We start from the raw sequence: 57,671 nt of genomic DNA on the forward strand, positions 1-57,671 counted from the left end.
AAGTACGGTTGTACACCTTCGTGCTGTAACCTGCTTTACTTAAAAAGCCGGCCATTGGGTATCCCATTACGCCCAAACCAACAAAAGCGACTGTTTTCCTTTCCATATTTACTCCAATAATTAAGCCTTTAAACCTTGTTTTAACTAGGGTTTATTATGATGCGGAGCATCATGCGAATGGCGCTAGTGTACCCAACTTCAAACGGTGACATAAACCGTTTTTATAATTTTCAGTAAGTTTTCATCATGTTCTGTGCCAAAATGGCGCTCATCATTCTTCTATGTAGCCGTAAGAACACCATGAATTTTAAAGCTGCCATCTTTGATATGGATGGCCTTCTCCTTGATACAGAGCGTGTGTGCATGCGCGTATTCAAACAAGCGTGCGAAAACGTTAATTTGCCTTTCTTTCAAGATGTTTACTTGACGATTATTGGACGCAATGCTGCGGGTATTGAAGCAATATTTCGAGGCACTTACGGTGATGACTTGCCAAAACTGCACGCCGAGTGGCGCACAAACTACGATGCGATTGTTCGCCATCAGGCAATTCCGGTGAAAGAAGGGGTCATTGAATTACTGGAATGGCTAAAAGCCAACAACATCCCCACGGCAGTGGCCACTTCAACGCATAAAGAGTTGGCGGCAATCAAGTTAAAACATGCCGGGATTGACCACTACTTCGATCACTTAACTTGTGGTTGTGAAGTCTCTAACGGTAAGCCTGACCCTGAGATTTACTTACTGGCAGCTGAACGTATGAATGTTGAACCGGCACAATGTATTGCTTTTGAAGATTCAAATAACGGGGTGATTTCAGCGGTATCGGCACGCATGCATACCTTTCAAATCCCAGATTTAGTGCAACCGAGCGATGATATTATCGCACTCGGGCATAAGATTGAGCCATCGATGTTCAACGTTTTAGAAACGTTAAAAGCCCAAGCCTCGTTCTAATCACCGTCTTTTTCATCCTGCCACTTTATTGCAATCACCGAGTTTAACATCAGCTTAAGCTCGGTTTTTATATCCCTATCAATGGCTAAGTTTTGCCATTGATCACGCCAAAAATTCAGCAAAAACGATACTCTATAAACCATTGCCACTTGCAAGGAATAGAGCATGCGCAAAATCCTCCTCACCTCATTAATATTGGCCCTGATTACAGCTTGCTCCCCTAGTGATAAAGATAAAGCCCTCGGCACGCTAGAAAGAGAGCGCGTAACCTTCTCCGCAACCGCCAATGAAATTATTCGAGAACTTCCGATCAAAGAAGGAAGCCTGGTGAAGATCGGAGATGTCTTAGTCAAACTCGACAACAAAAGTCAGCAAGCGATGCTCGCGCATGCGATCGCAGAACAAGCCAAATCCGCGGCCTATTTATTAAAGCTCACGAATGGTGAGCGCCCTGAAGACATTGCCGCAGCACAAGCACACGTCGTTCGCTCGCAGGCCCAATTGACGGAAGCACAAAAGAATTATCAGCGCAAAGCGGAGTTGGTCGCGAAGAAACTCATCAGTCAATCGGAAAAAGACACGGCATTAGCCGCTCGCGACTCTGCTCGCGCCGAACTCGATTCTGCCAATGAAGAATTTGCAAAACTCACCGCGGGTTCGCGCCTAGAAGATATTGAGCAAGCACGCGCTGCGCTTGCTGCTGCCCAAGCCGACGTCGCGCTCGAACAACAAAAACTGGATGAACTCACGATCGTCGCGACCCGTGATGGTGTGCTCGATAATTTACCGTATAACTTAGGTGAACGAGTGCCCGTTAACGGCATTGTCGCGGTCATTCAAGCAAACCAAGTGCCTTATGCTCGGGTTTATGTTCCCTCCAATTATCGCGTTGATTTTATCCCTGGAAAACTCGTTTCAGTGTTTGTCGATGGCGTAACAGAACCCTTTAACGGTGAGGTTCGCTGGGTCGCCACAGAACCATCATTTACCCCTTATTATGCGTTAACCGAAGACGAGCGCTCACGCTTAATGTATTTAGCCGAAGTTGATCTTGATAGCGGCGCGGTTCAGCTTCCTTCAGGGTTGTCCGCTCAAGTGAGTTTAAGTGAGGATTAACCATGACTGAGTTTGCCATTCAAGCGCATAACGTTGTGAAAAAATTTGGTGACTTCACCGCGATTGAAGGAATTAACCTCAATGTTCCCAAGGGCAGTATCTACGGTTTTCTCGGCCCCAATGGTTGTGGTAAATCCACGACAATCCGAGTGCTGACTGGCCTACTCAGCCCCACGTCAGGTAACGTTGACGTGCTGGGATTAGAGATCCCACGCCAATCGGAACAACTGCGTTTAAAAATTGGTTATATGACGCAAAAGTTCTCGCTCTATGATGATCTTACCGTAAGAGAAAATTTGCAATTTATCGGCCAAATCTTCGGTATGTCAAACACCTTACTGGCTCAGCGCATTGAGGAACAACTCGGCACGTATGGGCTTGAACAACTCCGCAATCAACGTGTTAGCGGCATGAGTGGTGGGCAGAAACAGCGTCTTTCCCTCGCAGCAGCCACGATGCATGCACCTGAGTTACTGTTTCTTGATGAGCCGACATCCGCCGTCGACCCTGAAAACCGCCGTGAGTTTTGGGAACAACTCTTTGATTTGAGCGATAAAGGCACGACCATTTTAATCACCACCCACTATATGGATGAAGCAGAGCGCTGTCATCGTCTTGCGATCATGGAGTCTGGGCTTATTCGTGCCGATGGTGAGCCAGAGCGCTTAATGGCTGAAATGGGGGTCAATATCGTTGAAGTCAAAGCGCCTAACTTGCGTCAATTGAAAAGCAAGTTGTTGAGCCACTCAGAAGTGCGATCAGCGGCCCAAATTGGTATTCGGCTGCGTGTGCTGATTCGTGATCACGTGGCCAATCCAACCCAGTGGTTGATCAGTCATTTTCCTGAACTCGAACGTGCTGAGATGAATTTGGCTCGACCAAGCTTGGAGGATGTGTTTGTCACGGTAACGGGAGAAGGACGCCAATAATGATGATCGCCATCGCTCGAATGAAAGCCATCATGATCAAAGAGATCCGCCAACTGTCTCGCGATCGTATCACCTTTGGCATGGTGGTTATGATCCCACTGATTCAGTTACTACTGTTTGGTTTTGCGATTAATACTGATGTGCGCAATATCCCTATCGCGGTCGTAGATCAGAGTCAAAGCGCTGCTGGGCGAGTGATTACAGAATCCGTGCGAGTCACGCAAGTGGTCGAAATCACTCAACGCTTAGCAACCCCTCAGGAAGCTGAACAAGCCATTCAAGATGGTCAAGTCAGAGCCGCTTTGATTTTACCGCCAGATTTGACCCAGAGAATGATGCAAGGCCGCGAGATTGGGCAATGGATTGTCGATGGCTCAGATACCATGATTAGCCATGCGATTATGTCACTGCAAAGCATGCCTCTTACCGATTTTGATTTTGACATCCGGCCACCAGCGCAGAAGACGTTTGAAGTGGCGTTGTTCTATAACCCGACTCAGCGCTCCGCCGTCAACATTGTTCCCGGTCTGCTCGGTGTCATTTTAACGATGACCATGATTTTATTTACAAGCGCCGCGATTGTACGTGAGCGTGAGCGCGGTAACTTAGAATTACTCATCACCACTCCGATTCATTCGATGGAGCTAATGGTCGCCAAAATCGTGCCGTATATTTTTGTTGGTTTAATTCAGGTGGTGATTATTCTTGGGTTGGGCCACTTTATCTTTGGCGTGCCAATCAACGGCGCATTAAGCCAAATTCTCTTCGGCACACTCTTGTTTATCTCCGCCAGCCTTACCCTTGGCTTAGTCATTTCCACCATTGCGACAACACAACTGCAAGCGATGCAGATGACGGTATTTATTCTACTGCCATCGATTCTACTCTCTGGCTTTATGTTCCCTTACGAAGGCATGCCCATTGCCGCGCAATGGATCTCTGAGGTGCTCCCTGCCACGCACTTTATGCGCCTCATTCGCGGCATTGTCTTACGCGGTGCCGACTTGTCCGATTTGTGGCGTGATAGCTTGTGGCTAGCAGGCTTCACCGTACTTGGCCTTATTGTCGCCTCTAAACGCTTTAAAAAATCTCTCGATTAACGGCTTCTTTCTCTCATTCAATACCCTATCGTGGTTCGGATCATTTTATGATCCGAACCTTGTGGGTGTGACAGGCTGTCTCGCTGGCAAATGCGGCGGAGGCCACTGGCTGACTTAAGCCATAGGTGATCAATCGCAATCATCGAAGCCTCTGGCGTCTGAAACAGATTGGTCCAATTGGGCCAACTGGCCACAGGAGCGGTTTGAAAACCTAGAAACAATTTAGTAAAACGCAGACTTCTTGACGACAAATTAAAATCACCAATGACCAACACTTCATCGCTCGGATATTGATGATTAAGTGATTCAATGGTTTTCATGAGTGCATTGCGTCGATGCCATAACGCTTTAGTGCGTGGTGACGGGGGATGGGCAGCAAAAATCGTTATCGCTTGTTGCGGCCCCACTTGCCAGGTCGTTCGGATAATACTTTGCTCATCGGGAGTCATAAAAACCGAGCTGTCCGTGAGGGCATGCCGACTGAGAATCATCTGTCCTGAAGGGTAACCGACCCCTTCTTGGCCACCATACATATAGGGATAGAGATCGCTTAAGCTTTTCAACTTATCGCCCAGTTTGGGGGAAACCTCTTGCAGTGCCACGAGATCGGCGGGGTGATTCGCTAAATAGCTGATCAGCGAATTGCTGTCTGGGTTGTCATAAAAGACGTTATATTGAAGAATTGACACGCTATTAGAGCAATTTGCCAGCACGGTGCGCGCCTTAACTGGTGTCAGCAAAAAAAACACACACGACAGACCTGCGCAAACCGCTGATTTCGCCCAATGTTTGGTGATGAAACACAGTCCCAGCATACCCAGATATAAACCAGCAAATAGCGCCGGATAACCGGTTACGTTCTCTAGCCACCAAATATCATCATTCAGAAACAGAATGAGCCAAAGCCCTGCGGGCAGAATGAGCCCGATCCAAATCGCCATTCTTATCAACAAAATGCTCTCCGTTTCAGCGATAAATAAGCTGTAAGTATGGAAGAATTCATCGATAAATGAGAAAAAAGAACGTCTGCTCGACATCCCACCTAAATCATTCGCACTTTGTTAACGCCGGATTATAATTGCACTCGGTAAGTAATCTCTCTTCACTTCATTTTTCGACATAAAAAGAATCAATATGAAAAACTACTTTGACAGCCCTTTCGTTGGTCAACCACTGCAAGAGCAAGTGACTAACCCTAATATAATTGTGGGGAAGTACAGTTACTATTCAGGCTATTATCATCAGCACAGCTTTGATGACTGCGCGCGCTACCTAATGCCCGATCGTGATGATGTCGATAAACTGATCATTGGCAGCTACTGCTCTATCGGTTCTGGCGCGGTATTCATGATGGCTGGCAATCAAGGCCACCGACATGACTGGGTTTCAACCTTCCCTTTCTATTACCAACGCACCTCTGAGCACTCTCAAGCTCAAAACGCTTTCCAACGCGCAGGCGACACCATTATTGGTAATGACGTTTGGATTGGGTCGGAAGCGATGATCATGCCTGGGGTTCAAATTGGTCATGGCGCCGTCATTGCAAGCCGAGCGGTTGTCACCAAGCCCGTTCCACCCTACGCCATTGTCGGTGGTAACCCAGCCAAAATCATCCGTTACCGATTTACGCCTGAAGAAATCGCGCAGCTATTGGAGATGCAGTGGTGGAATTGGCCTGAAGAGCAAGTAGAAGAAGCGATGCCTTTAATGTGCAGTGACAGCATTGACGCGCTTTATCACTGGTGGACCCAACGCTAACGCCCTTTCTGTTCGATATCGCATCGGCGATTTATTGTCGATGCGATATCATGATACCGATGCACTTCCTCTTCCCTTTGTATTCAACAAGCCATGCTCGACACTCACACATAAGCACTCAAGAATAGGCACTCAAGCGCCGATAGAACTATGCATTTAGCCATCCATTTGATGAGCGCTAAACGCTTAAATTAAAACAAAAATAAGCATGATGAACTGCCTTTGTCGAAGAGGGCAACCGAACCCTCTAGTTCGCTGCATTTTCATCCTACCGCTGAATGTGCTAACATACGCCCCCTTTCACAGCCTCAACCTTTGCTGAGTCACAAAATGACACTGCAACAGACGAGGAAAATTCACCGTTCAGCTCAAAAACATGTCGCACAACACAGACTGATTAAACGGCTGACGACGACAAAAGCGAATACTCAATGTCAAATTTGACACAATCGGTTGACCGTCAATCTGCCGATGAAAATTATCTAGCCGCTCATCCTCCCGAACAATGTGCCCCATCACAATCGGCCAACAACTTTGCCAGCCCTGTGCTCTGGTTAAGCGGTGGTTTTCTCGTTCTCTTCGTACTACTTGCTGTTTTCGATACCCCTACTCTAACCAGCTTGATTCAAGTTGGATTCTCTAAAGTAACACTATGGTTTGGTCCATTCTGGCAAATTCTATTGCTGGCTAACTTTATTATTGGCCTCTATCTCGCTTTCACCCGCACCGGTGATGTAAAACTCGGTAATCTCAACACCCCTGAACTCGACACTTTTAAGTGGTTAGCGATTGTTCTTTGCACCTTACTTGCTGGTGGTGGTGTTTTTTGGGCAGCCGCAGAGCCTCTTGCTCACTTTGTTTCAGCCCCCCCTTTTTACGGTGAAGCGGAAGGTCGCACTCTTGCACTCAACGCCTTATCACAATCGTTCCTGCATTGGGGACTTCTCGCCTGGGCGATTCTGGGCAGTCTGGCTGCCATCGTTTTAATGCACCTCCATTACGATAAAGGCCTGCCACTTCAGCCTCGCACTTTGCTCTACCCGATTTTCGGAGATAAAGCACTCAATGGCTGGATAGGCACGCTAACGGATACCTTTTGTATCATTGCCGTTGCGGCGGGCACCATCGGACCAATTGGGTTCCTTGGCCTGCAAATTAGTTACGCACTCCATTCACTGTTTGGGATGCAAGATACATTGATCACGCAAAGCCTTGTGGTGCTATTCGCGATTGCCATGTATACCTTATCCGCATTAAGCGGGCTAAGCCGTGGCATCCAACTGATCAGTCGTTACAACATTATTCTTTCGGCTGCGTTGATCATTTTCATTCTGCTCTTTGGGCCGACCAGCTTTATTATTGACGGTTACATGCAAGGCGTTGCCCAAATGGTCAACAACTTTGTACCAATGGCGCTCTACCGTGGCGATGCCGATTGGTTAAGTTGGTGGACCGTCTTCTTTTGGGGATGGTTCATCGGTTATGGACCGATGATGGCGATCTTTATTGCTCGCATTTCACGCGGACGCACCATTCGTCAGTTGGTTCTTTCCATCTCGATCATTGCGCCGCTAATTACCTGCTTTTGGTTCAGTATTGTGGGGGGATCGGGCCTGGCTTATGAATTAGCCGAACCGGGTGTGATTTCCGCGGCCTTTGAAGGGTTTAACTTGCCTGGCGTCTTACTGGCAATCACGTCACAACTGCCAATGCCAACGCTCATCGCCGTCTTATTTTTAATCCTCACCACGACTTTCATTGTGACAACAGGCGACTCAATGACCTACACCATCAGTGTGGTCGTCACAGGATCGACTCAACCGAGTGGCAAAATGCGCGCCTTTTGGGGGATCTTAATGGGAGTGGTTGCCATCGCTTTGATTTCGATGGGCTCAGGTGGGATCTCTGCCTTACAGTCTTTTATCGTCATCACGGCGGTTCCGGTCTCTTTTGTGCTGTTACCGACCTTATGGTTGGCACCCAAAATGGCCAAAACCATGGCGGACGAGCAACTTAAAAAGCCCTCTCATACTCATGCCTAGGTAGTCGATTTAAGGATGTTCTCTCGCACTCAAGGAAGAGTGCGCGATATTCCCGTCATCGATTTACGTCAGGCGATAGCCCGCCGTTCACACGTAAGTTCCGATAATGAAATTTATCTTTTTGATTTTAACAATTAACAATTAGTAACGATAATGTTAAGTTTCTTGCCGTTGATTACACTGATACAAAGTTATTCTTAAGACCACGAGTACTTTATAACAGTTTGAATATGGATGTTATCAACATCTCCAATTAACAATTTCAAATTGTTGCCCTTTTCGCCCATACGATCGCTTATCGCATGGGCGCTTTTTTATCGATCTTTCACGGCTTTCTATCACCAACTCGTCACCACTGCCTGTTCATTCCTCCGTCTATTCGACTAACGATCATCGTGGTGAATACGCAGATAAAAAAAAGCACCGCTGAATAGCAGTGCTCATCAATACTTAAGCTCAATCAACTAAGTTAAGGTCAGCTAAGTTAGAAATCTTGTGGGGAAACAATCTCTACCGGTAGGCCATTTTGCGCCAGTATTACCGCACGCGCTTTCGCTTCTGACTGTTCCATCGCTTGCAACCACCACACTAACTCTTCCGGGATGCCTAAGATTTTTTTACTGCCGTCGCTTCGCGTTAGAGGTTCATGCGCTTCAATATAAACGCTTCTGTCTGGCTCTAAGCTGACTTTCACCGGCGCATTAATCACGGTCACTTTCTCACCGAGCTTCACTTGCGAGAAGAGCCACTCGATATCTTGAGGAGACATTCGGATACAACCCGCACTGACTCGCATACCGATACCGAAATCTTTATTCGTACCATGGATAAGATAGTCACCCGCACCATGTGCCAATCTCAACGCATACTCACCCAATGGATTTTCTGGCCCGGCAGGAACAACCGCAGGCAGTTCAATGCCTTTTGCCGCGTACTCTTTACGTATCGAGGTTGGTGGTGTCCACGTTGGGTTTGGTCTTTTTTGACTGATTTTTGTCACCATTTCTGGTGTATCTCGCCCAATCCGGCCGATGCCAACAGGAAAGATATGCACGAGATTTTGCTCAGGCACAAAATAATAGAGGCGAAGTTCCGCGAGATTGATCACCACACCTTCACGTTCCACGTCGGGAAGAATGACCTGTGTTGGGATCGTCAATACGTAATCAACGGAAGGCAAAAAAGGATCGACGCCTTGGTTCGCCGCCATCAATGCCAAAAAGCCCACATCATATTGCTTTGCAATATCGGCCATGCTTTCACCTTGTTGGATTTGGTGAAATTGAGTTCGACCGACAATGCTACTGCCTTCTGGCGGCAGTTCATAACTCGTGGCAAAAACGGGGCTACTCAAACAGCAGCACAGAATGAGCAGCTTACGCAGCATCATGAGAAATCCTTAGCATCTTGAAAGAGACATAAGGTTATCTCTCTTTCGCTTTTATGATCAACCATTGGTTTTGGATAGAACAAATTATCGCTCTCAGTCCACTTCCAAGGTTGATGAATGTATTTATCTGGAACCGATTGTAATTCAGGCACCCACTTGCGCACAAACTCTCCTTTCGGGTCAAAGCGTTCTCCTTGCGCAATCGGATTAAAAATTCGAAAGTAAGGCTGGCCATCACAACCGGTTGAGGCGCTCCATTGCCAACCTCCATTGTTGGCCGCGTAATCCCCATCCACCAGCCGCTGCATGAAGTAGCGTTCGCCTTCACGCCAATGAACGTGTAAATCTTTCGTAAGAAAGCTGGCAACGACCATTCTTAAGCGATTGTGCATCCATCCCGTTTGATTAAGTTGACGCATCGCAGCATCTACGATGGGATACCCTGTCTTACCTTGTTGCCATAACTCAAGATGGGCAGAACTTCCAGGCCAGCGCACTTTCTCAGTCCATACGACGAAGTTGTGGCCCTTTGCCAATTTCGGCTCAAAATGAAGCAAATGCTGATAAAAATCTCGCCATACCAACTCACTAACCCAAGTTTCTCGACCATCATTGAGCGGCGGTGAGCAGCCAAATTGTGCTCTTGCTAAACATTGCCTAACGGATAATGCCCCGATCGCAAGATAAGGCGAAAGCTGACTTGTCGAATCCAGTGCTGGCCTGTCACGTTCAAGCTGATAGCGATCGATTGTCTCGTCGCAGAAATCACGTAGCCTTTGCCGGATAGCTCGCGTCGCGACTGGATAGGATTGGCTTGAATCGCGCGGATAGGTAAATGGAGAATGAACGCTAAAAACAGGTAATGAACCGTCATCGATATCGTGCGAAGGCATTGCCGCTGCCGGTTGAGTTTTGGAGATAACCAGAGGTTCCGTTTCTAATCGCGCTAAGTATTTTCTTTTAAACGGCGTGAACACCTTGAAATACTGGCCTTGCTGATTCAGCACACTGCCCGGTGGAAATAGGCACTTATCATCAACGCCCCGTACATCGATAGGAGCACGATCCGATAGGCGTGCGTCTCGCGCCAATTCATTCACTTCATATTCACGATTAAACACGATGCGCTCAGCCTGGAGGGTTTGACTCAGTTCGAGTAACGCATCCACGCTTTGTTGGTACGTTTCTACCTCTAAATACAGCAGTGGAACGTTGAGACGCGCGAGGTCGTTTTGCAGTTCAAACAGACGTCGGTAGATAAGGTCTGCTTGTATGGCGCTAAGATCATGCTGTTGCCAGGTGGTTGGCGTCGCGATATAGATAGCATACACGGGCTGCTGGGTATTGAGCGCGCTCTGGAGCGCCGTGTTATCTTCTACTCTCAGATCTCGCCGAAACCACATCAACTGCATCTCTTTCTCCTTTTCTAATTGCGACCACGCTTAAACGGTTAACAAAGTATTCAGCAATGAACTTGCCGTAAACTGGCTACCTAATGATGCTGACAATGCCTCCAGTGGCACTAGCTGCGCTGTTGACGGCGCTTGAGAGGCAAAGACCGCCACCATCGCATAACGATCTAAACCCACGTTTGATTGCAACGCACTCACGTCATCGATACCTTCAATAAAGCTCATGCTGTATCCTCGGTCAGCCAGCTGTAGCGCCCACAATCTCATTTCGATTGATCCGAGCGGGTCATAACTCAGCAGTAAACACCTTCCGTTACGGGCCGCTTTATTTTCCGACTCAATAATCAACGTTAAACGCGCCAACAATATGGATTGAAACAAGCCCAGTTGCAGAGTCTGTTGACTGCGTTTCACTTGATCAATCGCCTCAAAAATTGGCGGTAAAAAACGTGTCATAATAATGTCGAGCGGGTATTCCTTTAGTACCATCGACAACGTCGATTCCACCTTTTGGCGGTTCAGTTGTGCCAAGGCGCTCAATGTGACCTGCACTTCTTCCAATTGCGAATCAACATCGCTTTCTGTCGGCTCGGCAACATGCTCTGAATCCAGCAGCAACTTCACTTTGCCTATTGCGACGCCTTGTGCCAACCAACCTTGGATGGTGCGAATTTGTTCAATATTGTCACTTGTGTAGAGTCGGTGGCCTTTTTCTGTTCGCTGCGGTTGAATGATGTTATACCGACGCTGCCAGGCTCGTAGAGTAACCGGCTTAATGCCGGTTAACTCTGCGACTTCTCGAATTGCATACAGTTTTTCTTCATAGAGCATAACGTAGACGTAACTCCTGTGGATAAGGGTTTAAAAACTTCTGGCTTTGTAAATACTCGTCAGGAAAACGCTGCATATGGTGCTTGAGCAATGTCAGTGGCGCCAACAGCGGCAATAAACCGACTCGGTAGTCATCAATGACACGGCACAGTTCCGCTTTCTCGTTCTTATCCAGAACTTTCTTGAAATACCCTTGAATATGCATCAGCACATTCGTGTTGTTTTTGCGACTGGCACGATGCGTCATTGCAGCCATCAAACCAACGCGGTAAAGAGGATAAAATTCATCCATGGAGTAATCTGAAATTTTAGCGACCAATTTACCCAGCTCTTTATAGGAGGCAGGATGATGCGCCATTAGCGTCAGTTTGTAGCGAGAGTGAAAGCTGACAATTTTACCTGCGGTAGGTTCTCCATCCATGGTCTGATAAAAATCATGCAAGCAAAAGACGCGGGTCACGAAGTTCTCTTTCAGTATTGGGTCATTCAAACGGCCATCTTCTTCGATCGGCAACCAAGGCATCTGCTCCATTAACTCTTGGGTATAGAGGCCCACACCGGATTTCTCGGCCATGTTAGATCCGTAGACTTTGACGCGCTCCATACCGCAGGTTGGTGATTTTGCACAAACCACATAGCCGCGCAGTTGCTCTTGCTGCAATCGCCCGACTCGTTGTCGAGAGAAATTGACCATTGTATCGGTATGGTCTTTTGTTGCATCTCTGGTCTCGACCAAGGCAATACGCTCTTCGTTCGACACCAATCGGATGGTCGGTCTTGGCACGGGCATGCCCGATTCCACTTCAGGACAAACAGGCACGAACTGAAAATGCTGGCCTAGCTCTTTTGTCACAAAACGACTTGATTTGTGCCCACCATCAAAACGGACCGTTTCGCCAAGCACGCACGCACTCACACCAATCTTAATTTCCGTATCCATAACCCATCCTCAGCAACTGATTTAATGTATGTAATTAAATATGTGTACAAATTAAATTTATGTATAAGTATTAGCACAACATATAACCTTATACAAAAAATTTACACGTATAATTATTGCCGTAATGCGTAGCAAGACGAGACGGACTTGCGCATTAACGCTTGAAAAACGATTGCCTTAGCAGTTTCAACATAAATCGTTATCAATGGCGACATAAATCCGATTGACGAACTTTTTTGTGACATACTTCTCAAGAGCCCTGCCTTCATGGGGCTAGTATTGCCTCAACAGATTTAATGAGGTTCAACAGTTATCGTTATAACTTGTAGAGCCTTCCTAATATATTGGAGTAACGACGATGGCAACCCCACACATTAATGCTCAACCTGGTGATTTTGCAGAAACTGTTCTGATGCCTGGTGATCCACTTCGCGCGAAATACATCGCAGAAACGTTTCTTGATGACGTCAAGCAAGTGTGTGATGTACGCAATATGTTTGGTTACACGGGTACCTATAAAGGCAAGCCAGTCTCGGTGATGGGCCATGGTATGGGCATCCCGTCTTGCTGTATCTATGTGCATGAGCTCATTGCAGAATACGGTGTAAAAAATGTCATTCGTGTGGGCAGCTGTGGCGCGGTACGTGATGATGTAAAACTGATGGATGTTGTGATCGGCATGGGCGCGTCAACGGACTCAAAAGTAAACCGTATTCGCTTCAACAACCATGATTTTGCAGCCATCGCCGACTACGGCCTACTAGAAGAAGCGGTTAACCAAGCTCGCGCGCAAAATGTACCGGTAAAAGTGGGGAATGTGTTCTCTGCGGATCTGTTCTACACCCCTGAAGCGGATCTTTTCCAAAAAATGGAAAAACTGGGCATTCTTGGCGTGGATATGGAAGCGGCGGGCATCTATGGCGTTGCTGCTGACCTTGGTGCAAAAGCACTGACGATCCTAACCGTATCTGACCATATCATCCGCGGTGAAAAACTGAGCTCGGAAGATCGACAAAAATCGTTCAACGATATGATGAAAGTAGCGCTAGAAACCGCTATTGCGATTTAAGTTTACTTCGCAGCCAGTGCCTGACTGGCTGCCTTAAATTCCCGAGGGGGCGATTGTGGCATCTGGCAACCTGCCAAAGGACGCGCATGGGTTACAACTCAACTTCTGTAAAACATTGGCGTGTGACAACTTTGGATTGAGTGATGCACATCGTTACGTTGTGCAACATGCTAACCCTAAACGACCTGCGATGGTTTGCCGAGAGTGTGGCGCTTTCCCCCCCTTACTTAACAATCAAGATGTATTGGATGAACTGCAACGTTTAAGACAGTTCCATAATGAGGAGTTGCCGGCTTGTCGCAACTCACAATGCCAAAACAAGGCACTGTCGGTTCACACCCACAAACACCTGTATCATGCCTTCGGCTACAGTGGCGATCGCCAACGTTATCGCTGCAAATCTTGCCAATCGACCTTTGTCGATAAATGGTCTGGCGCCAACCATAAACGCCATTTTCAAGAGAACCTCCTTGGTTTACTCTTCATGGGCTACTCTGTGCGTGAAATTTGTCGCAAGCTCACCATCAACCCAAAAACCTTTTATGATCATATTGAGCACATCGCCAGTCGCTGTCGACGTAAATTGGCCATGATGGATGCTCGATGGATGAATCATGCTGAGCACTATGAGCTCGCCTCTCACTACGTCGCATTACAGCCAAAAAGCAACAATGGCACCTATTGGACCGCGACAGGAGACGCAAAGTCAGGCTATATTTTATGCCAGCATGTCAACTATTCGGGGCAAGAAGAACCCACCGGCGATTGTGACCATTCTGCTTTTCAAAGCCCGGCAAGGTTTGTGACTCGCGAGCACCGCGCAGAAGCCAACCGCTCTACCGCAGCGCATGTTACGACGCTGCGCGATAAAATTGACCAGCAATATCAAACCATTCTTGCTCGCGGTAATGTCGAAGACCCCATGGGTAATTTGACGTATTTCAACTACCCGAGTAAAGGCGCCGTCATTCGCCCGCCGTACACATCGTATGCGCATTTCTTACATGTACTCGATTTATGTAAAAATGAATGCCATCTCACCCTGTACTTACCCCAAGATCCGATGCTGCGCTCGTCTGCACTGAGTGTCTGCTTACCTCGAATCCAAAATAAGACCATTGATCTTTTGTATGTCGATGAATTTGGGGATTGGGACAACGATCAGCCAATCGACAAAATCGACATTGTTCATATGGGATGGTGGCGAGATCGCTGGGCAATGACACAAACAAATCAAGCCGCAAAGGGCATTTGTTACTTAGCTGGCCATCAAAATAAGCCCAAATATTGGCTGCGTCGCGCCTCGATTAACAAAACGATCTTCTACCAACAACGTTTTCAACTGCTGTTTGATGGCTTTATTAATGAGCCTCGTCGCAAACTGCGTCCTGGTGGCATCCTTCCTGTGTTGGATATATTCCGAGCGTGGCATAATTTATGTTATCAGGACAAGCTAGGCATAACAGCAGCGCAAAACTTAGGCCTTACGAACCACCCTATGACGCTGCAGGAACTCCTTTCATAATCGTATTATTGTGAAGTCCGCCATTAAACCGCCAGTAAGATAGTGCTTTTCCTAGCACTGCCTAGGCGGCTTTTTTTATAATGCTTAAGTATTAAGTTTTTAAGCGGCGAAGGAATAAGTTAATTGGACAAGAGTCAGCACTTACTGGAAATTGAGCTGGAAAAACTCAAATTGCGTATTGAAAGTGAGCCTGAACAGGTGCTATCAAGTGCAGAACGATGTGCGACGAAAGCAAGCCAAATTTTCTATCCTCAAGGCGTTATCAGAAGCCTGATCATTATGTCTCGCTGCTACTGGGCGTTGATGGATTACCGTAAAGGTCTAAAAACCATCCGTGAGGCATACACCAAACTGACCTTGGTCGAAAACGACGACGACCTACCCGAAATATTACATATCCATGCACTGCAATTTTGGGGGCAAGCTAAATACTATTCGGCCCAGCAATATTGGATCCAATCTCTCGAAAAATCAGCACTTGTCGATCAAGTTGAAACCCAAATTGAATCTTTAATTGGGCTGGGTAATGTTTGGCGAGCACTCGGCGAATATGAGCTTGCGCAATCCACACATGAATTGGCCGTTAAAGTCTCCAATAGCATGTGCATTCCTTGGCTTGAAGGGAAAGCTCGCATCCTATTAGCTTGGGACCAATACCTCGCAGGCCACTATATCGATATGCTTTCTGTGCTTGATGGGGCAGAAGAAGTACTGCAACACCATGACGACAAAACGTGGCAAGCTGAAATATGGGACTTTCGTGGACTTGCATTACTCGGATTAAAACGCCTTGATGATGCAGAGAAAGCCACCCAGCACGCTCAACAATTAGTCGAAGAACATAACCTAATGTGGATGAAAGCCCACTCCTACATTAGTCGCGCACGCTTAGAGTTACTCCGACAGCAACCCGCACAATCGGCAGCGTTATTGCGAACCGCCGAAAAAGCGGCGAAGAGTTTCGATAATGGCGAGCTTCTCTCACAGATCTATTTCCAGCAATCGCGCGTTGCCGAAGAAGTGGGCGATTACAAAGTCGCCTTACAAACCTTTAAACAATATCGTCGCCACGCCGGTGAAATGCTCCGCGTGCAAACCTCTCGAGAAGGCAATGATAAAGCACGAACATCCAAGCGCCTGCTTGAATTGCGTGCTAAAAAACTGATCCATCGCATCCACCACCAATTTGCAAATGACGCCAATAAACAGATGAATAAGATGGTGTCAGAAACCCATTGGTGGGAGCAAATGATGCTTTATAAAATGGCGTTAAGCAGTGCGAATCATAGTGTGATTGTGATTCACCACTCAAATCAGCAAGGGATTGAAATCTGTGCCGAATTGGCACATTCCTTTTGCAATAACAATGATTTGCTCACAAGACTTAGCCCAAACAAGCTCGGACTATTGCTGGCCGAAACAGCCTCGAATGCCGAACATATTCACGGTATCTTAAAGCAGATGCTTGATATGTACCCATGGCAAAGACGTGGCATCCTCAATGACCAACCACGCGTTGATCTGTATAACATACTTGCTTTTCCATTTACGTTGGAGCAATTAGAACTCACCGAGATGACGGAAACATCATGATGGAAGGGCTGTTAGAAAAAATATCTGACGCGGGTTTTGACGCCTCCTCTTTTAGCGGAGAAGAAGCACTCGTTTTTTGGAAACATGTCCGCGAGCATGTGGCGAGTACGCCTCAAGAAAAAGCGCAATCTTATATGATTCGCGCCGAATTTTGCACGTCACTCAAGCAAAATAGAGCAAGCATTAAAGAACTTCGGGAAGCATTAGACTTACTCACCCTGCCTGCTGATGCCGAGCTTATCTTGGACATTCGAGGCGTTCTAGCCGACCGACTGGTAGACCATGGCGAATTTGGCACAGCGCTGAGTGAATATATAACCTCATCAACCATCGCCGTTGAGAGCAGTAATATTGATGCGTATGTCCGCGCGGTGCTGGGGATGGGCAATTTGTGTGATGCGTATGGTGACCACAGTCGCGCGCTTCGTTACTATCAAAAAATCGATGGCATTGACCATGCCATTACCAGTCGCTCACTTCGCTTGCGCTATAAACTTTATATGCTCGCCTGCTACATCACTCTCAATAAGGTTAACGCAGCCAGTGAACTCATCAGGGAGTGTGAAGAGTTAAGTATCCTCGTGAGTGACAAAGTGCTCGCGGGCCAAATCCTATTGTATCAATCTCGATTGTTGAGACAACAAGGCCTTTTTGATGAAGCGATGAAGTGCTTAGGCCGAGTGCAATATGCCGCTGGCAACATCAACTCCAACTGGTTATCTAACATGATCCGTATGGAACTAGGATGCTGCCTCAACGATGCGGGGAAAATTCATCTTGCAAACTGGGTGCTCGAGAGCGCTTATTCTCGCATTAAAAAAGAAAACTCCCCGGTTCTAAATCTGCGCCTTTGCAACGCCCTGGCTTCTGTTTGTGAAAAGCAAATGAATTTCAAGAGCGCCTTAGATTACCAACGTATTGCTTATGGCATCGAAAGTGAACTGATCAAAAAAATTCCAATTTGCGAATTAGGCCCTAACCAACTTCGTCGTCTATCGCGTTTTGAATTGCAGCTCAAATTAATCCTCTCTGAAATTGAAAACCGTGAGCTCAAAGAAACCACCGAGCATCAAAAACACGCAGTGGAACAATTACAGCACGATGTATTTACTGACCCACTCACCGGTTTGCACAACCGTCGTTGGCTGGATGTCCAACTGAAAGATCTCTTATTACATGACATACCATTTGCATTGCTTGTGATTGATATCGATCACTTTAAATCGATCAATGACGAACTCAGCCACCTTGTGGGTGATAAAGCGATCGTCAGTGTGTCCTCTGAACTTTCGGCGTACTTCTCCTTCTCTACCGCATCGTGTGTACGCTTTGGTGGTGAAGAATTCTTAGTCATATTAGAGCACTGCGAACTCGAACAAGCAGAAACGTATGCCGAGAATTACCGCAAGCGCATATTCCAATATGACTGGCGTAAAATTCTGGGGGAGCGAGGCCTAACGGTGAGTGTGGGGATTACGTTGCATCGTGAGGGCGAAAACACCCAACGTACTTTTTATCGTGCCGACAAAGCGCTTTATCGTGCAAAAGCAAACGGCCGCAACCAAACATGTTGTGAATAAGTGACAAACCATGCAAAGCAATGTAAACAACTCGATAATTACATGATTTAATTGTTATACTGGCAAAAATAGACTCTACATGGATTGTGATATGTTTCTAGACTACTTTGCCCTTGGCTTATTGATCTTTGTCGCTTTAGTACTTTTTTATGGTGTCATTGTCATCCACGACATTCCCTATGAAATTGCAAAAAGTCGCGAACACCCCCACCAAGATGCTATCCACTATGCGGGCTGGGTGAGCCTCTTCACCTTACATGTTTTATGGCCTTTCCTCTGGATTTGGGCCACGCTTTGGCGCAAAGAACGCGGCTGGGGATTTCATAAGCTCGAAGAAGAACAGCATGACTTACATCATCGCCTCGAGCATTTGATTGATCAGGTAGAATCGTTACAGCATGAGATTGAAAAACTCAAAAGTAATGCACCGACGGTGAGTAGCAGCCTGCAAAATGAGAATACGCAAACTTCGTCTCATCCGACTCAACCGAATAAAGAGGAGCAGTAACCATGGATTTATTACTGATTCTGACTTATGCCGCGTTGTGCATTACCATCTTCAAAGTCTTCCGCATCCCATTAAACAAATGGACAGTTCCGACAGCGGTTTTAGGCGGTGTCGTGCTCATCGGAACGCTGATCTTATTGATGAACTATAACCACCCTTATACCCAAATCGGTAATCAAGTGTTCTCAAGCACTCCGATCGTGTCGGGCGTAAGAGGCCGTGTGATTGAAGTTCCAGTCACGCCAAACCAACTGCTAAATAAAGGCGATGTACTGTTTAAAATTGATCCCGTGCCTTACCTCGCTGAAGTCGACAAGATCAAAGCGCAGGTTAAAGAAGCGAATCAAGGGGCGTTAGGCTTAGAAAGCGGCGTTCAAGCAGCAGAAGCATCATTAACAAAAGCCATCGCAGAACGAGATAAAGCGCAGCGTGAGTTTAGTCGTTATCAGCGCGGCTATGACAAGGGTGCGTTTACCGCCCAACAATTAGACACGCGCCGCCAAGCCTACAAAGCCGCCGAAGCGACCGTGAAAGTCGCCGAAACCAACATAGACCAAGCGGAAATCGCCCTAAACTCTGAAATTGGGGGCGAAAACACCACCGTCGCGCGTTTGCTCGCTGAATTGCGTAAAGCCGAGTTCAATCTAGAACAAACAACCGTGTATGCCCCGACCGATGGTTTTGCAACACAAGTCGCACTGCGTCCAGGCGTGATGGCAGTGCCACTACCATTGGCACCGGTGATGACGTTCGTTCATACGGAAGAGTTAGTGTATACCGCCGCCTTTAGGCAAAACTCCTTACAACGTCTTCGCTCTGGTTTCGAGGCGGAATTCATCTTCCGCGCTCTACCAGGCAAAGTATTTCAAGGCGAAGTGGTCGATGTTATCCCGGCCATTGGTGAAAGCCAATTCCAAGCCAGAGGGGCATTATTGGGAACAGATGCATTGCGAACCAATGGCCGCGTTTTAGTCACACTAAAAATGAACGATGACCTAAGTGAATATGCACTACCAATGGGTACGGCGGTTGAAGTCGCCGTGTATTCAGACCACTTCACCCATGTATCGATTATGCGTAAAGTTTTGATCCGCATGAAGAGTTGGCAAAACTTCCTCTACCTCGATCATTAACCACGTAACGTAACATTCAACGTATAAGCGGCGAAAACGTAACGCCTCTTATACGTTGTTTTCTCACTAATCCTCACCCTATTTAGTTCGCCTTCGTCATTCTCTCCGCTATTCAATCCGCAGTTTTCCATCCCACTGCCAATACCTGTGTGTACAAGACGGTTTACGTTCTCGTCGATCTCTTTTGGCCGTCTAGACAGTTAGCTTTCCATCATCAATATTATTCTGTATAATCCGCGCCCTTACGCTCATGAGCACTATAATAGAAGCATTTCAAACAGACTCGGAGCGAGTTCTTTGACTTTCTAGGACACACCTTATTTATGAATCTTTCAGCCAAAACTGTCGTGGTTATTGCTATCGGCGCAGCTCTTTATGGTATCGGCGGCCTACCAATGTTTGGTATTCCCGTTTTTGCTAACACGACGCTTAAACCGGCAATGGCCGTGCTTGCTCTATTCTCTGTTCTATTTGGGCCATTAGTGGGCTTTTTAGTTGGCTTCATTGGCCACTGGGTAACAGATATGTTTGCTGGCTGGGGCGTTTGGCTAACTTGGATTTTGGGCTCTGGTATCGTTGGCTTAACCATCGGTTTCTTCTCAGTTCTGACCAAAGATAACCTGAAAAAAGGTATTTTGAGCACCAAAGACTTTGTGCTTTTTGTCTTGCTCGCATTTATTGGTAATGTGGTGGGTTATGGCAGTTCGGCCTTCCTAGACACCATTTTATACGCAGAACCTTTTACAAAAGTGTTCACGCAGTTAACCATTATTGCAGCAGGCAACACCTTCCTTATTGCGATTGTTGGTTTCTTTATTCTTAAAAACGTTGCTAAGCGCAATGCGATGAGTCGCAATTTAACAGAGGCTTAATCGGCAATGACAATCGAATTTTCTGACTTCTCTTTTAGATATCAGTCGCTGGATAAACCGACGCTAAAGAATATCAATCTAAGGATAGAGAAAGGAGAGAAAATCGTTATCATCGGCCCTAGCGGCAGTGGTAAATCAACGCTTGGCCAGTGTTTGAATGGGCTTATTCCTCATTCAATTGCGGGCGAAACCACCGGTCATTTAACCATTAATGGTCAAGCAACATCGTCGTTTGACCTGCACGCCTATACCGAACAAGTGGGCACCGTACTGCAAGATACCGACAGCCAGTTCGTCGGTCTTAGCATTGGTGAAGACATCGCATTTGCATTGGAAAACCAACTGGTTTCCAACATCGACATGTACCCGCTCGTCAAAGCAACGGCTAAAATGGTTGAGCTCGAAGACATGCTTGACCGCTCGCCACACGATCTGTCTGGTGGACAAAAACAACGCGTTTCTCTTGCGGGCATTTTGGTTGATGACGTCGATATTTTACTGTTCGATGAACCGCTCGCGGCTCTTGACCCAAAAACGGGCCGCAAGACCATTGAGATCATCGACGATTTGCATCGTCAAACGAATAAAACCATCATCATTATCGAGCATCGTCTTGAGGATGTACTGCACCGCCATGTGGACCGCGTCATTCTGATGAGCCAAGGCGAGATCGTTGCCGACATGTCGCCAGATGCCCTATTGGCTTCTGAATTGCTGACTCAGCACGGCATTCGTGAACCCCTTTATCTTTCTGCCTTAAAAGCGGCGCACTGCCCATTATCAGCACAAGATAAGTTGTCTTCATTGAACACCATTGATGTCGAGCCATACCAATCGGCTTTCACCCAATGGCAAGTCGATACGCCTTTAACATCCAGTGTTGAGCATCAATCAACATTGCTGAAAGTGGCTGACCTGACCTACTCGTATGATGGTGAAAAAAATGCCCTTGAAGCGGTATCGTTTGAGGTTCAACGCGGTGAATTTGTCTCGATTTTAGGCAAAAATGGCTCGGGTAAATCCACTATCACTAAATTAGTGATGGGTGTTGTAGAACCGGATGCCGGTACGATCTATTTTGATGGTCAAAACATCGAAACATTGAGCATCTTTGAACGTAGCCAAAAAATCGGTGTCGTGATGCAAAACCCAAATCATATGATCTCACACCATATGATTTTCGATGAAGTTGCCTTTGGTCTGCGTAATAAAGGGCTTGAAGAAGCGCTTATCACGCAAAAAGTGGAGCATGTCCTCGATCTTTGCGGCTTGAGTAAATATCGACACTGGCCAATTGAAGCACTGAGCTATGGTCAGAAAAAGCGAGTCACCATTGCTTCTATCCTAGTGATGGAACCAGAGTTGCTGATCCTTGATGAACCGACGGCTGGTCAAGACTACCGCAACTATACGGCAATGCTGAGTTTTATTCAGAAGCTGAATCGTGAGATGGGAATTACCGTGGTTATTATCTCTCATGATATGCATTTGGTGCTGGAATACACCACACGCTCAATCGTCTTCGCTGACAGTCTATTAATTGCCGATAAACAGATGACGCAGGTATTTAGCCAGCCAGAGCTGTTGGATCGTGCGAATCTCACGACGACAAGCCTGTACGATTTAGCCGAACGATTGAATATCGACGATAAGAACCGCTTTATGCAAACCTTCATTCAACGCGAGAAACCAGCGGCATGAAAGCTTCAAAAATGAAATTTGGTATCAGTTATGTTGATACCAAATCACCGCTGCATGCCCTAAACGGCATTACAAAATTTGCTCTATTCATGGCATGGGTAACCGTGGTGCTGACCACCTTTGATTTACGCTTAATCAGCGTATTGATCATTGCGGGCTTATGGATGCTAAAACTCACTCGAGTTCCATTGAATGTCTATAAACCACTGCTTCTCGGTACAGTAAGCGTACTGCTGATGAATGCCCTATTTATGTTCCTGCTTGCTCCGCAGCAAGGAACTGAGTATATGGGGTCAAGCACCGTGCTATTGCCATTAGGACCATACTCGATTACTCAGGAAACCTTATTTTACTTAGCGACGGTGACACTGAAGTACTTCAGTATGTTCCCAATTGCGCTAATTTTTGTGTTTACAACGCACCCAACAGAATTTTCTGCGAGCTTAAATCGCATTGGCGTTCCTTACAAAATTGCCTATGCGGTTAGCTTAACATTGCGTTATCTACCTGAAGTAAAAAAAGATTTCGTTAACATTATGCATGCACAACAAGCTCGTGGATTAGACCTGTCTAAGAACACGCCTTTATTCAAGCGTATGCAAAACGTCGCGAAGATCCTGGGCCCGCTTATTTTTTCGAGCTTGGATCGTGCCGATGAAATTTCTAACGCAATGACATTACGTGGATTTGGTCGTCATAAGAGCCGTACTTGGTATAGCCAACGCCCGCTTAATAACATCGATAAGGCGACATTAGTCGTTATCGCTCTTATCGTAATGGGCGCCATTGCAAAACGCATGACCGACACAGAACTGTTTTGGTATCCATTTTAACAGACTCACAAATAAGAAAGAGGCGCCTTCATTGGGCGCCTCTTTTTTGTCTCGAGATTATCAGCAATGTTGATCAGTCAGAGTAATCAGTAAGGATAATCAAAGACTGATGGTGGGAACATTAGTTCCACTTCAACACTCGCACTTCATTGCCTTCACCTGGTTGGTCTGGAATATTCAATGACAGCAACAGTGATACCGCAGCCATCGCCGCGCCAATAAAGAACACGGCCGATGGTGACACTAACCAGATCAAACCAAACGTCACAGGGATCACAACGGCTGCAATATGGTTAATGGTGAACGATACACCTGCGGTTGAAGCCATATCCGCCGGATCACCAATCTTTTGTAGATACGTTTTCATCGCTAAGGCTAAGGCGAAGAATAGGTGGTCAATAATATACAAGGCAGCCGCCCACTCTGCGGTTTGCACAAACGCATAACCCACAAAGACACCGATTAAGCCAATATATTCAAACATAAGCGCTTTTCGCTCACCGACTTTTCCGATAAAACGCCCAATTCGCTTCGCAAAAAGAAAGTTAAATAAGTAGTTCGCGAGAAACAATAACGTCACTTCTGATGCAGAATAACCAAATTTTTCTACCATCAAAAAGCCCGCAAAAACCATGAATATTTGGCGGCGAGCACCACTCATAAAGGTCAATGCGTAGTACAGCCAATAACGCTTTCTCAGTACCAATTTTTTGTTTTGTGGCACCTTGGTTTCAAATTGTGGAAAAGCAAACGCAATCCAAATAACAAGAAGCAAACCAATGCCGCCAAAGAACAAATAGATCCATTTAAAATCGAGTTGGAATATTTCCAAACATACCCAAAGCGCACCATACGTCAACAATGATGCAAGAGCGCCAATCGACATGTATTTACCGAGTGCTTCTGGTGCTTCCTCTTTGGTTAACCACTGTAAAGCTAACGATTGTTTTAAGGTCTCAAAATAGTGAAAACCCGTCGACAATATTAATGTCGTGAATAACAGCCCAGAGAGCGAAGGAAAAAAGCCAGTAAAAGCGCTACCAATACAAAGCATCGCCAATGATAAAATCATAAAACGCTGTTCGCGAATGAACATCAGTACAAAGATAACCGTAAACGCTAAAAAGCCCGGAATTTCACGCACACTTTGCAATAGTCCAATATCCGCACCATCAAAGTTTGCCTTCTCGACAACAAAGTTATTGAGCAAAGCCATCCAACTAGAAAAAGCAACGGGAACAATAATAGAAATGATTAATAAAAAGTTATGTGGGGTTTTCCACCCAAGAGGTTGGTTCATCAAGTAGTTCCTTATAAAACGCCTCGCAAGACTACAGAGGGAACCGCTCACACTCAATCTTATTTACTTTTTATACCTAAAGGGCGTTGGTGTTTTTCAAGATAGTTGGCGACTTATACTTGTGCCGATTTATACCTGTAAATAGTGCCACTGCTCATTGCGTTCTAAATAACGCGTAACAAAACTGCACTCAGACCCAATTTTCGCATCACGCTTATTGATTTCATTAAGCACAGCCTCCATTAAAACCTGACCAAAACCTCGGCCTTGCAATGCCGCTGGCACTTGCGTGGAGGTAATAATATAGACGCCATTTTCATAACGAAACTTCGCTATAGCGAATTTATTCTCCTCAAGTTGCACACTAAATTGCTGTTGAGCTTGGTCTAAAGTAACTTCATGCATATAATTAGCCTCAAAAAATAATAACTACTCAAACTTATATTTTAGCTTGGTGTTTAAACTCTCAGTGATCCCTCAATAGAATGGACAGCATATTCCTATTAGGCAATGCGTATCTCTTATGCACGCCTATCTATATGAGTATTCTATCGGGACAATGGTAGCGGAATGAATAGTCAAACAGCAAAAAACTCAGCAGCCACTGCTCAACGCGTCCATCCAGATACACGTGTGACGTCAATACTCAACAGTGCCGATGCCTTGCCTATGATCGATCATGGACGAGATGTCAGTATCGGAATTATCACGCCCGTCGGTAACACGTACCGCGCGAGAAGTCATTTTATTGGTACCCATTCCAAACATATGATTTTGATCGAGCTACCTAAAATCTCTGACGACGATCTCCATGCATTTTTTCAAGAGGGGTTTTGGGCGACCATTCGTACCATCTCGCCTCATGGTGAAGGGGCGATATTCAGTTTCCGCAGCCAAATATTGCACGTCATTAAGACGCCGATTGCGATGGTAGCGATGTCTATTCCGCAAACCCTGCAATCCACCCCACTGCGCAGCGACCCTCGCTACGAAGTCAATTTGCCCGCTAAAGCACATATCAACGAGCATCGTATCGAATGCGTACTCCGCGATTTATCCAAAAGTGGTTGCTTGTTCCTAACGCCCAGTTTGACTCGTCCGTTTATCTCTGGAGAAAACGTCGAATTACACATTCGGACGCCCGGGAGCCAATACATTTTTGAGACACTCACTGGGACGATTTGTAACGTTAAGCAAACCGCCCAGACGCGACGCTATGGCGTACAATTTGATGAACGCGGCCGAAACAATGCAACCACGCTACTTTCACTGTTGAAATTTGATGGCAATCGACTCTCTTTAGATTGAATAAAAACCCAACAAGGTGTCCATTTATCTCATTTTTAGAGCGGTTTACCGCTCTATTTTCATACTTTTTAGATATCTTTCTCGGTATACTCTCGCCATCTAAAACTAATTGCTGTACAGAATGAATTACTTAACGACGTTTTTGAAAGGCATTGCAATGGGCGCTGCGGATGTAGTCCCGGGGGTTTCAGGCGGCACCATCGCCTTTATTACCGGTATCTATGACACGCTTCTAGAGAGTATCCGCCGTATTAACCCGAGTATTTTGGGGATCTGGAAACGCGAAGGTTTTAAGTCTGCGTTTAATCATATTAATGGCTGGTTCTTAATTTCGTTATTCAGCGGTGTCTTCCTCAGTATCGCAACGCTGGCGAAACTGATTTCTTGGTTACTGGTGACGCACCCTATTCCTCTTTGGTCGTTCTTCTTCGGTCTCATACTGGTTTCCGTCTTCCATATCCTTAAGCAAGTCGAAGAGCGCACTCTAAGCCGTGGGGTTTTTCTTCTGTTAGGTGTCGCGTTTGCCTATTGCATTACGATTCTTAACCCGCTGCAAATGGAACCGACGAGCATTAACATTGTGCTTGCGGGCGCTATTGCGATTTGTGCGATGATTCTTCCGGGCATCTCGGGAAGTTTCATCCTTTTGCTTATCGGCATGTACGCACCGGTTTTAGGCGCGGTAAAAGCGTTTGATTTTGGCATTCTGTCTTTATTCCTGACAGGTTGTGTACTCGGCTTACTGAGCTTCTCTCATGTTCTGTCTTGGCTACTAAAACGCTTTAGAGACACCACGTTAGTCTTTTTAACAGGACTCATGATTGGTACGCTACCAAAGATTTGGCCATGGAAAGAAACCATTTCATGGAGAACAAATTCAAAAGGTGAAGAGGTACCACTGATTCAGCATAACCTGACGCCATTTGAATTTGAGCATGTGGCCAACCAACCTGCTCAGTTGGGTATCGCGATCGTCATGATGATCGCAGCGATTGCGCTCGTGATTGGTTTAGAGAAATTCGCAGAGTATTCTCAATCAAAATAGTCCTACAACAGAGCCAGTTATCCTGGCTCTTTTTTCATCAGACAATACCCGCTTCCCCGTTCAAACTCTCCCAAAGATCCCCCTCGCTCAGGCCTTATTCACAGAGAAAGATGACGCATCTCTGGCCGTGATATAACACGAGGAAGCATGGATTATTCATCCTATATCTCAGTCTCTAGTTACATTTCAATAAACAAAACGATAACATAGCGATTATCAATATACCGCGCTGACAACCCATTCATTTCTTTCTTTTTTGTCGCGCTTTAGGATGATCTATGTTCAAGAAATTCGAGAGCTTTACTAAGCCTTTTCCCGATCAAGAGCCAGAGCAACCGCCACAAGGCATTTTCGCTTTTTGTCGTTACTACACGCGCGGCTTTGAAGGGCCATTGATCATCATGTCAATCATGGCCACCATTGTTGCTATTGTTGAAGTCTCACTATTTGGTGCCATGGGCAACCTGGTTGATTGGCTTTCAAATAGCAACCCCGAGACCTTCTGGCAAGACAATAAAGCAGACCTCATTTTCTACAGTGTGTTGCTGCTAGTCGTCATGCCTTTTATGGTCGTGAGCTATTCACTATTGGTCCACCAGACATTGCTAGGCAACTATCCAATGTCTATTCGTTGGCTTGCACACCGTTATCTCCTTAAACAGAGCGTCAACTTCTACCAAGACGATTTTGCCGGTCGCGTGGCGACCAAAGTCATGCAAACCGCGCTGGCTGTGCGCGAAACCGTCATGAAAAGTATGGATGTCTTCGTTTATGTCTCGGTCTATTTCACCAGTATGATCGTGTTACTGGCACAAGCGGATTGGCGCTTAGTGATCCCGATGCTTTTCTGGTTGGCGGCCTATATTGGTATTCAAATCTATTTTGTACCGAGACTAAAGCAAGTCGCGACCGATCAGGCCGACGCGCGATCGCTAATGACAGGGCGCATCGTTGATAGCTATACCAACATTTCTACCGTAAAACTCTTTTCACACAGCAACCGAGAAACGGAATATGCCGAAGAAGGTATGCAAGGTTTTCTAAAAACCGTGTACCGCCAGATGCGCTTAGTGACCGGTTTTGACATTGCCGTTGAAATCACAAACTACATTCTCGTTTTTTCAATTGCAGCACTGTCTATTTTCCTTTGGATGGACAACGCCATCAGTATCGGCGCCATCGCAATAGCAATCAGCCTTGCCTTACGCATCAATGGCATGTCGATGTGGATCATGTGGGAGGTCGGTGCGTTATTTGAGAATATGGGCACCGTGGTTGACGGCATGAAAACGCTCGCGAAGCCAATCGATATTGAAGATAAGCCCAATGCTAAACCACTGAAAATTGAACACGGTGGTATTGAGTTTGATAACGTCAGCTTCCATTACGGCGATAAAACAAAAGGGGTGATCAGCGATCTCAACTTACACATTAAACCGGGTGAAAAAGTGGGCCTTGTCGGCCGCTCTGGCGCAGGAAAATCCACTCTGGTTAACTTGCTGCTGCGATTCCATGACGTGGAACAAGGCCAAATTCGTATTGATGGCCAAGTGATTTCGGATGTGACACAAGATTCACTGCGTAGCAACATTGGGATGGTGACACAAGATACTTCATTGCTGCACCGCTCTATTCGCGACAACATTTTGTATGGTAAGCCCGATGCGACCGAAGAGCAGTTACTGCAAGCGACCAAGCAAGCACAGGCGCACGACTTTATTCAAACGCTCAACGACCCATTCGGCAACGTAGGTTACGATGCGCAAGTGGGTGAACGCGGCGTTAAACTGTCTGGCGGTCAACGCCAACGCGTTGCCATTTCACGCGTGCTCTTGAAAGATGCCCCGCTACTGGTGCTTGATGAAGCCACCTCAGCATTAGACTCCGAAGTGGAGGCTGCAATTCAAGAAAGTTTATATCAATTAATGGAAGGCAAAACCGTCATTGCGATTGCCCACCGACTCTCGACCATTGCGGCAATGGATCGCTTGATTGTGCTTGATGAAGGCAAGATCATTGAACAAGGCTCACATCAAGAATTGCTACAAAACAAAGGCATTTATGCGCAATTATGGACTCACCAAACTGGCGGGTTTCTTGGCGAAAATGACGATTAATTCCACGCCTTGAATCGACCAAGAAAAGGCGTCTAAGCCCTAACCTTTAAAAGCCCTCTTGAGGGCTTTTTGCTAACCAAAGACTTCGCTATACTCCCCCTCACTTTTTACACCATGAGTTTTCCATCAATGAACAAAAGTCTACTCACTAATGTCGTCGCGCTTGCCTTACTTGCTGGCGGTCATTATTTCGCAAATCCACTGGCTTTCAACGCGGGTCTGTTCGCTTTTTCAGGCGCGATCACCAACTGGCTAGCGATCCATATGTTGTTTGAGAAAGTACCCGGCCTTTACGGCTCTGGTGTCATTCCAGCACGATTTGAAGAGTTCAAACAAGCGATTAAATCATTGATGATGGAGCAATTTTTTACCGTAAAAAACATCGATAAATTTTTGAGCCAAGAGATGAGCAGCAATAAAACGCTCAACCTTGAACCTGTTATCGCTAAAGTCGACCTCAACCCAGCATTTGATTCATTAGTTGAAGTGATTGCACAGTCTTCTTTTGGCGGCATGCTTGCGATGTTTGGTGGTACCGAGGCACTACAACCGCTGAAGCAGCCATTTATTGAAAAAATGCAAGAGTCGATGGTGGAGATCAGTCAAAGTGATTCGGTGAAACTGGCGCTAAAAGAACAAATGGAATCGCCGGCAATGATGGATGAAATCAAAACGAATATCGAAAATATTATTGATCAGCGCCTAAACGAACTGACACCAAAACTCGTCAAAGAGATGGTGCAAAAAATGATCAAAGAACATCTTGGCTGGTTGGTTGTATGGGGCGGTATTTTTGGTGGTGCCATCGGTATCATTTCATCGCTCTTTATCTAATCTCACCGTTTATTGTCACGGTGAATGCCTTTAGGATTCACCGTAAACAAGAGCAAGCAACGCTGACTCAATGACTCAAGGCAGCGGAAACGCCGATAGCAGTACAAATTCAGAACCGATTACGCCGCCTTAGCATTCGGCAGCGAGACAACCCGACCTTCACTCTGATGATTGCAGGTGCGACAATAATATTGTTGCTCCATATTGACGTAGTGATCGCCTTGAATAACCGCTGAAATAAAGCGACTGAACGATTGAAAAAGGGTGTCATGCTGGTTGTCCGTTCGCACCATAATCGCTTTATGGGCCGTATATTTTTGACAACATTCACAATGTATTTTTCGCATGACTCTTCTCCCTTACTTGATGGTCAGTATTATTGACTCTTTTATAAACGCTTGGTTCCCGATATTTTCCAAGTAAAAAATGTTTTGTGAGGCATCCCAAAAAAATAGTCAGCAAAAAAAACAGCCTTGTTATACAAGGCTGTTATGACTCTCATTTTTCTATCGGGTTAAACCCGCTTATTCTAGCTCAACCAGCAGCTTCTTAAACTTCGCATGTTGCGCTTTTACCGTATCATCCGGCTCACCCGTGATCAGGCTAACCACAACAATCGCTAGCGTTGAGAAGATAATCCCAGGGACAATTTCATACACATCAAAGATCCCGCCGGAAACCTGCTTCCAAAGCACGATGGTCACACCACCAATAACAATCCCCGCTAAAGCACCAAATCGATTCATTCGAGACCAGTACAGGCTCAGCACCATCGCTGGACCAAACGCCGCACCAAAGCCCGCCCAGGCGTAAGACACCAAGCCAAGAACCGAGCTGTCTGGGGTCATCGCAAGAATCAGCGCCACAACGGAGATCCCGACCACAGCAAGACGACCCACCATCACGACTTCATCTGAAGTGGCGTCTTTTTTAAACACCTGCTTGTAGAAATCTTCGGCCAATGCGGATGAAGAAACCAATAATTGTGAATCCGCAGTACTCATCACCGCCGCAAGAATCGCTGCTAATAAAATACCCGCAATAACCGGATGGAACATGGCGTTCACAAGCAGCATGAAGATTTTTTCACCGTCATCCAACGAAACGCTGCCGGTGTTTGTTACATACACTAAACCGACCAAACCAACGAGCAATGCACCCACCATCGACAGAGCCGTCCAAAGCACAGCAATACGACGAGCTGTCGTCAAATCTTTATTGCTGCGTGACGCTTTAAAACGCGCCAAGATATGCGGCTGACCAAAGTAACCTAACCCCCAAGCGACCAAAGAGATAATCGCAATCGCAGAAAGCGGCTCACCTTTTGAATCATTCCAAAGCGTCAGCAGTTCAGGGTTAATCGTTTCCAATTGCTGGGTCAGCTCACCTAAGCCACCTTGCATTGCCGCAATTGGAACAATCATCAGTGCTGCGGCCATCAATAAGCCTTGCACTAAATCCGTCCATGACACCGCCAAAAAGCCACCAAACAATGTGTAGGACACCACACATAGCGTACCGATAACAACGGCAGTGCTGTACTCCAAACCAAACACGGTCTCAAAAAGTTTACCACCGGCGACAAGGCCCGAACTGGTATAAAAAAGGAAGAACAAAAGGATAAAAAATGCTGAGATCGTTTGAATCAGATTCGACTTATCGTTAAAACGACGTGCAAAAAACTCAGGAATGGTTAGTGCGTCCGTCGTAATGCTATAGGTACGCAGACGTTTTGCATTAATTAGCCAGTTAGCCCAAGTACCCACAAGCAGGCCGCCCGCCAACCAAAATGCTTCAATCCCTGCCGCATACGCGTAACCCGGTAAACCAAGTAGCAACCAACCACTCATATCCGATGCGCCTGCAGACAGCGCCGCAGGCCAAGGCCCTAGTGTACGCCCCCCCAAAAAGTAATCGCTGGAGTTTTTCGTTCGTAGGTAAGCAATGACGCCTATTGCTAACATCAAAATCAAATAAGCAACAAACGTCGTTGTAATAGCAAAGCTATTTTCCATGTATTTTTCCTCTTCTAAAAATTATCTCTTTCACCGATATGTCCTCCATGGCATCACAATGAAAGAGTCAATAGGTACTCTCCAAGGCGCATCAAAGATGATTCGCGCCTAATAATGTCGCGTTCCCCCCCACCGCTGTTATATTTATTGTTCTCGTTCGCTCAGTCATGAAGCGCAGCGATAGATACGGATCATGCGCCATGCTGAATGGTTGTATTTCGGTTTCAGCAACCAAGGTCACTATCGCGCCCTGTCGCTTAGCTAAATGTCTATTGAGCTTAATTTCGCCACTCAAAGAACCAATAAAGCCCACTACTTTCACATCAGATTCCAGCATTTGTGATGCGGCATCCAATGACAAAAATTGAATCAGATTTTGGGGTAAAGAGGAGGACGAGTACGCCGCCTCAATAACGGCTTGTAACCGAAGATCATGCCCACAAATTACCACACTGTTGCCCGCGATAAGCGCAGCCGTAAGTTGTGCAAGCAGAACGATCGATGCTTCCTCTGAGCTTGATTCGACGATAATCACCGTGACACCACGCCCGGTGGTATACAGCTCATTGCTTTCGCCGGTTGGGCCATTCAATGAATGAGTCACTCCAATCAATGCCGTCGCTTGTTCAATATGAAAACCCATTACTTGAGCGTACTGAGAGTCATGCTTATCGAGGGCATCTTTAACACTCAATAGGCCCTCTTTTCTGGCATTGAATTCGGTTAATCGCCAGATTTCCCATGCGGAAAAGGCACCGGTGAAGACAATTTTTTGATCAGCCATAACGGAGCTCCTTTTCATGAATGCTGTTGATGGCACAGTTGTGAGAAACGATAAAGATAATGAGGCCCACCCGCTTTTGGTCCTGTGCCAGATAATCCTTGCCCGCCAAAAGGCTGCACGCCAACCACCGCTCCCACTTGGTCACGGTTGATATAGCTGTTACCGACCTGCGCGTGTTTCTCAATCCAACGGTAGGTGGTTTCATTGCGGCTATGAATACCCAAAGTAAGACCAAAGCCTGTCGCATTGATATTCGCTACGACATTGGCCAACTCACTCGCCTTAAAACGCACAACATGCAAGATAGGGCCAAACTGCTCTTCTTTTAATTCACTGATGTCCTGAATTTCAAAGGCACAGGGCGCGACAAAATCGCCATGCTGACACGTTTCATCTAGGCTCAACTTTGCTATCACTTTGTGCTCCGCCGTCATTCTTTCCACATGCGCAGCAAGTTTGTGTTTGGCCTGAGCATCGATAACCGGTCCGACATCCGTACTATGCAGTTGTGGATTGCCAACCGATAACTCGTGCATTGCGCCTTGGATCAACGCAATGATGCGGTCGGCAATATCCTCTTGCACAAACAAGACGCGCAGCGCGCTGCATCGCTGCCCTGCCGAAGCAAACGCTGAACGAATCACATCACGCACGACCTGCTCAGGTAACGCGGTACTGTCCACAATCATCGCATTTTGTCCGCCCGTTTCTGCAATCAGAGGAACAGACGCACAATCCCGATTCGCCAATGTTTGATTGATCTGCTGCGCCGTTTGCGTTGAACCCGTGAAGGCTACGCCTGCGATATGAGGATGCTCGGTCAATAAGCGACCAATGTCTCGCCCACGCCCAAGCAACAATTGAATAACCCCAGTAGGAAATCCGGCTTGCAACATCAATGTCACCGCACGAGCGGCGATCAAACTGGTTTGCTCGGCCGGTTTTGCCACGACACAGTTTCCCGCCACTAATGCGGCCGTAATTTGACCTAAGAAAATAGCGAGCGGAAAGTTCCACGGACTGATGCACACGAACACTCCGCGGCCTTGATGTTGAAGCGATCGAGATTCGCCATCAAACCCCGTCACCGTCACATCATTGAGCGTATCCGCTTGTTTGGCATAAAACCGACAGAAATCGACCGCTTCTCTGACTTCATCAATACCGTCATGGATGGTTTTTCCCGCTTCTTGGTGACATAACGCCACCAGTTCAGCCAAATTATCTTCAAGTAAATCAGCAAGGTTCTCTAATAATGCGGCTCGCCTACTCGGCGTCGTTTTTTGCCAATCGGGAAAAGCGGCCTGCGCGACATCTATCGCTGCGGAAGCATGATCAAGGCGAGAAAAAGCCACGCTTCCAACCGAAATGCGACGGTCAAACGGTGCCGATACGGCGATGACTTCGGCGTTATGTCCCTTGATCATGCTTTCGTACTTGTATTCCCCATCAATAATCGGCGAAGCCTGCCATTGATGGGTTAGCCAGCGTGTGACTTGCGGTTCAAATGCCGCAAGTTCACTTTCTATATCAACATTGATGCCCCGCGAATTTTTTCTCTCCGGGAAAATAAAAGGCGGTAGCGGTATATGGGGGTTATTCATCGTTTCATGCGCCATAAGGCCATCAACCGGATGTCGAGTTAAACTCTCCACGGGGCAGCGGGCATCCACAAGGCGATGAACAAATGAACTGTTGGCGCCATTTTCTAATAAACGACGGACCAGATAAGGCAGTAGATCTTTATGACTCCCGACGGGCGCATAAATACGAACGGGTTGATGATACATCGCCATCACATGATGATAGAGCGACTCTCCCATGCCATGTAAGCGCTGAAACTCATAATCGCCATGCTGAGCCATCACTGCAATCGTAGTCACCGTATGCGCATTATGGCTGGCAAATTGAGGCCACAAATGTCCACGAGCACCTTCACTTAATAGGAATCGAGCGCACGCTAAATAAGCGACATCAGTAGACTCTTTTCGCGTATAAACGGGATAGTTGGCATAGCCTGATTGCTGTGACCATTTGATTTCACTGTCCCAGTACGCCCCTTTCACTAAACGCAACGGGATCATATCGCCTTGCTCTTTAGCCAAGCGATTGAGCCAAACCAACACGGGCAAAGCGCGTTTGGAATAGGTTTGAATGACAAGACCGAGTTTCCCCCAGCCTTTCACTACTGAACTACGATAGAGCTTTTCGAATAGAACCAGTGATAATTCAAGGCGATCCGCCTCTTCCGCGTCGATCGTTATCGCCACATCCAGTTCAACCGCGCGCTCTAACAGCGATAACACCGTGTCATACAATTCTCTAATGACTCGGTCTTGATTCGCGACTTCATAGCGAGGATGTAACGCTGATAATTTAATCGACACAGAATCAGAATGAATCTCTGAATTCTTACTTTCTCGGCCGACTGACTCAATCGCCATCAAGTAGTCTTTGAAATATTTGTTGGCATCCGCAGCGGTTAGCGCCGCCTCTCCTAGCATATCGAACGAATAGCAAAAGCCTTTATCGACGAACGGACGAGCATTTTTTTGCGCTTCACTAATGCTACGACCAAGCACAAACTGATGCCCCATGATCTTCATCGCTTGGTGCATGGCTTGACGAATGACGGGCTCAGAGAGCTTATTGACTAAGCGATTTACCGCTTGAATTGGGCTGGGTTCGCTTGAGGAGGACAGTCCAACCACCTTACCGGTGAGCATTAACCCCCACGTTGACGCGTTAACAAAAACAGAATCAGAATGCGTTAAATGTGATTTCCAATCGGCAACACTCAACTTATCACGAATTAATGCATCGGCCGTCGAGTGATCAGGGATACGCATTAACGCTTCCGCCAAGCACATCAATAAGATGCCTTCTTGCGTATCTAAACTGTATTCCAATAACAACGCGTCGATCATTTGAACCGAGTTTTTATCGGCTCGAATCGCCTGGATCAGCGAAGTGGTTTGCGCTTGAATATGGGATTGTTCATCTTCGCTAGGGGTTGCGAGAGGTAAAAGTTGTCGTAACCATTGTGTTTCATCCACCATGTAGAGTGGCGAGATCAACGCCCAGAGCGTATCAAGCGGCTGCTCAATAAACTCGCGATTTAACACGTTTGTTGCGGTAAACATGTGCTGTCCTCAATCTCATACCTGCAAAAATGAGCAGGTTTCCTACCATGGTATGCAGTGTATTTTGAGCTTGAGTTCGTTACTTGTCAAAAACTCCGGATTTTTTGCCAAAAACCGCGTTATTTAACAAAAACAAAACACGATCACGTCATTAATTGCAAAGAATGACACCACATTTGGTTTTATTAGTAACTTAATTGCTTCTTATATTGTGAAGGCGAGATACCTTGCAGACGAGTAAAAGAATGAGTAAAAGTACTTTGCCCGGAAAAGCCACTGAGCTCAGCAACTTGACCTAACGTAATATGGCCTTGCTCAATGAGACGTTTGGCCATATCAATGCGTTTGCCTAAAACATACTGATGAGGGGTGATACCCAGTTGCTCTTTGAACAAGGCATGGAACTGACTTTCACCTAAGAATACGCTGCCCGCCAACTGCGCCACCGAAATTTTATAAGTGATGTGTCGTTCGATGTATCGATCAATCGCTTCAAGGTCAAAACGTGATTCTTTGCGGCTGATATGTAACGCTGAAATATGACGATGCAGCAACGCCATAACCGTGTCGTTGCATGCCCTACTCAATAAATGATCATTGGGGCTAGCTTGCATTTCTGCGACGAGCATTTGAATGAGCTTTTGGATCTGGTTGTCTAATTGAAAATACACATCAGACTGATTCAACGCATTTAACCGTTCAAGCACCAGCGGATCTTCAGCATTCGGCGCTGGCATATTTAACACCAAAATGTCCGACTGGCCGATAACACCGCCAAACGCATGATCAGAGCCCGAAGTCACAACACATCCCTGTCCAGGGCCAACCAAATTGCCGTAACCATTCACCTCAAATTCGGCCTGCCCTTTCAATCCAATCACAATCTGCGTGTAACTGTGATCATGGCAAGCCATATGAGAAGGCAAAGTCACCAACTCTGCCGGCATAGGAGACAAAATTTTGTCGTTATTTGATGGTAATTGAATCATCGTTTTATTGCTCATGAGCGCGCTGCATTAGGCTATTGATTGCAATTCTTGATGGTATAACAAATTCCAAGCCTTCTCGATAAAATCTAACCTTCCTGACAAACATAGCTGAACCACGGTATTTTGGGGATAACTTCAATTTTAAACTGAAGAAAAAGTGAAGCATATTCTCACGGAAGAATGATCAAGTGCACATAAATTACGGCCTATGCGACTTACACCCTAAAAGACTGAATTGAAACCACAATCTTTACTTGCTTATTTTCGTGAACTGCCCAAAATAGAACTAGCACTTTAGATTTACTTTTATAAAGCTATTGTAGTCTTAGAGTTGTAAGAGCCGATATGGATATATAAGACTTTTAGGGTAAGCAGGCTTCTGAAGAACTGTCAAAACTTTGTCTTAAATATTTTTTATATTTAGTGAATTAAAACAAAAATGTTGTAGAGACTTATGATCACACGTCGCATCCCAGCGCTTTTGCTCGCGCTAAGCCCATTTTGGTTATCGACTTCAGTCAGTGCAGAAGAAGCTTCTGCTGATCCTGTTGCTGCCATCGATATAAAACTAAGCAATAAACAGTTAGAGATGAGTACCGTCGCCGCTGACTACGACTCTGAAACTCAACGCTTTCAACAACTGCAAAATGACAATGCAAAGTTTAAGCGTGATGAACAAGAGTTAAATGCCAAGCGCAATCGTGCAAAATCGGCTCTGGACAAACAATATAGCCGTCTTCTAGATGATCCAGAGATTGATTTATTGAGCTTTCAACAAGCTTATCAAAATGCTTGGGCTGCGGTAAAAGAGAACCAAACGACGCTACTTGAAAGCCAACAAGCCATCACTGAGAGTGAAGTACACCTTTCTCAGATTAAACAAAAGCAAGCACGTTTAAGCTCAGAGTTTTCTTACCTTGAAGAGCAAAAAGTCGACGCGCGCGTAAAACGCCTTGGGGCTGAACTACGCGAAAGCGACGTGATGCAAACCAACTTCAAAACCACCTGTTCAGCGACGATGACGCTCGGCGAATGTACCAGCCAAGGCCAGTACTTAACCAAGCAAAAAGCAGTAAAAACCTTCAAAATCCAATTGATGGATAGCCTAACCGAATCAACGATCGCGAAACAAAACGAGAAAGGCGTGCAACTCAATGTTCACGTTCAAGACAGTCAAATTATTCGCGCAGGATTTGAAGGCAACAATAGCTACTTCACGGAAATGCAAGCGCAATTGCAAGCGAAACCTGAAGCCACTGCTGCCTGTAAACTACTCAACGTTTCCAGTCGTTACTGTTTAAAAGATGACGCCAATAATCAAATCGATAATCAAGATAAAAATTGGGTTAACGTGACCGTGCGTTCTGACCAATATAACGATGATGTCGTGATTAATGGCGTTGATTACGGCAGCACTCCGGTTGAAGTGCAGTTACCTCGTGGTCTGCATAACGTCACCGTTTCAAAAAATGGCTACCAAACGTATAACCGTCAAGTCACCATCAACCAAAACGATACGGTTTGGGTAAAATTACGCTCACAAGACAACAGCTAATTTAGCCTGCTCTTTGTTATCAATGAGCCCCTGAAAAGCCGCAATACATCGCCATTTTGACTCTAAGTTATCTCTCGATAATTTCAGACAAAATGGCGTTTTAATTTTGACTAATCTCATTAATTGAAGACTGAACAATTACGATGCGAACAACTTTACCTACTCTTTTGCTGGCCCTATCGCCATGCCTCATCAGCACTCATGCAATGGCAGAGACGGCAGCACCGACTGTTGTTTCCATTGAAGACCAACTGCTGTCTACGCACGCCAAGCTAAAAAATGCGTTAGAAGCACATAACACACAACAACAAAATATTGCTCAGTTGCAAGACAAGCAACAGCAAACGGAACATGATCAGCAAACGTTTAATACCAAATTTCTAGCCACAAAAGCGCAGCTTGAAATCGATTATAAGCAGATGATTGATGATCCCAACGTGGACCTTGCTGCGTCACAAAAAGCCTATCAAGATGCATGGAAAGACCTAAAACAACATCAACAATATGCCCTTAATTCCGAGCAAACGCTGGAAGATGAAAAACACATCTACGAGCAACAAAAAGCGGACATTCAGACTCTTGAACAAGCAATAACGGCATTAGACAGTCAGAAAGTACGCGCACGCGTTGAACGCTTAAAAACCGAACTTTCGCCAAGCAACCAAATCAATGTCAGCTTTACCAACCGCTGCCATTCCAGCATGACGATTGCGCAATGTGACAACCAAACACGCGAACTCGCCTTGCAGAAAGCGGTGAAGCAATTTCAAGCTGAGCTGATTGAAAAAACGACAGAATCCAAACTGGTTCAATCAAATATCGCCAAAACATCACTGAATATTCACGTCTTGCGCCACAAAGTCAGCGAATCCGGATTTTACGATGGTGAGCGCTACCGCACGGTGATGAACGTCGATTTGGAATCTCGTCTTAACGATTCCACGCCGTGTACACTTTTAGGTGTCGATAAACAGCATTGTTTCGCGCCCGGTTACGCTTCAGCCGAACAGTTTAACAACGAAAAAGAAATTGCCTGGGTAACCCTGTTTGTTCGCTCTAACCAGTATGATGATAACGTCATGGTAGACGGCGTCTCTTATGGTAGTACGCCTGTCGAGATTATGTTACCGGTAGGATCGCATCATATTGTCATCCAAAAAGAGGGTTATCAGACATTTGATCAAAGCCTGAATATCAAATCCGATTATCCATTGCGCGTAAATCTAAAGGAGACTATCAACCGCTTAAGCGCGGGAGAGAAATTTGCGGATCTTATCAAAGGTGGCATTGAAGCTCCGCAACTGGTTGCGATGGTTCCTGGTGAATACCTGATCGGCGAGCATGGTTCAAATCAAGTTCACCTTGATCATGCTTTCGGTATTGGTGCGCTTCCTGTGACGGTGGCGCAATTCGATCACTTTGTCCGTCAAACCGACTATCAAACTGACGCCGAACTAAAAAATACCTGCACAACCATTGTTGATGGCGAAGTCACTGCTATCGCAAAAAGCTATTGGCGTAACCCAGGTTTCAAACAAGGTGCCGATTCGCCAGTGGTTTGTATCAGCCAAAATGACGCCAAAGCTTATGCAAAATGGCTAAGCCAGCAGACCGGTTCTCAATACCGCTTACCCAACGAAGATGAGTGGGAAATTGCCTCACGTGCGGGAAGTCAGACAAATTACTGGTGGGGAGACCACTTTGTTGCTGGTGAAGCGAATACCGGCTGGAGCAGCTCACCATGGTCAAACACCAGTACATCACCGGTCAAGTCATTTAAAGCCAACCCACTTGGTCTTTATGATACCGTGGGTAACGTCTGGCAGTGGACCAGTAGTTCACAAGGCATTGCAAAAGGCGGCGCATGGAATTTCTCACCAGATCAGGCGGTTGCACATGCGCGCCTTTACTTAGCGCCCACCAGCACCGCAAATTATGTTGGTTTCCGCATTGTTCGTGAAATCAATTAGATAGAAGTCACAATAAACAGAATACAGGGGGAATTCCCCCCTTTCTCGTCTCAAAGTCGAAGAGTAAAGTCTCACTACGCTTTGGTACCCAGTACCACTGTCGATATCAATGGTTTTATTGTTGATATCTCTGTCGCCCAGCAGACCCTCGCAGGGTGATAGAACCTCTTCTACACGTCGACAAGAAATATTCTTGTATTTGCCAGATGTTGATGAAATATCTGGCTTTTTTTATATCTTCAATTTATTGAATCTCTTACTATATTCCCATCCAGTATCACAAATGAGACATCGCAATTGACCTCGGTAAACCGCAAAAATGATTCGCTTATAAACCAACTGCCTGGCTACTGGGGTTGCAAAGACTTGAACTCAGTTTTTGTCGATGTCAATCAAGCTTATGCGCAATTGATCGGCTTTCAAACCGCGGAGCAGGTTATCGGTTTAACCGACCATGACATGCCAAGCCCAACAACAGTCTGCGCAGACGATTTTCGTCTACAAGATCAGCATGTCATCAATACACAACGCTCACTCAAAATTCTCGATATCCATCCCTACGCGGATGGTTGCTGGCGTGCCCACATCTTCACGAAAAAACCCTGGTTCGATGATCACGGCAATGTTCAAGGCACGATCTTTTTTGGTCAAGACCTCACTGAGACGGCCATACTGGAAGTCGGCCATTGGATATGCCGAGCAACCGGTCTTAGTGGCAATCTCAAACTGCCGAAAATTGACCAATTACACGGAATAAAAGAAAAGCTCACCGCACGTGAGGAAGAAGTGTTGTTTTTATTGTTATATGGCAAGAAACCGACGTACATCGCCGCGGCCATGAATATTTCAATCAAAACGTTTGAAGGTTATGTCGCGCGGCTAAGATCAAAATTTTGTGCCCACAGTAAGGCCCAGCTTATTGATATCGCGTTAGAGCGAGGTTACGGTTCTCATATTCCACAAACCTTATTACGTATTCAGCTTTCCGTCGTGCTGAATAATGAAAACGCCGCATAATGCGGCGTTCGGGTCGGTCGATGTCCCATTAAGGGGCCAAGCGATCAATATCCCAGCCACCTTCCTCTTTTGAATCTGCGTTTGGCGAATAGATGAAACGATCGTGAAGACGGTTCTCGCCCCCCTGCCAAAACTCGATACTGGTTGGTTTGATTCGGTATCCCCCCCAAAAAGATGGCACGGGAATTTCTCCCTTAGCAAATTTCTGTTTCAATTCGAGATACTTACCTTCTAAGATGCCGCGGGCAGAAATACGATGGCTTTGTCTACTTGCCATTGCCGCAATTTGGCTCTCTTTCGGGCGAGAGGTAAAATATTTAAAGTTTTCCGCGGCCGTTAGTTTTTCAGCCACACCTAAAACATTGACTTGTCGCTCCAAGTTGTGCCAAGGAAAATGCAAACTGACTTTGGTGTTTCCCTCTATGTGCTGCGCTTTACGACTGCCGAGATTGGTATAAAACACGAAGCCATCATGATCACAATGTTTAAGGAGAACGATGCGTTGATATGGCTGGCCGGTTTCATCAACCGTCGCAACGGTCATCGCCGTAGGATCAAGCAACTTTGCATCGATGGCCTGTTGTAGCCAAAGATTAAATTGATCAACGGGATCCAAGCGTAAATCCTTACGACGTAGCCCGCCTTTACTGTACTCACGACGAATATCTTCCAGTTCCATTTCATTCCCTTAACATTTTTTGGTGATTGTGCGCCCATATTATTGATAACTCAAGATCTATCCTTGAAGTGCAACTAGACTAGTATGAGTACTCAATGTCTCATTTTACCTAATTGTTTACGTTTTTCTTAAGAACTATGTGCATATTAACCATCAAGTTCTTAACATATGTACGTTTAGGTAATAAAATCAGATTAATACATGAGGTTTAGGCTAGGGAAACTCAATGAATAAAAGCAGTTACAATCGTCTTGATTCTGACGAATTAGACTACGTGGATGACAAAACTGCCGCCCTCTTGCTCAATACTCCCAATAGTGCTCGTATTATGCTTTGGTTGATGTTGCTGTTTTTCATTATTGCAATTGGATGGGCATCATGGGCAGAGATCGACAAAGTGACCGTTGGCCAAGGAAAAGTCGTGCCTTCATCGCAGATCCAGGTGATCCAAAACTTAGAAGGCGGACTGGTAAAGGAAATTTTAGTTCATGAAGGACAGATGGTTGAAAAAGGCCAACAACTGTTACTGATCGATGATACGCGCTTCCGTTCTGATTTCCGTGAACGCGCTCAACAAGTCGCCAACCTCACTGCAAACGTAATTCAGCTGTCTGCCTCGTTAGACAGTGTCACTATTAATGAAGATTTTGATACTTCAAATTGGCAGAAAAACGTCACCATTGATTACAGCAAGCTCGAATATCCCGAGGGATTTGAAGAACAACGCCCACAATTGGCTTCTCGCCAACAAGCCGAATACCGACAAGATCTCAATGAACTACGAAATCAAATTTCTGTAATTGATCAACAAGTAAAACAAAAACAACAAGATTTGGTCGAAATTGAAGCGCGAGTTCGCAATCTTCGTGAGAGTTATAGCTTCGCCCGTAAAGAGCTTGAGATAACAAAACCTCTTGCCGATGAAGGTGTGGTACCACGTATCGAATTACTGAAATTACAACGTCAAGTGAACGATACTCGTCGGGAAATGACCTCAAGTAAACTCAAGGTTCCTGTACTTAAATCCGCAATTAGGGAAGCCATGCTCAGCCGTATTGATGCTGGCCAACAATTCCGCTCAGAGCAACGAGAAAAACTCAACCAAGCGCAAGATAAACTTTCCGCAATGACCGAATCCACCGTAGGGCTCGAAGACCGTGTGAATCGTACCGTGGTGCTGTCACCCGTTACCGGCACCGTAAAAACCTTATACGTCAACACGGTTGGCGGCGTAATCCAACCCGGCATGGACATTGTTGAAATTGTGCCGAGCGAAGATACGCTGTTAGTCGAAGCTAAAATCGCGCCGCAAGACATCGCCTTTCTGCGTCCAGAATTGAATGCCATTGTAAAATTCAGTGCCTATGATTTTACCAAGTACGGCGGATTAGACGGCACGCTAGAACATATTAGCGCCGATACCAACACCGATGAAGAAGGAAACAGCTTTTACTTAGTGCGTGTTCGTACATTAGAGACCAGTTTAAACAAAGATGCTTCACTGCCGATCATTCCCGGTATGACCGCCTCTGTAGATATCATTACAGGTAAGCGAACCGTGATGGAATATTTACTTAAACCTATTTTAAGTGCACAGACCAATGCGCTTAAAGAGTAACCACTCTTGGCTTTTTTGTAACATGCAACAAAAGGTCATGAACGCTCTCCAATACTCTTTACTCATGGTCATCGTGCTTGTGAGCTCAACGAGCTCACAAGCTCTTAACCGAAAAGAGCAACGTTTATTGGATAAGGTCTCACAAACGTATGGTGAGCGGGCTGGAATACGTGTACTCACATGGCGCAATGAGATGGCCGTGTATAAGACCTTACCTGAGAAAGAGCAACTGATTGAAGTAAACGCTTTTTTTAACCAGCTTCAATTTGTCAGCGACGAACGGCTATGGGGACAAAACGATTACTGGGCCACACCGCTGGAGTTTCTCGGCAGCAATGCCGGAGATTGTGAAGATTTCACTATCGCTAAGTATTTCTCACTATTGGAATTAGGAGTCTCAGATAAAAAACTTCGGCTCGTGTATGCTAAGGCGATTGTACTAAATCAGTTTCACATGGTTCTGGCGTATTACGCGAGTCCAAGTGCTGAACCTTTGATTCTGGATAACATCAATCCAGAAATTAAGCCGGCGTCGAAACGGCAAGACTTGTTACCCATATACAGCTTCAACGGTATCAACCTTTGGTTAATGAAGTCACAAAATGGACAGTTGGCAGGAAAGTCATCTCGATTAAGTTTATGGAATGACCTTCGTGCTCGCGAGAAATCGCTCCAACTAAGGAAACCAATTATAAATTACGATGAGTAGGGACTATGACTCTTTATAAACAAATCGTTGCAGGGATGATCGCAGTTTTGATATTGCTGATGGTTTCGGTGTTCATCATCGAATTTAACACCACTCGCAATAACTTAGAACAGCAACAAATTTCTGAAGTAAACAATACCATTAATACGGTAGGACTCGCGCTTGCTCCTTACCTAGAAGATAAAGACACGGTCGCCGTTGAATCGGTGATCAATGCTCTATTTGATGGCAGTAGTTACTCAGTAGTAAGACTGACCTTTCTTGATAGCGGCGAAGAGATCCTCAGAACTTACCCTGTGCAACCGAGTAATGTACCTGATTGGTTTGTCAATTTAGGCTTATTTGACAAAATTACTGACAGCAGAGTGCTGACCAGTGGTTGGATGCAGTTAGCCGAAGTTGAAATTGTCAGCCAACCTGGTGGTGCCTACACCCAACTTTGGAAAGCTTTTAATAACTTAGTCATCGTATTTTGTATCGTGTTACTGATTGGACTTTTCTCCATTTCATTTATCTTGAAACGCGCACTCAAACCATTGCACTTAATTGTCGAGAAAATGGAACAATTGGCACGCAACCATTTCGGTGAACCATTACCTCAGCCAAGTACTGTTGATCTTATCTGTGTTGTCGACGGCATTAATAGCATGTCATCACAGTTAGAAGTCTCCTTCAAAGCTCAAGCACAAGAAGCGCAACATCTCAGAAAAAGAGCCTACATCGATCCGGTATCAAACTTAGGCAATCGTGCTTACTATATGAGCCAACTAAATTCTTGGCTTGGCGAAGGCGGCTATGGTGGTGTGGCCATGCTGGAAGCGACTTTCCTTAAAGAACTTTATGAAGAGAAAGGCTATGAAGTTGGTGATCATAAAGTGAGAGAGTTCGCTGATCACCTAACCGCCTCACTCAGCGCCAACGAGATGGTGATTTCACGGATCTCATCGGACGAATTTGGATTTATCATCCCGAACATCGACGACAGTGAACTTAAACTGTTGGCAGAAACCATCATTACCTACGTCCAAAACCTCGATGCCGACCCAACGGGCATGGCCAAAGCTAACGCGTCATTAGGTGTGGTGCACAATACCAATAACTGCTCAGCATCTGACATTCTCACCCTATTAGATAACTCACTTGCCGAGGCAAAATCGAACCCAGAATTGCATTACGGCTACACGACCAGTGATGATTCGCGTACGGTCATGGGCAAACAGCAGTGGCGACTCTTGGTTGAAGAAGCCATGAGTAACGATTGGTTTAGCTTCCGTATGCAACCTGCTAATAATAGCTGGGGACAAACCTACCACTATGAGGTTTTCTCCGCGATTGAGCATGATGATGCTCGCTACAGTGCGCCTCAATACTTGTTTGCATTAGAGCAACTCAATGTCAGTCATATCTTTGACCAATATGTCATTGCCACTATGATTACAAAAATTCGACAAGATAAGATTGATGCGCCACTGGCCATTAACATTGCTCAAAGCAGTATTGCGCAACCGAGCTTTATTCGCTGGGTAAGTCAGCAACTGAATAAAAACAAAGATGTTGCTCCAAACATTCATTTTGAAATACCTGAAAACTGCTTTGTTAATGAACCCCATCATACCGCGCTGTTCTGCAACGCGGTGCGCGCTGCTGGGGCAAACTTTGGGGTAGACAATTACGGAAGAAACTTCCAATCACTCGATTATATTAACGAATTCCGTCCTGCTTACGTGAAGCTTGACTACCTATACACGCATCACTTAGAAGATGAAAAACAAAAATTCACCTTAACATCTATTTCTAGAACCGCGCACAATCTAGGCATAAAAACCATCGCTTCTCGTGTAGAAACTCAGACACAACTTGATTTCTTGTCTGACCATTTTATTGAAGTTTTCCAAGGCTTCATCGTTGATAAATAGCAGTAAAAAAGGCTGGTTGTATGCAGGATCCTTTACTCAGTTCGCTTATTTATGTTAGCCGTTACTACGGGTTAGCAAATTCGCCAGAAGCTTTAATTAATGGCTTGCCATTATCCGATGGCAAGCTGACCCCTTTTCTCTTTCCACGCTCCGCTGAGCGTGCAGGGCTCGTTGCTAAAGAAAACCGTTCAGATCTCATGGCGATTTCTGACCTCGTTTTGCCCGTTGTATTGCTGCTGAAAGGTGGCGATGCTTGCGTACTCAACAGTTACAACCGAAACACAAACGAAGCAGAAATTGTCACCGGAGAATCCGAATTAGTGCCCGTTTCTGTGCCCATTGAGGATCTACAGCAACAATACGTGGGCCGTTATTTTCTCGTCAAAAAGCAATTTCGTTATGACGAACGCTCACCAGAAGTGCTCAAAACCAAAGATGGTCATTGGTTTTGGGGAACAATTTGGCAATCCAAAAACATCTATCGCGATGTGCTTATCGCTTCGATTCTCATCAATTTATTTGCCGTTGCGGCGCCGATGTTTACCCGTATCGTTTACGATAAAGTCGTCCCTAACTTAGCGTTTGAAACATTGTGGGTACTTGCGAGCGGTATTTTCGTCATATTCTTATTCGATCTCGTGCTCAAGTTGATGCGCAGTTACTTCATCGATGTTGCGGGGAAGAAATCGGATATTTTGATTTCATCTAAGCTGTTTAGCAAAGTGCTCGGTATACGGATGGAATCTCGTCCTCCCTCTGTCGGGGCTTTCGCTCGCCATTTGCAAGAATTTGAATCCATTCGCGAGTTCTTTACTTCTGCGACGATTGGCTCATTGATTGATCTGCCTTTTGCTATTTTGTTCTTATTCCTCATTTGGCTAATGGCAGGAAACCTTGTTTTAGTCCCTATTGCTGGCGTCGTTATTCTGATCATTTACTCTTTACTCATTCAAGGGCCGCTTCGCCGAGCAATTGAAGAAGGATCACGTTTAGCCTCGCAAAAATACGCCAACTTAATCGAAAGCCTCGCTGGCCTTGAAACGGTCAAACTCTTTGGAGCACAAAGCCAATTCCAATTTCGTTGGGAAGAAGCGGTTGCCCACATGGCAAACTGGAATATAAAGAGCCGCCGTATCACCGATGGCATTCAAAATACCGCGAGCTTTGTTCAGCAAGCCTCAAACGTTGGTATGATTATTTTTGGTGTGTATTTGATTGCAGAAGGTAATCTCACCATGGGTGGGCTGATTGCCGCCACGATGTTAAGTGGTCGAGCCATTGGTCCTATGGTGCAATTATCCTTGCTCTCTACTCGTTATAATCAGGCAAAATCATCGATGACCATCATCGAACAGGTCATGAGCATGCCAGACGAACAAGAAGAGGGAAAACGCTACATTCACCGTCCAATTATTCATGGCAAAATTGAATTAGAAAAAGTGACTTTCCACTACCCTGACTCTCCAATGGCTTCCATTCGCGATTTAAGTCTCACGATTAATCCCGGTGAGAAAGTCGCGATCATAGGACGTATTGGTTCAGGTAAAACCACCTTAGAACGACTGATTTTGGGGCTATATAAGCCAACGGAAGGGCATGTTCGTATTGATGACACCGATATTGAACAATTACACCATATCGATATACGTCGAAACATCGGTTGTGTTCCACAAGATAACCATCTGTTCTACGGTTCGATTCGTGACAACATTACATTAGGCCGACCGCTTGCTGATGATCGTGATGTCATGGATGCCGCTAATCGTGCCGGCGTGACCAGTTTCACTCAGCAAGATCCCGCAGGCTTAGAACGTCAAGTCGGTGAAGGTGGGCAACTGCTGTCTGGTGGTCAACGACAAGCGGTATCGATAGCACGAGCGATTCTTGGGCGTCCACCCGTACTGTTAATGGACGAACCAACCAGTGCGATGGATAACCGTTCTGAAATGCACATTAAACAGCAACTCGCTCAATTAAATAAGAATGAAACCTTAATTTTGATTACGCACAAAACGTCGATGCTCGATGTGGCCGATCGCATCATTGTGATGGAAAAAGGCTCGATCATTGCTGATGGGCCGAAATCTGAAGTCCTTCAAAATCTAATGCAAGGAAAGGTACGAGCCGCGAACGCTTAGCGATTCCCTCGCCAAACGTGATTCGTCAATTCGTTCATTCATCGCGATGCCAGCATCAGACTGGTATCGCGATTTTTAAAGCCGTCTACCGATCAACACAGTACGTCGTTTACGTCGACTGCAACCAACGTCAATGATCCTTAGTGTGTGAATTTTCTGTGAATTATTAAACATCCCACATTGCGACGGTTGCAATGTGAGATGCCGGTAGGCAATCTTTATATTTATGCTGCAAAATCTAGGAATTAATAATGAAAACAATGACAACCCTACTCGCTGGTCTCGTTTTTTCTGGCCTTGCCCATGCCGATGTCACGCTAACAATCCCTGACAACGTTGAACTTCTTGTCGTCAATCAAGCAAAACCGGACATTGATGGTGGCTTATTCAGTTCATCAAAGACCGTAACTTTACCCGATGGTGAAAACCAAATTGTGATGCGTTACACGCCTTATTTTAGCCAAGGAAACGATCGTATCATCGTGGATGGTGCCGCCATCATCGCGAAATTTGAAGCGCAAGATCAACAAATCGAATTCCAGCTACCTGAATATAAGAATCAGCGTGATGCAGAAAAAAACATCAAACAACTGCAATTAAAACTCACCACCAGCGACGGCCAACCGATCGCCGTAGCGCAAGATGAACTCATCAAAGATGGCTTACAGTTAGGTCGAGATTACGTCCGTGAAACCGGTGATTATAACGTAACAGGTGGCATTGCAGCCATTACCGTCGCTGGAGCTTACAGCGCACAAGCCCCTATTAGAGCAGTCACTGCGCAAGCGGCAGATAGCAACACCGTTGAGGAAATGCTGCACTTCTGGTATCAAAAAGCAGACGATGAAACTAAAGCGAAATTTAAGCAATTCATCAATCAGTAATCAGTAATCAGTAATCATCATAAGCAATGCGAGTACTTTGCTAAAAAGGGCTCGCATCGTTTTATGTATATCCTCTCCTTCGATTTTCATACCATCAATTCATCCGCTCAATGTGCGTTAATCTGACTAATCAGGATTATCGTTTAATCGGATCTTGATGTTCGGCACAGAACGATGAGTGAAAACAACGCGATTGTTAGCAAAGTGATAGCATAAGGTTTCATTTAATTGTCTGATTCTGTCTATGCCAACTCCCATCAAACTTATCCTACTCGTTATCGTTGCCCTGGCAGGTTTTTTTGCAAAGGATATCGCCGGCTGGTTTTATAGCAGCGAAACAGCCAATCTCTCCGATTACTGCCAACTCTCTACCAAAGAATGCCAGCAAGGTAACATAACCGTCGCGATGGAATCCGACACCGCTCAACCTCTTGCGCCAGTAAAAGTAGTGGCCACATGGCCAGATAACCAAACCGACTCATTACGACTAAGCTTACATGGTTATGAGATGGATATGGGCATGGCGTTATTTGAACTGAAAGCCTCAGGGGAACATACGTTTGAAGCGGAAGTATTACTACCGGCATGCCGTTCTAAAAACATGACATGGATTGGTCAACTATCTGATGGGCAGCAATCTATGAATGTCGCAATAAGGATGATTCGATGAGCAAGAACTGGTCTTTGATTTTGATTACTGCTTTTGTGCTTGGGTATGGATTAAAAGTCTTTCTCGACCATCAACCCAGCGATGCTATCCACAATGAAACTTCGCTCGATGTAGGGTCACTCGATGTGGAACTGCAAGGCAAAGGCAATCGCCCCGTACAATTATTTGATGCTGCCGATACGCGTACACGCGTGGTGTATTTCGGCTTCACACATTGTCCCGATGTTTGCCCGACGTCTCTCGCCATGCTTGCCGCGGCACTCAATCAGTTAGACCCGCAAACACGAGCGCAACTCAGACCCACTTTCATCACATTAGATCCTGCACGAGACGATGGAAAAGTGGCGCATACCTACGCACAATACTTTCACCCTCAGATTGATGGGCTATCAGGTGACATCGCTACCATACAGACCCTAGCCAACCGATATGGCGTCGTATTTAAACGAACAGAGTTGAGTGACTCTGAAATGAAATACACACTAGACCATAATTCTTATTTCTATTTTCTCGCACCTGACGGCACGCTGATCACTAAAGTATCCCATACGCTCACACCAGCGCCATTAATGGCGGCAATAGAGACACTTAATCAAAAATAAAGGCCCATAAATGATTAAAAAAGCCCTTCTATTCACCGCTCTGGTCCTTAGCCCAATGAGCTATGCTGCGTTCGATATTATTACGCAAAATCCCTACGCACGCGCCACACCACCAAATGCTATCACAAGCGCCATTTTTATGGATTTAATCAATAATAGTGAGCAAGATAGAACCATTATTTCAGCCACAACCTCCGCGGCGAATAAAGTGGAATTGCATGATGTCGTACACAATGGCGATATTATGCAAATGCGCAAAATTGAGCAGATCAACATACCGGCACACAGCCAAGTTTCTTTACAACCCGGTAGCTTACACATCATGTTATTTTCACTGCTCAAGCCGCTCGTGGATGGCGACACGATCACCGTAGAGCTCACCTTTGATAATGGTGAAAAGCAAGTCTTTCAAGCACCGGTTAAAAAAGTGATGGATGGCATGAAGCATCACCATTGATGGTGGTGTGATCACATGCGCACAAAGCATAACGGCACTGTCTCTGTTATGCCCATGCGCCCATAACCGTCGCCGTGAAGTCCACCGCCTCTAACGGCAGCCATTGCCGTTTTTCGCTTATCGTTGATAACGTTATTGGCGGATCGCTCTTCCTGCCCCCTCATAAAATGAGAAGCCTTAGCTTATTTTTTTATCACCAACAAAAACCACATATGCAACACATTATTCACATCTGTCTATTTTAAATAAATTTTAATGCTAGAAAGCAATTATCTATAGACACAATATCTCAAGTCGCTAGTATAAATTAGCTCAACCGTCGTTCGTTGAGCATCTCCCAAGTCAAAATATAAAATCTATCGCTTGGGGTAAGTCATTTAACTCGTTAATACTTTGCAGGGACTCATATGCAACACAACTCTCTCTTAGCACGATTTGCACGAGGCAATTTAGTGCTTCAAATCTTAGTCGGTATCGTCTTAGGCGTCGCCCTCGCTTTGATTTCACCTGAATACGCAAAAGATGCCGGTTTACTCGGTAGCTTATTTGTTGGCGCACTAAAGGCCGTCGCGCCAATCTTAGTGTTTATTTTGGTTGCGGCTTCAATTGCAAACCAACGTAAAAACCAGCATACCTATATGCGCCCAATCGTCATGCTTTACCTATTTGGTACCTTTACCGCCGCCTTAACCGCCGTGAGTCTGAGTTTTCTTTTCCCAACAACTTTAACTCTTGTTTCTGGCGCTGAAGGGGCAACACCACCACAAGGCATTGCGGAAGTACTGCATACCTTACTATTCCAATTGGTGGATAACCCAGTACATGCGTTAATGAATGCCAATTACATCGGTATCTTAGCGTGGGCGATTGGTTTGGGCCTAGCTCTGCACCATGCGTCGGGCACCACCAAAGCCGTATTTGAAGATCTCAGCAATAGCGTATCTCAAATCGTACGCTTTATTATTCGCCTCGCGCCATTTGGTATCTTTGGTCTTGTGTCTGCCACGTTGGCGACCACCGGTTTCTCAGCGCTTGCCAGCTATGCACATCTACTGGCGGTATTGCTGGGCACCATGGCGATCATTGCTCTGGTCGTCAATCCACTTATCGTACTTTATAAAACACGTGAAAACCCTTACCCACTGGTATTCCAATGCTTGCGTGAAAGCGGTGTTACCGCCTTCTTTACTCGTTCAAGTGCAGCCAATATCCCTGTGAACATGGCGTTATGTGAAAAGCTGAAGCTTGATGAGGATACCTATTCGGTTTCAATCCCATTAGGCGCGACGATTAATATGGCGGGTGCTGCAATCACCATCACCGTATTGACGCTCGCTGCAGCGCACACGCTAGGCATCCAAATTGATCTGCTTACCGCACTGCTTCTAAGCTTGGTTGCTGCTATTTCTGCCTGCGGTGCATCCGGCGTTGCCGGTGGTTCATTACTCCTGATCCCACTCGCTTGTAGCCTGTTTGGTATCCCTGATGAAATCGCCATGCAAGTCGTCGCGGTCGGCTTTATTATTGGTGTGATTCAAGACTCAGCTGAAACGGCATTGAACAGCTCAACGGATGTGGTCTTTACTGCCGCTGTTTGTCGTCAAAAACAAAAAGAACAACACCCAAGCTAAGTGCCGTTGTTCTGATTTGGTATTCTATTTGGTCTATACCCTAACCGCTTCAAGTAGAACGGAAATAGAAACCCATTGATATTGCGTCCAATAGTCAAAAGCCCTGTGAAAATATTCACAGGGCTTTTTTAATTATGGTGCGGTATGGATATCGACGACACAGAAAACCGAGTTTCAAACTCTAGCGACATTACGGAGCGAGTTTGTCCATCGGTGAATGTGAGAAGTTTAAAGGCGCATTGCTTGTCGTTGAAGCGGTGGTGGCAGTTGCCGTTGTCGCTTCTTGTACGTGACCATATTGTGAACCTTGTTCGTCCTGCAATACCTCGTGCTCTGGGGCTTCAGCATCCAAAACGGTTGATGGGTCATACAACGTATAATCAATATCACGCTTATAAAGTTTATTCAGCGCTTTGATCAGTGCATGCTTACCCACTTTATTATCCATGATTCGTTTCAGCATCGGCTTCGACAACGATTGTAAACCGACAACCGTGTCCACACTCAAGTTCAATGCCACTTGTTCTCGCAAAACTCGTGCTTCTTCATGGCCCATTTGTCCGGCCAAAAACAACCAAATGTAAGCGACAGAGCGGCCACGAAGTCCATGACCAAGCCACACTTCCCCAGCTTTATACATCGCGGGGGTATACCCTTTCTCAGCCGCTCGTTCTAACCAGTAACACCCTTGGGAAAAATCTTCTTCAACCCCAATTCCGTGTACATAGTTCATGCCGAGTTTCATCCGCCCCTCATTATTGCGTAATAATGCGGCTTTTCTATACCATTCAGTCGAAGCTTGCGGGCTTGGGTTTGGGTTTTCGGGTGCGATCATCCAATCGCCCAGAAACAACATCGCTGGAATATATTGTTGAAGGGCCGCTTCTTCCATCAAACGGTAGCCTTTGTCTATATTTTGTTCGACACCGCGACCAAAATACAGCGCTTCTGCCATCTGAACTTTTGCGTTTAAATCACCATCCATCGCAGCAATCGCGATCTTCCAGTACTTAGATTGCTCTCTGAGCACCATATCGTCACGCATCCGAGTGCTGATACGAATAATCCCGTACATTCCTGTGACACTGTCTAGCAAAGCCGCTTTGTTATACCAATACAATGCCTTACGTAAATGGTTACGTTCTGCCTCTTTGGCTAAATACAAGATCATGCCAAGATCGCCATTCTCGGCTTTGCTAATTCGCAATTGTTCTTCTTGTTTGCGATCGCGCTCTAAGGCTTTTCTATAGGCGACTTCTCGCTGTCGGCGTTCTTGTTCTAACCGCTTTTGTTGATATGAATGTGCCAGCATCCAAAGAAACATCAACAGTAGCAGCAATCCAGTCGCGCCAATTGCAATACCCATTATATTCATTACTCTTACGCCACTGGTTGCATTGATGATTGTCTTTACTGATTCTATATCGGCTTAAGGGTGAAAATATTGAGCGTTTTACACCTATTTCCACACTGTTTTTGACTGCTGAAGCATAAGCTAACTGGTGTTTATTAGCGATACTTGATGTGATTTTCTTCTTACATGCTTTGTAAGAATGTTTCCCAACCATCCTATTTATTGATAGTTCGCCGAATAAAAAATCAAAACATTTCATTAACAATACTCATCTAAATAGACGATTAGCAAACGTGTGCGTTATGACATAGGGCAGCATTTTGAAAAGAAATGACAATAATTGACCAAAAACAATAGAAGAACCATAACACTTATTTTATAATGCGAATTAATGTATGCAGCAGATCACATTCTAATAATTAGGGGCAAAAAATGAGACTTATCCCGCTTCAACAAGCAGCACAAGTAGGTAAATGGGCAGCAGCGCATATCGTAAAACGCATTAACGATTTCGCACCAACTGCTGAGCGTCCATTCGTTCTAGGTCTACCAACTGGTGGTACGCCTCTAACAACTTACAATGCACTAATTGAACTGCACAAAGCTGGCGAAGTTAGCTTTAAGCACGTCGTTACTTTTAACATGGATGAGTACATTGGTATCCCTGCGGATCACCCAGAGTCATACCGCTCTTTCATGTACAACAATTTCTTCAACCACGTTGATATCCAAGAAGAGAACATTAACCTTCTGAATGGTAATGCTGCAGACATCGACGCAGAATGCCAACGTTACGAAGACAAAATCAAAGCTTACGGCCGTATTCACCTATTTATGGGCGGCGTGGGTAATGATGGTCACATCGCGTTTAACGAGCCAGCGTCTTCTCTGTCTTCACGTACTCGTATCAAAACATTGACTGAAGATACTCGCATTGCAAACTCACGTTTCTTTGACGGCGATATCAAGCAAGTGCCTAAATACGCACTGACTATCGGTGTGGGTACGCTTCTTGATTCTCAAGAAGTCATGATCTTGGTGACAGGCCACAACAAAGCTCAAGCACTTGAAGCTGCGGTTGAAGGCAGTGTTAACCACCTTTGGACTGTTTCTGCACTTCAGTTACACCCTAAAGCGGTGATCGTGTGTGATGAGCCAGCAACTCAAGAACTTAAAGTGAAAACCGTTAAGTATTTCACTGAACTAGAAGCTGAAAACATCAAAGGCTTCTAATTTTTACCACGTGAAAGTGGAAAGCGTTATATGAAAAAAGAGGCCTCGGCCTCTTTTTTATTGGTGTAAATAATCGCTTTTAACCGCACATTGATGGTGAATTCCGCTAGGCTAGATTCAAGATCAATTCATCATCTGTCATGTACTTATGCTTGCTTGTCGCATTGCGTAAATGCATAAACATTAATTCAGGAAAGCCCGGGGCTAATAGTGAGTTAGGCTCCCAGCAAACGCCGCCAATAAAAATATAACGCCCTTGCTTACTGTCATCATGCAGTGGGTTATTTAATGGCGTAGACAGCTCAGCACGGCACCCTTCAATCACACAGACCACCTTGCCCTTTGCAATGCCGACAACACAATTGACGAGGTTAGCTTTCATACCGCATTTCCAGGCTTGGCGAGTGGCCATTTCAAATCCCACTTTCCGCACACCTTTGTGTACATTCACAATTAAGTTCACTGTATTGCCACCTTTATCATCCCTAAGAACACAGAGTACCGTGTAAAGAAACATCAACACGACTGATTGATTCCGGAAATTCTCATCCAGTGACAATTTTATCGGTGCCCTTATACAAAAATGAATATCACTGATTTAGGCAAAAAATTATTCTCAATTATAAGACGTGTTTGTGTCCCTGTTGCGTATCCGGCTCCTATACTAAGAGAACATTCTGGCTTTCCTCGGGACGATTCTTATGAATACTGTCATTTTTGCCGTACTGTTATTAACCACCCCCGCCTCTTCCATTGGGCCAAACTCATTACCGCTAAAATGCGAGTTGTTAGACACGTCAGATACCTTTCTATTTTATCGAGAGCAGACGGTCTATCTAAGCGAACAGTTCGTTTTATTTCAGAACTTTAAAGGAAGAGTCGTGACTCAAGTCGATGTCAAAACCGGAGAGTTAATTCGCACCACTTACTTAGGGGCTGACTACCAACCTAACTATCAAATTTTCAAAGGGCTCTGTCAGGATACTCGACACGTCCTCGATTTTTGGAAGCTTGATAATGTGCCTTTTGATCGATAACCCCCCGGCCTCAATCAAAAAAGCGAGTTGAAAGCACCCACATACCCACTTCATACATTATGTTTTTACGATAAGCCGTTAATGTGCGCACTGACGATTGGTGAAATAGCGAATTCACAGTAAAGTAGTGATAAAGCAACGTTAGGAATCGTTTTAATGACACAAGCACAAGCCTTTATTAATGACGGGGTTCACTATCTCCCGCACTACTTCACCGTACCGCTGAACTATCGCGATACCAATCAAGGTACGCTAACGCTCTTTGCTCGTGAAGTGCGCTTAGCCGGTGATGAGCTCAGTCATAAACCTTGGCTGGTGTATTTTCAAGGCGGCCCAGGCTTTCCTGCTCAGCGCCCAAATGGTCATGGTGGCTGGTTAAAACGCGCTTTACAAGACTATCGTGTCTTGCTGCTTGATCAACGCGGCACCGGCCACAGCAGTGTTATATCTCACCAAACCTTAGCGCCTTTAACCGCCACACAACAAGCGGAATACTTAAGTCATTTTCGTGCGGATAACATTGTGCGAGATGCAGAATTTATCCGCCAACAATTCGCAGTAGAGCAATGGGCGATTCTTGGTCAGAGCTTTGGTGGTTTTTGCTCTTTGACTTATCTGTCACTGTTTCCCCAAAGTCTATTACGCAGCTACATTACTGGTGGAGTGCCGTCGATTTGTCGCCCTGCCGATGATGTTTACCGCGCGACATTCAAACGTACCATGGATAAGAACCAAGCGTTCTTTCGACAATTTCCTCAAGCGCAAAGCCTGTGCCAAGCCATTGCTGATCACCTAATTGATCATGAAGAATTCCTGCCTAACGGCCAGCTTTTTACCGTCGAGCAATTTCAGCAAATCGGCATTAACTTCGGCATGAGCGACAGCTTTATTGCAACGTATTACCAGCTCGAAAATGCCTTTATTGAAGTATCTGGGCAACCTCAGCTGCGCTACGAATTTCTAAACACCATGCTCAGCGAGCAAGGCTTTCAAACCAACCCCATCTACGCCATTTTGCATGAATCGATTTACTGCCAAGGTAACGCATCAAATTGGAGCGCTCATCGCGTACGTAATGAATGGGCAGCCTTTAACTATCAAAAAGGCCAGCCATTTTACTTTACCGGCGAAATGGTCTTCCCGTGGATGTTTGAGCAATACACCAACCTCAAGCCTCTGCAACAAGCGGCTGAAATACTCGCTGCGAAAACCGATTGGCCAACGCTCTATAATGCTGAGCAGTTGGCGAACAATACGGTGCCTGTCAGCTGTGCGGTCTATGCCGATGATATGTTTGTGGAAATGGATTTTAGCCGTGAAACACTGGCCGGTATCCCAAATGCGAATGCTTGGATTACCAATGAATATGAGCACAAC

At 45.7% G+C, this 57,671-nt stretch carries 51 protein-coding genes (2 of these 51 running past the window's edge); 34 read left to right on the forward strand and 17 right to left on the reverse strand.

Annotation, left to right across the window (positions count from 1 at the left end; translation table 11 throughout):
* On the reverse strand, nt 1–106 hold the 5' end (the start) of the coding sequence (locus tag OJ16_RS15680; RefSeq protein WP_040992187.1) for an NAD(P)-dependent oxidoreductase. It extends 767 nt beyond the left edge of the window; 106 of the gene's 873 nt are visible here — the first part of the coding sequence; it begins with the start codon at nt 104–106; the stop codon falls past the left edge of the window.
* A gap of 194 nt (nt 107–300) precedes the next feature.
* Between OJ16_RS15680 and OJ16_RS15685 the strand changes: the two genes are divergently transcribed.
* Entirely contained in the window at nt 301–957 is a 657-nt protein-coding gene (locus OJ16_RS15685) for an HAD family hydrolase (RefSeq protein WP_040992188.1), read from the forward strand.
* Here OJ16_RS15685 and OJ16_RS20075 read toward each other — a convergent pair.
* Entirely contained in the window at nt 954–1,124 is a 171-nt protein-coding gene (locus tag OJ16_RS20075) for a hypothetical protein (RefSeq protein WP_160289871.1), read from the reverse strand. The genes OJ16_RS15685 and OJ16_RS20075 overlap by 4 nt on opposite strands.
* Between OJ16_RS20075 and OJ16_RS15690 the strand changes: the two genes are divergently transcribed.
* Genes OJ16_RS15690 through OJ16_RS15700 form a run of 3 tightly spaced genes read left to right on the forward strand, consistent with a single transcriptional unit; the run spans nt 1,123 to nt 4,102 of the window.
* Nucleotides 1,123–2,073 carry an HlyD family secretion protein gene (locus tag OJ16_RS15690; protein WP_040992189.1) on the forward strand — a complete coding sequence of 317 codons (951 nt, stop codon included), beginning with the start codon at nt 1,123–1,125 and terminating at the stop codon, nt 2,071–2,073. The genes OJ16_RS20075 and OJ16_RS15690 overlap by 2 nt on opposite strands.
* A gap of 2 nt (nt 2,074–2,075) precedes the next feature.
* Entirely contained in the window at nt 2,076–3,002 is a 927-nt protein-coding gene (locus OJ16_RS15695; protein WP_040992190.1) for an ABC transporter ATP-binding protein, read from the forward strand.
* A gap of 2 nt (nt 3,003–3,004) precedes the next feature.
* The gene (locus OJ16_RS15700; protein WP_173425028.1) at nt 3,005–4,102 is read left to right on the forward strand and encodes an ABC transporter permease; all 1,098 of its coding nucleotides are present in this window, start codon (nt 3,005–3,007) and stop codon (nt 4,100–4,102) included.
* Nucleotides 4,103–4,119: 17 nt separating this feature from the next.
* On the opposite strand, the gene OJ16_RS15705 is transcribed toward OJ16_RS15700, so the two are convergent.
* The gene (locus OJ16_RS15705; protein WP_173425027.1) at nt 4,120–5,043 is read right to left on the reverse strand and encodes an endonuclease/exonuclease/phosphatase family protein; all 924 of its coding nucleotides are present in this window, start codon (nt 5,041–5,043) and stop codon (nt 4,120–4,122) included.
* Between the two features lie 193 nt (nt 5,044–5,236).
* On the opposite strand from OJ16_RS15705, the gene catB reads away from it, so the two are divergent.
* Both catB and OJ16_RS15715 read left to right on the forward strand, forming a co-directional pair.
* On the forward strand, nt 5,237–5,860 hold the full coding sequence (gene catB, locus OJ16_RS15710) for a type B chloramphenicol O-acetyltransferase (RefSeq protein WP_040992192.1): 624 nt from the start codon (nt 5,237–5,239) through the stop codon (nt 5,858–5,860).
* Nucleotides 5,861–6,291: 431 nt separating this feature from the next.
* A complete protein-coding gene (locus OJ16_RS15715) occupies nt 6,292–7,902 on the forward strand; it encodes a BCCT family transporter (protein WP_040992193.1) in 1,611 nt (536 codons plus the stop codon).
* Between the two features lie 484 nt (nt 7,903–8,386).
* On the opposite strand, the gene OJ16_RS15720 is transcribed toward OJ16_RS15715, so the two are convergent.
* Genes OJ16_RS15720 through OJ16_RS15735 form a run of 4 tightly spaced genes read right to left on the reverse strand, consistent with a single transcriptional unit; the run spans nt 8,387 to nt 12,475 of the window.
* Nucleotides 8,387–9,289 carry a L,D-transpeptidase family protein gene (locus tag OJ16_RS15720; RefSeq protein ID WP_040992728.1) on the reverse strand — a complete coding sequence of 301 codons (903 nt, stop codon included), beginning with the start codon at nt 9,287–9,289 and terminating at the stop codon, nt 8,387–8,389.
* Nucleotides 9,289–10,704 carry a deoxyribodipyrimidine photo-lyase gene (phrB, locus tag OJ16_RS15725; protein ID WP_040992194.1) on the reverse strand — a complete coding sequence of 472 codons (1,416 nt, stop codon included), beginning with the start codon at nt 10,702–10,704 and terminating at the stop codon, nt 9,289–9,291. Before phrB ends, OJ16_RS15720 begins: the two co-directional genes overlap by 1 nt.
* Before the next feature lie 30 nt (nt 10,705–10,734).
* A complete protein-coding gene (locus OJ16_RS15730) occupies nt 10,735–11,535 on the reverse strand; it encodes a MerR family transcriptional regulator (protein WP_040992195.1) in 801 nt (266 codons plus the stop codon).
* Nucleotides 11,525–12,475, reverse strand: coding sequence for a YbgA family protein (locus OJ16_RS15735; RefSeq protein WP_040992196.1), 951 nt, complete (start codon nt 12,473–12,475; stop codon nt 11,525–11,527). Before OJ16_RS15735 ends, OJ16_RS15730 begins: the two co-directional genes overlap by 11 nt.
* Before the next feature lie 358 nt (nt 12,476–12,833).
* Between OJ16_RS15735 and deoD the strand changes: the two genes are divergently transcribed.
* The 9 genes from deoD (at nt 12,834) to OJ16_RS15780 (ending at nt 23,289) form a co-directional block, all read left to right on the forward strand.
* Nucleotides 12,834–13,544 (forward strand): purine-nucleoside phosphorylase, encoded by a 711-nt coding sequence (gene deoD / locus OJ16_RS15740; protein ID WP_040992197.1) that lies wholly within the window; start codon nt 12,834–12,836, stop codon nt 13,542–13,544.
* A 55-nt stretch (nt 13,545–13,599) separates the two neighbouring features.
* Nucleotides 13,600–15,069, forward strand: coding sequence for a lactate dehydrogenase (locus tag OJ16_RS15745; protein ID WP_040992198.1), 1,470 nt, complete (start codon nt 13,600–13,602; stop codon nt 15,067–15,069).
* A 123-nt stretch (nt 15,070–15,192) separates the two neighbouring features.
* Nucleotides 15,193–16,662, forward strand: a complete 1,470-nt coding sequence (locus OJ16_RS15750) for a tetratricopeptide repeat protein (protein WP_040992199.1) — start codon at nt 15,193–15,195, stop codon at nt 16,660–16,662.
* The gene (locus tag OJ16_RS15755) at nt 16,662–18,242 is read left to right on the forward strand and encodes a GGDEF domain-containing protein (RefSeq protein ID WP_040992729.1); all 1,581 of its coding nucleotides are present in this window, start codon (nt 16,662–16,664) and stop codon (nt 18,240–18,242) included. The genes OJ16_RS15750 and OJ16_RS15755 overlap by 1 nt, the downstream gene beginning before the upstream one ends.
* 91 nt (nt 18,243–18,333) lie before the next feature.
* A complete protein-coding gene (locus OJ16_RS15760; protein WP_040992200.1) occupies nt 18,334–18,750 on the forward strand; it encodes a DUF3302 domain-containing protein in 417 nt (138 codons plus the stop codon).
* A 2-nt stretch (nt 18,751–18,752) separates the two neighbouring features.
* A complete protein-coding gene (locus OJ16_RS15765) occupies nt 18,753–19,883 on the forward strand; it encodes an HlyD family secretion protein (protein ID WP_040992201.1) in 1,131 nt (376 codons plus the stop codon).
* 323 nt (nt 19,884–20,206) lie between these two features.
* Nucleotides 20,207–20,755 (forward strand): ECF-type riboflavin transporter substrate-binding protein, encoded by a 549-nt coding sequence (locus tag OJ16_RS15770; RefSeq protein ID WP_040992202.1) that lies wholly within the window; start codon nt 20,207–20,209, stop codon nt 20,753–20,755.
* Nucleotides 20,756–20,761: 6 nt separating this feature from the next.
* The gene (locus OJ16_RS15775) at nt 20,762–22,456 is read left to right on the forward strand and encodes an ABC transporter ATP-binding protein (RefSeq protein WP_040992203.1); all 1,695 of its coding nucleotides are present in this window, start codon (nt 20,762–20,764) and stop codon (nt 22,454–22,456) included.
* Nucleotides 22,453–23,289 carry an energy-coupling factor transporter transmembrane component T family protein gene (locus OJ16_RS15780; RefSeq protein WP_040992204.1) on the forward strand — a complete coding sequence of 279 codons (837 nt, stop codon included), beginning with the start codon at nt 22,453–22,455 and terminating at the stop codon, nt 23,287–23,289. Before OJ16_RS15775 ends, OJ16_RS15780 begins: the two co-directional genes overlap by 4 nt.
* A 121-nt stretch (nt 23,290–23,410) precedes the next feature.
* Here OJ16_RS15780 and OJ16_RS15785 read toward each other — a convergent pair whose 3' ends face one another.
* Nucleotides 23,411–24,589: an MFS transporter gene (locus OJ16_RS15785; protein WP_040992205.1), complete on the reverse strand. Its 1,179-nt coding sequence runs from the start codon at nt 24,587–24,589 to the stop codon at nt 23,411–23,413.
* A 129-nt stretch (nt 24,590–24,718) separates the two neighbouring features.
* Nucleotides 24,719–24,994, reverse strand: a complete 276-nt coding sequence (locus OJ16_RS15790) for a GNAT family N-acetyltransferase (RefSeq protein WP_040992206.1) — start codon at nt 24,992–24,994, stop codon at nt 24,719–24,721.
* Nucleotides 24,995–25,159: 165 nt separating this feature from the next.
* On the opposite strand from OJ16_RS15790, the gene OJ16_RS15795 reads away from it, so the two are divergent.
* The 4 genes from OJ16_RS15795 (at nt 25,160) to OJ16_RS15810 (ending at nt 29,893) form a co-directional block, all read left to right on the forward strand.
* The gene (locus OJ16_RS15795) at nt 25,160–25,897 is read left to right on the forward strand and encodes a flagellar brake protein (RefSeq protein WP_040992207.1); all 738 of its coding nucleotides are present in this window, start codon (nt 25,160–25,162) and stop codon (nt 25,895–25,897) included.
* Nucleotides 25,898–26,018: 121 nt separating this feature from the next.
* Nucleotides 26,019–26,942 (forward strand): DUF368 domain-containing protein, encoded by a 924-nt coding sequence (locus tag OJ16_RS15800; protein WP_040992208.1) that lies wholly within the window; start codon nt 26,019–26,021, stop codon nt 26,940–26,942.
* Between the two features lie 278 nt (nt 26,943–27,220).
* Complete coding sequence (locus tag OJ16_RS15805; RefSeq protein WP_040992209.1) at nt 27,221–29,059, forward strand: ABC transporter ATP-binding protein; 1,839 nt, start codon at nt 27,221–27,223, stop codon at nt 29,057–29,059.
* Nucleotides 29,060–29,188: 129 nt separating this feature from the next.
* Nucleotides 29,189–29,893 carry a hypothetical protein gene (locus OJ16_RS15810; RefSeq protein WP_040992210.1) on the forward strand — a complete coding sequence of 235 codons (705 nt, stop codon included), beginning with the start codon at nt 29,189–29,191 and terminating at the stop codon, nt 29,891–29,893.
* A gap of 119 nt (nt 29,894–30,012) precedes the next feature.
* Here the strand turns inward: OJ16_RS15810 and OJ16_RS15815 are convergent, their stop codons facing one another.
* From OJ16_RS15815 to OJ16_RS15835, 5 genes are all read right to left on the reverse strand, one after another.
* Nucleotides 30,013–30,240 carry a hypothetical protein gene (locus OJ16_RS15815; protein WP_040992211.1) on the reverse strand — a complete coding sequence of 76 codons (228 nt, stop codon included), beginning with the start codon at nt 30,238–30,240 and terminating at the stop codon, nt 30,013–30,015.
* 177 nt (nt 30,241–30,417) lie between these two features.
* On the reverse strand, nt 30,418–31,908 hold the full coding sequence (putP, locus tag OJ16_RS15820; protein ID WP_040992212.1) for a sodium/proline symporter PutP: 1,491 nt from the start codon (nt 31,906–31,908) through the stop codon (nt 30,418–30,420).
* 91 nt (nt 31,909–31,999) lie between these two features.
* The gene (locus OJ16_RS15825; RefSeq protein ID WP_040992213.1) at nt 32,000–32,692 is read right to left on the reverse strand and encodes a 1-pyrroline-5-carboxylate dehydrogenase; all 693 of its coding nucleotides are present in this window, start codon (nt 32,690–32,692) and stop codon (nt 32,000–32,002) included.
* 14 nt (nt 32,693–32,706) lie between these two features.
* Nucleotides 32,707–35,835 carry a bifunctional proline dehydrogenase/L-glutamate gamma-semialdehyde dehydrogenase PutA gene (gene putA / locus OJ16_RS15830; protein ID WP_040992214.1) on the reverse strand — a complete coding sequence of 1,043 codons (3,129 nt, stop codon included), beginning with the start codon at nt 35,833–35,835 and terminating at the stop codon, nt 32,707–32,709.
* Nucleotides 35,836–36,020: 185 nt separating this feature from the next.
* Complete coding sequence (locus OJ16_RS15835; protein WP_040992215.1) at nt 36,021–36,839, reverse strand: AraC family transcriptional regulator; 819 nt, start codon at nt 36,837–36,839, stop codon at nt 36,021–36,023.
* Nucleotides 36,840–37,278: 439 nt separating this feature from the next.
* On the opposite strand from OJ16_RS15835, the gene OJ16_RS15840 reads away from it, so the two are divergent.
* The 3 genes from OJ16_RS15840 (at nt 37,279) to OJ16_RS15850 (ending at nt 41,366) form a co-directional block, all read left to right on the forward strand.
* A complete protein-coding gene (locus tag OJ16_RS15840; protein ID WP_040992216.1) occupies nt 37,279–38,379 on the forward strand; it encodes a PEGA domain-containing protein in 1,101 nt (366 codons plus the stop codon).
* Between the two features lie 143 nt (nt 38,380–38,522).
* Nucleotides 38,523–40,349, forward strand: coding sequence for a formylglycine-generating enzyme family protein (locus OJ16_RS15845; protein ID WP_040992217.1), 1,827 nt, complete (start codon nt 38,523–38,525; stop codon nt 40,347–40,349).
* Between the two features lie 297 nt (nt 40,350–40,646).
* Nucleotides 40,647–41,366, forward strand: coding sequence for a helix-turn-helix transcriptional regulator (locus OJ16_RS15850; RefSeq protein WP_040992218.1), 720 nt, complete (start codon nt 40,647–40,649; stop codon nt 41,364–41,366).
* 28 nt (nt 41,367–41,394) lie between these two features.
* Here the strand turns inward: OJ16_RS15850 and pdxH are convergent, their stop codons facing one another.
* Nucleotides 41,395–42,045 carry a pyridoxamine 5'-phosphate oxidase gene (gene pdxH / locus OJ16_RS15855; RefSeq protein WP_040992219.1) on the reverse strand — a complete coding sequence of 217 codons (651 nt, stop codon included), beginning with the start codon at nt 42,043–42,045 and terminating at the stop codon, nt 41,395–41,397.
* Between the two features lie 226 nt (nt 42,046–42,271).
* Between pdxH and OJ16_RS15860 the strand changes: the two genes are divergently transcribed.
* From OJ16_RS15860 to sstT, 9 genes are all read left to right on the forward strand, one after another.
* The gene (locus OJ16_RS15860; RefSeq protein ID WP_040992220.1) at nt 42,272–43,663 is read left to right on the forward strand and encodes an HlyD family type I secretion periplasmic adaptor subunit; all 1,392 of its coding nucleotides are present in this window, start codon (nt 42,272–42,274) and stop codon (nt 43,661–43,663) included.
* 37 nt (nt 43,664–43,700) lie between these two features.
* Complete coding sequence (locus OJ16_RS15865) at nt 43,701–44,372, forward strand: transglutaminase-like cysteine peptidase (RefSeq protein ID WP_040992730.1); 672 nt, start codon at nt 43,701–43,703, stop codon at nt 44,370–44,372.
* 5 nt (nt 44,373–44,377) lie between these two features.
* Nucleotides 44,378–46,288, forward strand: a complete 1,911-nt coding sequence (locus tag OJ16_RS15870; protein ID WP_040992221.1) for a bifunctional diguanylate cyclase/phosphodiesterase — start codon at nt 44,378–44,380, stop codon at nt 46,286–46,288.
* 20 nt (nt 46,289–46,308) lie between these two features.
* A complete protein-coding gene (locus OJ16_RS15875; protein WP_040992222.1) occupies nt 46,309–48,426 on the forward strand; it encodes a type I secretion system permease/ATPase in 2,118 nt (705 codons plus the stop codon).
* A gap of 251 nt (nt 48,427–48,677) precedes the next feature.
* Complete coding sequence (locus OJ16_RS15880) at nt 48,678–49,310, forward strand: DUF2057 family protein (RefSeq protein WP_040992223.1); 633 nt, start codon at nt 48,678–48,680, stop codon at nt 49,308–49,310.
* A gap of 244 nt (nt 49,311–49,554) precedes the next feature.
* Nucleotides 49,555–49,980: a hypothetical protein gene (locus OJ16_RS15885; RefSeq protein WP_040992224.1), complete on the forward strand. Its 426-nt coding sequence runs from the start codon at nt 49,555–49,557 to the stop codon at nt 49,978–49,980.
* Complete coding sequence (locus tag OJ16_RS15890; protein WP_040992225.1) at nt 49,977–50,582, forward strand: SCO family protein; 606 nt, start codon at nt 49,977–49,979, stop codon at nt 50,580–50,582. Before OJ16_RS15885 ends, OJ16_RS15890 begins: the two co-directional genes overlap by 4 nt.
* Nucleotides 50,583–50,592: 10 nt before the next feature.
* Complete coding sequence (locus OJ16_RS15895; RefSeq protein ID WP_040992226.1) at nt 50,593–51,039, forward strand: copper chaperone PCu(A)C; 447 nt, start codon at nt 50,593–50,595, stop codon at nt 51,037–51,039.
* Between the two features lie 407 nt (nt 51,040–51,446).
* Nucleotides 51,447–52,670, forward strand: a complete 1,224-nt coding sequence (sstT, locus tag OJ16_RS15900) for a serine/threonine transporter SstT (protein ID WP_040992227.1) — start codon at nt 51,447–51,449, stop codon at nt 52,668–52,670.
* 190 nt (nt 52,671–52,860) lie between these two features.
* Here sstT and OJ16_RS15905 read toward each other — a convergent pair whose 3' ends face one another.
* On the reverse strand, nt 52,861–54,045 hold the full coding sequence (locus OJ16_RS15905; RefSeq protein ID WP_040992228.1) for a tetratricopeptide repeat protein: 1,185 nt from the start codon (nt 54,043–54,045) through the stop codon (nt 52,861–52,863).
* Nucleotides 54,046–54,456: 411 nt separating this feature from the next.
* Here OJ16_RS15905 and nagB point away from each other — a divergent pair, with 411 nt between their 5' ends.
* Nucleotides 54,457–55,257, forward strand: coding sequence for a glucosamine-6-phosphate deaminase (gene nagB, locus OJ16_RS15910; RefSeq protein WP_040992229.1), 801 nt, complete (start codon nt 54,457–54,459; stop codon nt 55,255–55,257).
* 106 nt (nt 55,258–55,363) lie between these two features.
* Here nagB and OJ16_RS15915 read toward each other — a convergent pair whose 3' ends face one another.
* Nucleotides 55,364–55,720 carry a hypothetical protein gene (locus OJ16_RS15915; protein ID WP_040992230.1) on the reverse strand — a complete coding sequence of 119 codons (357 nt, stop codon included), beginning with the start codon at nt 55,718–55,720 and terminating at the stop codon, nt 55,364–55,366.
* A gap of 238 nt (nt 55,721–55,958) precedes the next feature.
* On the opposite strand from OJ16_RS15915, the gene OJ16_RS15920 reads away from it, so the two are divergent.
* Nucleotides 55,959–56,294: a hypothetical protein gene (locus tag OJ16_RS15920; protein ID WP_040992231.1), complete on the forward strand. Its 336-nt coding sequence runs from the start codon at nt 55,959–55,961 to the stop codon at nt 56,292–56,294.
* A gap of 156 nt (nt 56,295–56,450) precedes the next feature.
* Nucleotides 56,451–57,671, forward strand: the 5' portion of a protein-coding gene (locus OJ16_RS15925; RefSeq protein ID WP_040992232.1) for an alpha/beta fold hydrolase. 87 nt of this gene lie beyond the right edge of the window; 1,221 of the gene's 1,308 nt are visible here — the first part of the coding sequence; it begins with the start codon at nt 56,451–56,453; its stop codon lies beyond the right edge, outside the window.

It is taken from the genome of Vibrio renipiscarius (genome assembly GCF_000827885.1).
Taxonomy (GTDB): domain Bacteria; phylum Pseudomonadota; class Gammaproteobacteria; order Enterobacterales; family Vibrionaceae; genus Vibrio; species Vibrio renipiscarius.

What these genes read in the sequence shown, in the direction of transcription:
- OJ16_RS15890 (WP_040992225.1), top strand. Translation starts at nt 49,977, where the DNA reads ATGAGCAAGAACTGGTCTTTGATTTTGATTACTGCTTTTGTGCTTGGG.
- OJ16_RS15705 (WP_173425027.1), bottom strand. Translation starts at nt 5,043, where the DNA reads ATGGCGATTTGGATCGGGCTCATTCTGCCCGCAGGGCTTTGGCTCATT.
- OJ16_RS15785 (WP_040992205.1), bottom strand. Translation starts at nt 24,589, where the DNA reads ATGAACCAACCTCTTGGGTGGAAAACCCCACATAACTTTTTATTAATC.
- OJ16_RS15790 (WP_040992206.1), bottom strand. Translation starts at nt 24,994, where the DNA reads ATGCATGAAGTTACTTTAGACCAAGCTCAACAGCAATTTAGTGTGCAA.
- catB (WP_040992192.1), top strand. Translation starts at nt 5,237, where the DNA reads ATGAAAAACTACTTTGACAGCCCTTTCGTTGGTCAACCACTGCAAGAG.
- OJ16_RS15875 (WP_040992222.1), top strand. Translation starts at nt 46,309, where the DNA reads ATGCAGGATCCTTTACTCAGTTCGCTTATTTATGTTAGCCGTTACTAC.
- OJ16_RS15800 (WP_040992208.1), top strand. Translation starts at nt 26,019, where the DNA reads ATGAATTACTTAACGACGTTTTTGAAAGGCATTGCAATGGGCGCTGCG.
- OJ16_RS20075 (WP_160289871.1), bottom strand. Translation starts at nt 1,124, where the DNA reads ATGCTCTATTCCTTGCAAGTGGCAATGGTTTATAGAGTATCGTTTTTG.
- OJ16_RS15895 (WP_040992226.1), top strand. Translation starts at nt 50,593, where the DNA reads ATGATTAAAAAAGCCCTTCTATTCACCGCTCTGGTCCTTAGCCCAATG.
- OJ16_RS15880 (WP_040992223.1), top strand. Translation starts at nt 48,678, where the DNA reads ATGAAAACAATGACAACCCTACTCGCTGGTCTCGTTTTTTCTGGCCTT.
- OJ16_RS15715 (WP_040992193.1), top strand. Translation starts at nt 6,292, where the DNA reads ATGTCAAATTTGACACAATCGGTTGACCGTCAATCTGCCGATGAAAAT.
- OJ16_RS15920 (WP_040992231.1), top strand. Translation starts at nt 55,959, where the DNA reads ATGAATACTGTCATTTTTGCCGTACTGTTATTAACCACCCCCGCCTCT.
- putA (WP_040992214.1), bottom strand. Translation starts at nt 35,835, where the DNA reads ATGTTTACCGCAACAAACGTGTTAAATCGCGAGTTTATTGAGCAGCCG.
- OJ16_RS15810 (WP_040992210.1), top strand. Translation starts at nt 29,189, where the DNA reads ATGAACAAAAGTCTACTCACTAATGTCGTCGCGCTTGCCTTACTTGCT.
- OJ16_RS15835 (WP_040992215.1), bottom strand. Translation starts at nt 36,839, where the DNA reads ATGAGCAATAAAACGATGATTCAATTACCATCAAATAACGACAAAATT.
- pdxH (WP_040992219.1), bottom strand. Translation starts at nt 42,045, where the DNA reads ATGGAACTGGAAGATATTCGTCGTGAGTACAGTAAAGGCGGGCTACGT.
- nagB (WP_040992229.1), top strand. Translation starts at nt 54,457, where the DNA reads ATGAGACTTATCCCGCTTCAACAAGCAGCACAAGTAGGTAAATGGGCA.
- phrB (WP_040992194.1), bottom strand. Translation starts at nt 10,704, where the DNA reads ATGCAGTTGATGTGGTTTCGGCGAGATCTGAGAGTAGAAGATAACACG.
- OJ16_RS15905 (WP_040992228.1), bottom strand. Translation starts at nt 54,045, where the DNA reads ATGAATATAATGGGTATTGCAATTGGCGCGACTGGATTGCTGCTACTG.
- OJ16_RS15780 (WP_040992204.1), top strand. Translation starts at nt 22,453, where the DNA reads ATGAAAGCTTCAAAAATGAAATTTGGTATCAGTTATGTTGATACCAAA.
- OJ16_RS15870 (WP_040992221.1), top strand. Translation starts at nt 44,378, where the DNA reads ATGACTCTTTATAAACAAATCGTTGCAGGGATGATCGCAGTTTTGATA.
- OJ16_RS15845 (WP_040992217.1), top strand. Translation starts at nt 38,523, where the DNA reads ATGCGAACAACTTTACCTACTCTTTTGCTGGCCCTATCGCCATGCCTC.
- OJ16_RS15770 (WP_040992202.1), top strand. Translation starts at nt 20,207, where the DNA reads ATGAATCTTTCAGCCAAAACTGTCGTGGTTATTGCTATCGGCGCAGCT.
- OJ16_RS15865 (WP_040992730.1), top strand. Translation starts at nt 43,701, where the DNA reads ATGAACGCTCTCCAATACTCTTTACTCATGGTCATCGTGCTTGTGAGC.
- deoD (WP_040992197.1), top strand. Translation starts at nt 12,834, where the DNA reads ATGGCAACCCCACACATTAATGCTCAACCTGGTGATTTTGCAGAAACT.
- sstT (WP_040992227.1), top strand. Translation starts at nt 51,447, where the DNA reads ATGCAACACAACTCTCTCTTAGCACGATTTGCACGAGGCAATTTAGTG.
- OJ16_RS15765 (WP_040992201.1), top strand. Translation starts at nt 18,753, where the DNA reads ATGGATTTATTACTGATTCTGACTTATGCCGCGTTGTGCATTACCATC.
- OJ16_RS15690 (WP_040992189.1), top strand. Translation starts at nt 1,123, where the DNA reads ATGCGCAAAATCCTCCTCACCTCATTAATATTGGCCCTGATTACAGCT.
- OJ16_RS15795 (WP_040992207.1), top strand. Translation starts at nt 25,160, where the DNA reads ATGAATAGTCAAACAGCAAAAAACTCAGCAGCCACTGCTCAACGCGTC.
- OJ16_RS15695 (WP_040992190.1), top strand. Translation starts at nt 2,076, where the DNA reads ATGACTGAGTTTGCCATTCAAGCGCATAACGTTGTGAAAAAATTTGGT.
- OJ16_RS15775 (WP_040992203.1), top strand. Translation starts at nt 20,762, where the DNA reads ATGACAATCGAATTTTCTGACTTCTCTTTTAGATATCAGTCGCTGGAT.
- OJ16_RS15720 (WP_040992728.1), bottom strand. Translation starts at nt 9,289, where the DNA reads ATGCTGCGTAAGCTGCTCATTCTGTGCTGCTGTTTGAGTAGCCCCGTT.
- OJ16_RS15805 (WP_040992209.1), top strand. Translation starts at nt 27,221, where the DNA reads ATGTTCAAGAAATTCGAGAGCTTTACTAAGCCTTTTCCCGATCAAGAG.
- OJ16_RS15885 (WP_040992224.1), top strand. Translation starts at nt 49,555, where the DNA reads ATGCCAACTCCCATCAAACTTATCCTACTCGTTATCGTTGCCCTGGCA.
- OJ16_RS15755 (WP_040992729.1), top strand. Translation starts at nt 16,662, where the DNA reads ATGGAAGGGCTGTTAGAAAAAATATCTGACGCGGGTTTTGACGCCTCC.
- OJ16_RS15815 (WP_040992211.1), bottom strand. Translation starts at nt 30,240, where the DNA reads ATGCGAAAAATACATTGTGAATGTTGTCAAAAATATACGGCCCATAAA.
- OJ16_RS15700 (WP_173425028.1), top strand. Translation starts at nt 3,005, where the DNA reads ATGATCGCCATCGCTCGAATGAAAGCCATCATGATCAAAGAGATCCGC.
- OJ16_RS15860 (WP_040992220.1), top strand. Translation starts at nt 42,272, where the DNA reads ATGAATAAAAGCAGTTACAATCGTCTTGATTCTGACGAATTAGACTAC.
- OJ16_RS15760 (WP_040992200.1), top strand. Translation starts at nt 18,334, where the DNA reads ATGTTTCTAGACTACTTTGCCCTTGGCTTATTGATCTTTGTCGCTTTA.
- OJ16_RS15825 (WP_040992213.1), bottom strand. Translation starts at nt 32,692, where the DNA reads ATGGCTGATCAAAAAATTGTCTTCACCGGTGCCTTTTCCGCATGGGAA.
- OJ16_RS15840 (WP_040992216.1), top strand. Translation starts at nt 37,279, where the DNA reads ATGATCACACGTCGCATCCCAGCGCTTTTGCTCGCGCTAAGCCCATTT.
- OJ16_RS15685 (WP_040992188.1), top strand. Translation starts at nt 301, where the DNA reads ATGAATTTTAAAGCTGCCATCTTTGATATGGATGGCCTTCTCCTTGAT.
- putP (WP_040992212.1), bottom strand. Translation starts at nt 31,908, where the DNA reads ATGGAAAATAGCTTTGCTATTACAACGACGTTTGTTGCTTATTTGATT.
- OJ16_RS15735 (WP_040992196.1), bottom strand. Translation starts at nt 12,475, where the DNA reads ATGGATACGGAAATTAAGATTGGTGTGAGTGCGTGCGTGCTTGGCGAA.
- OJ16_RS15730 (WP_040992195.1), bottom strand. Translation starts at nt 11,535, where the DNA reads ATGCTCTATGAAGAAAAACTGTATGCAATTCGAGAAGTCGCAGAGTTA.